This window comes from Paenibacillus montaniterrae (assembly GCF_018403185.1).
Lineage (GTDB): Bacteria > Bacillota > Bacilli > Paenibacillales > Paenibacillaceae > Pristimantibacillus > Pristimantibacillus montaniterrae.
Genome location: NZ_BOSE01000007.1, coordinates 115,344 through 173,014, shown reverse-complemented (window position 1 = coordinate 173,014; position 57,671 = coordinate 115,344). Strand labels below are relative to the sequence as shown.

Sequence of the window (57,671 nt, the reverse complement as noted above, 5' to 3'; positions counted from 1 at the left end):
ATGAAGGAAATGTGTACGATTTTCGCGTAGTCGTACAGCGTAGCCCGCGTGGAAATTTTGAGGTTACGGGAATTGCGGCACGCATTTCGCAAGACGGCAGAGTTGTCAGCAATGGCGGTGGAGGCGGCGCTGTGGGCGGGGTTAGTGATTTGCTTACTCCACATCAACGCAGAATTGCGATCCCCCGCATTACCAAGCTGAGCTTGGCTGTTATGCGCCAGGTTCGCAAGTATTGGCCGTCGCTTAATGAGATTGGCCTCGACATCGCATTGGATTATGATTTAAAGCCGTGGATTTTAGAATATAATACACGGCCAGATCACCGGATGTTCGTTCTATTAGACGAACGACAAATATTGGCGAGAATTGTGCATTACGGCGCAAGATATGGGCGGAGATATCGTCTTTCGCTGCATCGGCGTTAAAGCAAAGGGTCGTAGGGAAAGAGGGCAACCTCTCCTACGACCCTTTTTTAAGCTATTTAATCAAGTACAGCGGTAATATGAGCTTTCGTTACGGACCAATGTGAAGCACTCCAAACCTTCTGCTTGTTTTCCAGCAGCATAATTTGTGGAGACTCATGCTTGATCGCTGTATCTTCAGCAATTTGTAGTGAAATCGGACGAGATTCAATTACCTTAACAAGCAAATACTCTGCATCGCTGCGCGGCTTGTCGGACAAGTAATTGGTAAACTCCTGATAAGCATTGGCGCTTACCGGACAAGTTGTACTATGCTTGAACACAACAATTGGATGCTCCTTAGAGCGCTCAAAGGCCTGCTCCCATTGCTCTGCTGTAGTAATTTCTGTATAGTTCATCATAAACGCTCCTTTATAGTTGTAATGATTGGCTAGGGCGTGTCTGAAAACCCGCTCAGAGGCCCCTTTCACCGCCTTTTCGCCCCCTGCTTCGTTCCGTTTGCTTGACGTACGCCCGGTACGCCTTCACAAACGCGCCTTGCATGGAACAAAAATTCGGCAAAATTGGCTGTCCTCGGAGTTCTCAGACACGCCCTAGCATAATACTAAAAAAGTACTAACTTTATTATAGCGCTTTGTCGCTAAACATGCCATGCTGCAAAAATTTGACGATGAAAAAGTACTTGCAATGTCCATAAAAATGCGCTAGAATTCTGATATTGACCAAAATTAAAATTCGGTCACTTGGTCAGATTGGAGTTGGGAGGTGTTGGCATGAGCGTAGATCGTCGGGCACTCATCGTAGAAGCAGCAAACAAATCCTTTGCTTTGTTCGGCTACAAAGGAACGACGATGGATCAGGTAGCAAAAATAGCAAATGTAGGAAAAGGCACGATTTATACCTTTTTTACAAACAAGGAAGAGCTTTTTCAGGAAGTGCTCAATCAGCTGCTAAGCGAAATGAAATATGCGACGAATCAGGTGCTAAGCAAAAAGCTTGCTTTCTTTGATGCTTTATCTGAAGCGCTGAATATATTGCTTGAGTTCCGCAAGGAGCATGAGCTGGCCTTGAAGCTTACACAGGAAGTGCGGGAAATCGGCACGCCAATGGCAGTCGAGGCAACTCAGCAAATTGAAAGGCTCATTATTGAGCATATCGCGGGTAAAGTCGAGCAGGCTATTGAGCGCAAGGAAATCAAGCCGTGCGACCCAGAGCTCACTGCGTTTATCATTTTGCGTTTGTATATGGCGCTTGCGGTTGAGTGGAGTAAAAATCATCAAAGCTTGGACAAAAGCGAAGTTGCAAGGCAATTGCGTTTTTATTTAGAGAATGGCTTGGCACTCAAATAGAGCTGCCTTTCTTTTTGCTATAAAATGACCAAATGAGGAATTTAGTCAATTGGACAGGAGTGGGAATTATGTCAAGAAAAAATCAATTTGCTGCTGAATTTAGCAGTATTGTCCGCAATCCGAAAGTCATTATTCCAGTGATTGCGGTTATGCTCATACCATTGCTTTACTCTGCAATGTTTCTCGGAGCGTTCTGGGATCCTTATGCTAGATTGGAAAAGGTACCTGTTGCTGTCGTCAATGAGGATCAGGGGGCGCAGCTTGAAGGAGAGCAGGTGTCAATTGGAGCAGAATTTGTCGACAAGCTGAAGGAATCCGATGATTTCGCCTGGTCATTTGTGACCAAGGAAGAAGCGCTGGAAGGGCTTGAAGCCAATCGTTATTATATGATGCTGGAAATTCCGTCTCAGTTTTCTGAGCAGGCCGTGTCACTTGTAACGGATGCTCCCGAGCAGGCAGAGTTAATTTATACACCTAATGAATCCTTTAACTTTCTAGCCTCGCAAATTGGCAACACAGCGGTCAGTGAGCTTTCTGCCCGTTTGAATCAGCAAATTACAGAAACATATGTTACTTCGATTTACGACAAGCTAGGTGAAGCATTAGAGGGCCTTGAAGCTGCAAGCGATGGAGCAATGCAGCTTGCCAATGGCGCACAGGATGCAAGTAAAGGTGCCGAGGAGCTGGCTGCAGGTCAGCAAACATTGGGGGATGGCTTGCTGAAGGTGCAGACAGGTACAGAAAAGCTTAATACCGCAGGCAAGCAGCTTGCTAACGGTTTAACTGAATTAAACACCGGTGCTCAAACGCTGGCAAACGGCACAAGCCAATTGGATAAAGCGGGGCATAGCTTGCAGCAAGGTGCGCAGCAATTAAACAGCCAGTACCAATCCTTGCATCAAGGCTTGGTAAGCAGCAGCGAAGGAACTACCTCTTTGAAGCAGGGGGCTCTGCAGCTGCAGGCAGGATTATCCCAGCTTGCCTCCCAGCAGCAGGAGCTGGCAGCCACAGAATCGTTCAAGCAGCTGCAGGCTGCCAGCGATGCGCTTGTGCAAGGCTTGCTAGCCAAGGAAGAAGGTGAGGCTCAGCTAGTTGCGGGATCACAAGCCGTCGAGGCTGGCCTTGCACAGCTTGAGACAGGCTCAACTGAGCTAGTTGGCGCGCTAACCAGTGCAGACGGCGGAGCGAAGGAGCTAGCCGCAGGAGCTGCATCGGCAGCCGATGGTTCGAAGCAGCTAGCCGCAGGCATCAGTGAACTGAACAGCTCAACCGGACAGTTAATCGCCGGCAACAAGCAGCTTCAAGACGGCCAAGCTGAATTGATTGACGGCTTGGGCAAGCTGAAGGATGGAGCGAAAGAGCTGTCTGACAAGCTGGGCAATGCTAACGGCGAAGCGCTGAATTTAACACTAACTGAGCAAATGAAGCAGCAATTTGCCAAACCGGTTGCGGTAGAGAAAGAACCGTACAACGTAGTGCCGAATTACGGTACTGGCTTTGCTCCATACTTTATTTCGCTAGGACTTTATGTAGGCTGCATGCTGTTGACCATCGTTTACTCCATGCGCGAGCCGGCAATCAAGCCTGCCAGTGGAACTAGATGGTATCTCGGCAAAACGGCAACCGTGTTGCTAATCTCCGTTCTGCAGGCGCTAATACTAGGTGCAGCTATGCTAGTAATTTTAGATCTTGAAGTGATGCATATGGCAGCATTTTTCGGCTTCCTGATCATAACGAGCGTATCGTTTATGATGCTGATCCAGCTGCTCTGCGTGGCGCTCGACAATGTAGGGCGCTTCATCGCAATCGTATTGCTTATTTTGCAGCTTACAAGCTCAGCCGGCACATTCCCGCTTGAGCTCGTGCCAGGGTGGCTGCAAACCATTAACCCATTGCTGCCAATGACCTATTCAGTAAGCGGCTTGAAGCAAGCCATCTCCAGCAGCAGCATGAACCTTTATTGGGACAACGTATGGGTGCTGCTAGGCTTCGCAGTTGTATGCTCGGCATTAACCTTCCTGTACATGAACGGAAGCTACCGCCGCAAGCAGCAGCCTCAGCAAGCATCAAGCGAAGCAAAGCTGATTACGCAATAACAAGGAATAATGAAGTAAATGTATAAGCTCAAATGAAACCAAACAATGGAGCTCTAAGGTCGTTCACAAACACCTTAAGCTCCCTTGTTTTATTGGCATAAAAGACCAAACAGCATGTTGTAAAACGATTTTGAGCGATGCATGTCTATCTCTAATTCCTAATTTGACGACCAACGACAGATTCACTTAACACATCAACGAACACCCCAATAGGACCAACAAATTCATCCTTGCTCGTAAAAAACTGAACCTTATAAATACTTGCTTCAGAGGATAAACCATCTGCTTTAACATACCCAGGAACCTTGGAATTGGGAAGAAACATAACCGTTTCACCCTTCCACGGCAAAATCGACTTCCTTTCATCAGGAGAAAGACTTTCAAAGGCAACCCTTTTTGCAATTGCATATTCATTCAACCTACTCTCCCCAGCATCAGAGCAGCCAGCTAGCAGGACAGTCAGGAGAAAAACAGAGCAAAAAACAACATAAGACATTTTCACAACAAAAACCTCCCTCATTAGAAAATAACGAAAAAACAGTAAAAATGTTGCAAAAAGGGCGATGCCTTTCCTTGCTCCAGCTCCGTCCATGTCAGTCTATAACGACCCCATTCCGCAGGAATGTTCGAGTCAATAGGCTGATATGGGCGTAGCGCTGAATTGAATCGAAGCACATTTGCAATAATGATAAAGAAGAGGATTGTCGAATTTAAACACAATTTCCCGCTAATCATGTATAATCACCTTAATTGCATTGATAAAGGAGTAATGGGAATGGATCAAACGATTATCCGCTTTGAAGGGGTGTCCAAACGCTATAGTGATGCGGAGCCAGCGGTACTGAAAAATGTCAGCTTTGAAATAGAGCGCGGCAAGTTTTATACCCTGCTCGGTCCATCCGGCTGCGGCAAAACGACGATTTTGCGTCTCATTGCCGGATTTATCACACCTTCAGAGGGACAAATTTATTTTAATGGCAAGCTCATCAACAACACTCCTGCCAACGAAAGACAGGTCAACACTGTGTTTCAGGATTATGCGTTGTTCCCACATTTAAATGTGTTTGAGAATGTTGCGTTCGGCCTGCGCATCAAAAAGATGAAAGAAGCGACAGTGCGCGAGAAAGTGTCGGAAGCATTGAAATTTGTCAATCTGGGCGGCTACGAGAATCGCGAAATTAACGAGATGTCCGGTGGACAAAGGCAGCGGGTCGCAATAGCGCGTGCTATCGTCAACGAGCCCGAAATTTTGCTGCTGGATGAGCCGCTTTCTGCGCTTGATTTGAAGCTGCGTACAGAAATGCAGTACGAGCTGCGCGAGCTGCAGCGCCGACTTGGCATTACCTTTATATTTGTCACCCATGACCAAGAGGAAGCGCTGGCAATGTCTGACGAAATTTTTGTATTGAACGAAGGCGTTATCCAGCAATCGGGCACGCCAATCGACATATATGATGAACCTATTAATCGCTTCGTTGCTGATTTCATTGGGGAATCGAACATTATTAAAGGCAAAATGATTAAAGATTTTGAAGTGGAAATTTCCGGGCATGTCTTTGAATGCGTGGATAAAGGCTTGAACCCGAACGAAATTGTCGATATTGTCATTCGTCCAGAGGATATTGAAATGGTGAGCGCGGAGGCTGGCAGTTTGCAGGCTCGTGTCGATTCCCAGTTGTTCCGCGGCGTTCATTATGAAATTTGCTGCTATGACGACAATAATAACGAATGGCTTGTACATAGCACGCGCAGCGCTAAAGTTGGCGAACGGATCGGCTTAACCTTTGAGCCGGAAGCCATTCATGTTATGCGGCTGGGTGAGACTGAGGAAGAGTTCGACAAACGTTTGGAATCTTATGAAGAGGCTTCGACTGAAGGTTAGCGAGGCTGGAGCGGGGAGATGAAACATGGAAGCTAGAACGCGCACGATTTACTTAATCCCATATTTGGTTTGGATGGTGCTGTTTGTTGTCGCGCCAATCGTGCTTATCGTATACTATTCGTTTTTTAACGTAGAGGGACAATTTACATTTGCCAACTATGAGAAGTTTTTTACAGCTACATATATGAAAATGACGCTCAGTTCTTTTTGGTATGCGCTGCTCATTACGTTTTTCTCGCTGGCCGTTGCGTACCCAACCGCGTACCTGCTGACGAAAACGAAGCATAAAGCGCTGTGGCTGCTGCTTATCATTGTGCCAAGCTGGGTGAATTTGCTGTTAAAGGCATATGCATTTATCGGGATTTTTGGCACCTACGGCGTCGTAAACGCCTTGTTTGAAGCGATTGGCATCGGCAATCGGCAAATTTTATTTACGGATTTCAGCTTTGTTTTTGTATCGGTTTATATTTTTATTCCGTTTATGATTTTACCGATTTACAACGCGATAGAGAAGTTAAATCCGTCGCTCATTTACGCAGCAAGAGATTTGGGAGCATCATCATGGGTAACCTTCCGCAAGGTGATCTTTCCACTTACGCTGGACGGTGTAAAGGCTGGCTGCATCGCGGTCTTTATTCCATCGCTGTCGCTGTTTATGCTTACCCGACTAATCGCGGGCAATCGCGTAATTACGCTTGGAACAGCGATTGAGCAGCATTTTCTTGTAACTGAGGACTGGGGCATGGGTGCGACCATTGCTGTGTTCCTCATTATTATTATGGCTCTGGTCATGGTGCTGATGGGCTTAAGAAAGCGGGGGCTCGATCTTGTCAAACGGTAAATTCAAGCTCTCCAACCTGTATCTGATTTTCGTATTTATTGTACTGTACGCGCCAATTGTTTACTTGACGGTCTATTCCTTCAACAGCGGCGGAACGATGCAGGGCTTTGACGGTTTTACGCTTGAGCATTATGCAGAGGTGATGCAGGATACACGTTTGCTCATTATTGTGCTGAACACATTTATTATCGCGCTGCTGTCTGCGGCAATAGCTACAATTATTGGCGTGTTTGGCGCTATTTCGCTTCATTTCTTAAGAGTCAAGTCGAAGGCGACGCTGCTGACGCTTAACAATGTGCTGATCGTCAGCCCGGACGTTATTATTGGCGCGTCGTTCCTGATTTTGTTTACGATTATTGGCATACAGCTCGGCTTTACATCGGTGCTGCTGTCGCATATCGCGTTCAGCATTCCGATCGTAGTTGTTATGGTGCTGCCGAAGCTGCAGGAAATGAACATCAGCTTGTTCGATGCGGCGCGCGACCTTGGCGCAAGCTCCTGGCAGGTCATTTCCCGCGTTATTTTGCCATATATTAAGCCCGGCATTTATGCTGGATTTTTTATGGCGTTAACGTATTCACTGGACGATTTTGCGGTAACATTTTTCGTAACCGGCAATGGCTACTCGACATTAGCAGTAGAAATTTACTCTCGAGCACGCCAGGGCGTCTCGCTGTCAATCAATGCATTATCGACGCTGATCTTCCTGTTTACGATTGTACTCGTAATCGGCTACTACTATATTGAACGCCGCAACCAACGACCTGCAAATGGGGTGGTGAGCGAATGAAGCAGCTAATAAGAACCTTTTTACTTGTTTTTATCGCCAGCTTTGCTTTGATCTATCTTGTGAATACATTAAACAAAAGCGCAGGCTACGCAGGCGACAACACGCTTACGATTTATAACTGGGGCGATTATATCGATCCAGAGCTTATTACCCGTTTTGAAGAGGAGACGGGGATTAAGGTCATTTATCAAACCTTCGATTCCAATGAGGCAATGATGACCAAGATCAAGCAAGGCGGCACAACGTTTGATATTAGTGTTCCTTCTGAATATGCGATTGAAAAAATGAAGGAGGACAATTTGCTGCTGCCTATCGATCATAGCAAAATTCCAAATTTGCAATACATTGACGAGAGCTTTTTAGATCTTTCCTTCGATAAAGGAAATCAATACTCGATTCCGTATTTTTGGGGAACAGTCGGCATCGTATTTCATCCAGACCATGTTGGAGATCTAACGTTCAATAGCTGGAACGATCTTTGGGATGAGCAGCTGAAAAATAATATTTTGCTGCTTGACGGCGCTCGTGAAGTCATTGGCATGGGCTTAAACTCACTGGGCTACTCATTGAACGATACGAACGAGGAGCATTTGCAGCAGGCGGTTGACAAGCTGTCCACACTTACGCCAAATGTAAAAGCGATTGTTGGCGACGAGATCAAAATGCTGATGGCAGGCGAGGAAGCAGCAGCGGCTTTAGTATGGTCAGGCGACGCTGCTGAAATAATGTGGGAAAATGAAGCGCTTGACTATGTTGTGCCTGAAGAAGGCTCTAACCTGTGGTTCGACAATATGGTCATACCGGCGACTGCAAGGAACGTAGAAGGGGCGCATCAATTTATTAATTTTATGCTTGATCCGGAGATCGCGGCACAAAATACGGAATACGTAGGCTATTCAACGCCTAATGCAGCGGCTTTGGAGCTGCTGGATGAAGAAATTTCAGGAGACGAACGCTTCTACCCGGACGAGGAGCTTACCTCGCGCTTAGAGGTCTATGAGAACCTGGGACGCAGGATGTTGTCGCATTATAATGATTTGTTTCTAGAATTTAAAATGCACCGCAAGTAGAGGTAGTTTAAAAATTGGACTTTGATGACGATGTGATGCGTTGCAGCGTAGTCGGCGTCGAATCTTGAACGCTAGCGAAAACTGCGGTGCTCACGTAGCTTTGCCTACGCTGCGCTCCTCGTTTTCTACTAGCGTCCAAGCTTCTTGGTCCTGAAAGCCCAATTTTTAAACTTCTATTGGAAGTGGAAGTTCTAAAAGCTGGACTTTGATTTCGAAGTAACGCTTTGAGGTTAATTCGACGTCGTATATTGAGCGCTACCGAAAACTGCGGTGCTCACGTAGCTTTTTGCCGCGGCTAGCGCTCCTCGTTTTCTACTAGCGTCCAAGCTTCTTGGTTTTGCCCTTAAAAAAGCTCCAGCGGAGGAGCAAAGCATCCGGAAAACGAAGAGAGTCGCCTTTAACATCGTAATGCATCCCTTAAGAATTCAAATAAGAGAGCATTACGATTTAAAAAGCGACTGAAGGATGCATTGCTCCGCAGCGCTGAAAAAGGGCATTCAAAAAGCTCTGCTATGAAGAAGCTACAATTGCTTCGTAGCGTACTCAGCAGTAAAGAGGGCCCCAGCGGAGGAGCAAAGCATCCGGAAAACGAAGAGAGTCGCCTTTAACATCGTAATGCCACCTTAAAAATTCAAATAAGAGCATTACGATTTAAAAAGCGACTGAAGGATGCATTGCTCCGGAGCGCTGTAGAATAGTGCAAATTCAGTTTAAAACACTTGTCTGTGTAATGATGAAATTACGCGGATAAGTGTTTTTTATTACGGTTAAAATTTATTTTATGAGCTGTTTGCACTTTTTGCATACTGATATTTTAACTGTTATAAATGTGAACGAATTGTGAACTTTTTAATCTGAACATGAGATAAAACGATGCGATTTGTATGCGATAGAGGGATAGGTTTTGTCTGGATCAATATGTTTTTTGTGTAAACATCACATAATGAAGAAGGGAAATTAAAATAAACTGCCACGAAATTTGTGAAACTGCACAAAACAGATGAAGAATACGGAAATATAATCAATTATTTTCCTGTATGTAAAATAACCTATTCGCAAATATAATCATATCTAACTTAATAATGTTATATAAAATGACAATGTAAAATTCGAAAAAAAGTTTGCACTAAATGCACACAAAATTCTTCCCAAAATACAAAATTAGCAGTATGCTGTAAATAACGACACGATCAGGTGATCGAATTCTAAAGTGAAGGGCAGATTAAAAATGACGGTATCAGTTATTCAAGAAACTCTAAATCCTTATGAGATTGCACAACAACAGGTTGATGCAGCAGCAGCGCTATTAAACTTGCCAGAGCATATTACAAATGTGTTGAAGCGCCCAATGCGAGTGCTTACAGTCAACTTCCCGGTAAAAATGGATGACGGTTCTGTACGTGTGTTTGAAGGCTATCGTTCTCAGCACAACGATGCGATCGGTCCTACTAAAGGCGGAATTCGTTTCCATCCGGATGTAACTTTGGATGAAGTAAAAGCGTTGTCCATGTGGATGAGCTTTAAGTGCGGTGTAGTTGGTCTTCCTTATGGCGGTGGTAAAGGCGGAGTTATTTGTAACCCGCGTGAGCACAGCAAAGGCGAATTGGAAAGAATTAGCCGCGGCTTCATGGAAGCAATTGCTTCTTTCGTTGGTCCGCAAAAAGACATTCCTGCTCCAGACGTATACACTAACGCTCAAACAATGGGCTGGATGATGGATACGTACAGCAAGCTTGCTGGCGTAAACTCTCCAGGTGTAATTACTGGTAAACCGATTATTCTTGGCGGCTCTAAAGGTCGTAACGAAGCAACAGCTCAAGGCTGTGTATACACAATCCTTGCAGCGCTTGAGGATATGGGCAAAACTCCAGCTGAAGCTACTGTAGCGATTCAAGGCTTTGGTAACGCTGGACGCATTGCTGCTCGTTTGCTTGAAGAAGCTGGCTGCAAAGTTGTTGCAGTGTCTGACTCTAAAGGCGGCATTTATGATCCAAACGGATTAGATCTTGCGAAAGTTGGAGAGCTTAAAGACAATGCTTCCATTCTTGATTACGGCGAGCAATACCACATTAGCAACGAAAAATTGCTTGAGCTTGATGTAACAGTTCTTGTACCTGCAGCGCTTGAAAATGTGATCACTGCTGCAAACGCAAGTGCAATCAAAGCTGCAATCGTTGCTGAAGCAGCTAACGGCCCTACTACTCCTGAAGCTGATCGTGTACTAACGGAAAAAGGCATCGTAGTTATTCCTGACGTACTTGCTAACGCTGGTGGCGTTACTGTTTCTTACTTCGAATGGGTTCAAAATTTGATGAACTATTACTGGAGTGAGCAAGAAGTACTTGAAAAACTAGAAGTAAATATGATTAACTCATATAAGGCTGTCCGTGATCTTGCGAAAGAATACAATGTAAACCTTCGTAAGGCTGCGTACATGATTGCCATTAAACGCATCTCTGCTGCTATGGAAGCTAGAGGCTGGGTTTAAGATTTTAGAATACACAAGAGGAAAGGTGAGTTATCAGCATGACAAATCGGATTCGCGTTGGAATCGTAGGATACGGCAACTTAGGTCGTGGTGTTGAATTAGCCATCGCGCAAAATCCGGATATGCAGTTGGATGCAATTTTCACTCGCAGAGACCCTGCAACCATCTCTTCGAGCACAAAAGCATATTCGATTGAGGAAGCAGCAAATTTCGTAAATGATATTGATGTAATGATCTTGTGCGGTGGTTCTGCGACAGATTTGCCAGAGCAAGGCCCACAATTTGCAAAAATGTTTAACGTAGTCGACAGCTTTGATACGCATGCACGTATTCCTGAATATTTTGATGCAGTGAACGGTGCTGCAGTAGAAAGCGGCAAGCTGGCTGTCATTTCAACAGGCTGGGATCCAGGTTTGTTCTCGATGAACAGATTGTTGTTTGAATCGATTCTTCCTGAAGGCAATGGCTACACATTTTGGGGCAAAGGCGTAAGCCAAGGACACTCTGATGCGATTCGTCGCGTAGCGGGTGTTAAGCATGGCGTGCAGTATACAATTCCTGTAGAAACTGCTGTGCAAAAGGTTCGCAATGGCGAAAATCCAGAGTTTACGACTCGTGAAAAGCATTTGCGTGAATGCTATGTCGTAGCCGAGGAAGGCGCTGATCAAGCGAAAATTCGTGATGAAATCGTGTCGATGCCAAACTATTTTGCAGACTACGATACAGTTGTTCATTTCATCTCTGAAGAAGAGCTTAAGCAAAATCATTCCGCAATGCCACATGGTGGCCTTGTGCTTAGAAGCGGTAAAACAGGCACAGACTCTACGCAAATTATGGAGTTTGGCTTGAAGCTGGACAGCAACCCGGAGTTTACGTCCAGCGTTCTAGTTGCCTATGCGCGCGCTGCTTACAAGCTGTATAAGGAAGGTCAAGTAGGAGCGAAAACTGTTTTCGATATTCCGCTTGGATACCTGTCTCCTAAATCAGCTGCAGAATTACGCAAAGAATTGCTATAGGCAAAATCGTAATCGAAGCTACTCGAAAACGATCGGCAACCATTTAGTTTCTTCAAGCAGGTCATGATACGCAGGGTTATCATGACCATGCTTTTACAGTCGATTTGTGTTTTGTGTATAGAAATTTGCATTCCCAACGCAAAGATAACCTCCTTACCTAATCTAATATAGAAGTTAAACTACGAGGCGCCATATTCGCCGTCGACTAATCAGCGAAGCGACACAACGTCATCAAAGTTCTGCTTTTAGAACTTCCGCTTCAAATAAGTGTTCAAAAAGCAGGGCTTTCAGGACCAAGAAGATGGCGTGCTAGTAGAAAACGAGGAGCGCAGCGTAGGCAAAAGCTACGTGAGCACCGGAGTTTTCGCTAGCGCGCCATATTCGCCGTCGACTAACCAGCGAAGCATTGCATCGTCATCAAAGCCCTGCTTTTTGAACTTCCTCTCAAAGGTGATTAACTGTACAATAGTACTAAGAAACAAGAGAGGAAGAAAGTGCATGAATCGTAATGAATTAGCTGCAATGATAGACCACACTTTACTTAAGGCTGGGGCAACTGAGCAGGAAATCATTCAGCTTTGCGCTGAAGCGGCTCAGTACCAATTTGCAACAGTGTGCGTAAATCCTTGCTGGGTCAAGCTGGCTGCTGAACAGCTCAAGGATGCGGATCGGGTAGGCGTTACGACAGTCATTGGCTTTCCGTTAGGGGCTTCTTCCAGCGCGATAAAGGCGTTGGAGACGAAGCAAGCGATTCACGATGGAGCTACAGAGATCGACATGGTGCTCAATATCGGTTACTTAAAAAGTAGGTTTTTAAGTGCAGTCAAATCGGATATTGAAGCAGTCGTCGCTGCTGCTGCCAATCGAGCAATCGTTAAGGTCATACTGGAAACCTGCCTGCTGACTGACGAGGAGATTGTTGAAGCATGCAAGCTGGCTGTTGAAGCTGGCGCACATTATGTAAAAACATCTACTGGCTTTAGCAGTGGCGGAGCTACTGCCGAGCATATTCAATTAATGCGCCGTACGGTTGGTGAGCATATCGGCGTCAAAGCGTCCGGCGGAATTCGAGATTATGCAACTGCAATTGCTATGGTTGAAGCAGGCGCCAGCCGAATTGGAGCAAGCGCTGGCATAGCTATAGTAGACAAGGCAGAAGCAGCTGCAACAGATTATTAAAGCATGAACACTAGCAAATAAACAAACATCAAGATGCAGAACTGATTATTTGATCAGCTTTGCATCTTTTTTTATGAAGGAGGGATGAAGAATGGAAAGCTTTATATTTGTGGCGGTATATGGCATGCCGTTTGCAGCATTTATTTTTTTCATTAATATGATTCGGATTATAGACAAAATAAAACGAGGAGGAGACTATAAAGCGAATGAAATATGGGCAGGGCTGAGCTTTGCTTTAATCGTGTGGACGTTTGCGGTGAGCATTTTTCTAGCGAATGGAGGCTAGCCTTAGTTTGACAAAAACTTGCGCCGCATCACTATTTTTATTTCATTAAAAACACCCCTGAGCTGTCAAGCGATCGTTTCGATTGACATTTTCAGGGGTGTTTTGTGGAATACTAAAGGCATAGTAGCAACGCTTGTACCAAAATGAGCATGGCCTGCCTCTGTATACGTTCAAATGTTACTGCGCTGCGCCGTTAGTAGCAGCATCGTCGCCGGTAGCAGCATCATCACCAGTAGCAGCATCGTCGCCGGTAGCAGCATCGTCACCGGTAGCAGCATCGTCACCGGTAGCAGCATCGTCACCAGTGGCAGCATCGCCACCAGTTGCACCGTCTATAGGTGCTTCTTCCAGACCAGTGCCGCCTGTTGCTGGATCATTCGTTGCTGGAGTTTCCGCTTGAAGCTTGTTAGTAATTTTAGCTTTTGAACGAAGATCCTCTGTGTAAGTGCTGTTATCTGCATAAATTTTTTCATTAATTAGTTTAATTTTAATGGCATCCTTCACTGAGTCAAAATTAGCTTCAACTGCTTCTTTATAGTCGGTTTTTAGGATAAGGTGGTAGCCGAATTCACTTTCAACAATATCGCTAAGCTCGTTTACGTCCAGAGCAAATGCTGCTTTGGAGAATTCCTCAACCATATCAGCGTAGCTGAAGAAGCCTAGATCTCCACCGTTTGCAGCAGTAGCGTCTGTACCGTACTGAGCAGCTAGCTCAGCAAAATCTGCACCATTTTTAAGCTGTGCCAAAAGATCCTCTGCTAATTCTTTATCTGATACAAGAATATGGGAAGCGCGAACCTGCTCTTCAGAGCCACCTAAATTTGCTTTGTTTTCATCAAAATAGGTTTGAATTTCCTCATCTGTTACTTCCACAGTATCTTGCAGCAATAGTCGAATAAGTGTTGTAAGCTTCAGTTCTTTTTTCAAATCTTCCTCTGTCATGCCGTAGTAAGACAGGAAGCTTTGGAAGTTTTCTTCTGTTCCATAATCAATCTTCAATGCAGCGATTTCTGCAGAAATATCTGCATCTGTCATCGTAATGTTTTTAGCCTTTGCTTCTTGTCCAACAACTTCTTCTGTAATCATGCGGTCAAGAACATTTACAATACTGTCGCCATAATATTCTTGCAGTGTATTCAACAAATCATCTTTCGTAATATTTTTACTGTTTACTGTTGCAATCGTCTCAGACTTTCCTCCACCAATTGGGAAGATGATAACAAGCACAAGCGCGATTGCTAAAATAATGGAAGCGATCATCCAAAAAGGATTGCTTTTGGAAGGTTTGCTGCCTCCTGCCCCTTGATTGTAGTTACGTGGCGCATCGTTAACAACTGATGCGTTTTCCGCAACCTCGTTGTTTTTCGCAAACTCTTGAGATTGCGTTTCTTTATTGTCCATTCCTTTAGACTCCTCTCACAAAATAAAAGATATGCTAATACTATAACAAATTTTAGAATGAAATACATTAATCTAAGCTTAAAAATGTAATCGCTTATATTAATGTGCAGAAAACGGAAGAATGTTGTAGCTTTTCGAATTGGTGATATGGATCACAAATTAACAAAAAAAGTCAACATGGACAAGTAATAGTGTGATAAAATGATTGATGTAAATCACAGCTTTATATGTATGTAGTATGCTGATGTTCCCTCCTATGATTTGGCTCTGCTCCCAAAGAGCCCTAAACCTATGATTCTCCCAAAATTTAAACTCTTATTAAGTAAATCGTAAATTACAGTCTTTCAGATGGTAATGCAATTAGGTGCTAAAAAAAGTTTTTAGCACAGTAGTATTTAAATGAATAGAAAGAGGGAATGTAATTTGAAGCTAATGAAGCTGGCGCATCATAAAACAACGAAGGTCTTTTTGTTGTTTGTTCTTCTGTTTTCTTTAGTAACGGCGTATTCCAATCAAACTACGAAAGCAGCAGATATTACATACTATTTTGGCCAGGGCTTAGGGGCTGCGGATACGGCAGGAAGTGGCTATAAGCTGATGCATGGAAAATATGCAGTTCCAAATTTAATGGAATTATGGGATGAGAATATATATTATAATTCCTCGCTAACTACTGGTGTATTTGAATTAAAGGCACAGACGATTGGCTCGTTTACATTTAAGGATATTTACTTGAAAGATTCATTCGGTACTGCATCATTCCGTGGGGTTAAAATAGAGGTTTTTAATGCCTTCAGCAGTAAAATTTATGAAGGGGAGCGAAACTTTCCAGAAACTGTTGGTCAAACGGTACATGAAATCAGAAATTTATCGAGTTTATTTACCAGCTTTCCTACTGAGGGTATTCGATACGCCAATAAAGTTGTAATAACCTGGACGTTGAATAATAACAATTTAGTGTCTAATACCGATTTCGTCTCTTACACGGTAGCAGATGAATCAGCGACAGGTTTGCCGCCATTACCAAGCTATTCTTTTGATAAGTATACTTCATCGGCAGGTTATCAAGATGTTGTGATCGATTATAGTGGTCACGGCTTTGAAGTTGTGCAGTTAAGTAACGGAGGAGCAATTATTGATCCAAGCAATTATACTGCCGATCTTAATACGAGAACAATTACACTTAAGAAGGAGTACCTAAGCACATTAAATACAGGAGCACAGACGGTCACAATTGTATTTAAAGACACGGCTCTAGGTGCTGCAACAATAAATATTAGCAACAGTACTCCACTTTTGAGTAGCACGATTACGCCAACAAGCACTAGCTTTGATAAATACAACGCATCCAGTGGCTATGCAGACGTTGTAGTTGACATGGATTTGCAGGGCAATACATTTACTAGCATCGAGTCAAGTGGAACAGCTCTGCCAAGCAATGCTTATGAAGTAAATGGAGCGGGCGATGAACTGACGTTGAAGAAGGAGTATCTGTCTGCGTTAGCGGAAGGCTCGCATACATTCACCTTCAAGTTCAGCGCAGGCAATGATGCGACAATGACTGTAACAGTAAGTGACAGCACGCCAGCAAATAGTACGATCAGCCCAACAACAGTGAGCTTCGATAAATACGCAGCATCAAGCGGCTATACGGACGTTGTAGTTGACATGGATTTGCAGGGCAATACATTCACTAGCATCGAGTTAGACGGAACCGCTCTGCCAAGCAGCGCCTATGAAGTAAATGGAGCGGGCGATGAACTGACGTTGAAGAAGGAGTATCTGTCTACGTTAGCGGAAGGTGCGCATACATTCACGTTCAAGTTCAGCGCAGGTAATGATGCGACAATGAGCGTAACAGTGAGTGATAGCACGCCAGCGAACAGCACGATCACACCAACGACAGCAAGCTTCGACAAGTATAGTGCATCAAGCGGCTATGCAGATGTCCTGGTCAATATGGATTTGCAGGGCAATACTTTCATAGTTATAGAAACGGGTGGAACCGCTCTATCAAGCAGCGCCTATGAATTGAATGGATCAGGCGATGAGCTGACGTTGAAGAAGGAATATCTAGCAACATTAGCGGAGGGCCCGCATACGTTCACCTTCAAGTTCAGTGCAGGCAACGATGCAACGCTGAGCATAACAGTAAGCGACAGCACGCCAGCGAACAGTACGATCAGCCCGACAACAACGAGCTTTGACAAGTATAGTGCATCAAGCGGTTATGCGGACGTTGTAGTTAGTGTGGATCTGCAAGGTAATACTTTCACAGGTATAGAAACAGGTGGGACGGCTCTGCCAAGCAGTGCCTTTGAAATGAATGCAACAGGCGATGTGATTCTGCTGAAGAAGGAGTATTTAGCAACGTTAGCGGAAGGTCCGCATACTTTTACCTTCAAATTCAGTGCAGGCAACGATGCTATGCTGAGCGTAACAGTGAGTGACAGCACACCAGCGAATAGTACAATCAGCCCGACAACAGCCAACTTTGACAAGAACAGTGTATCTAGTGACTATACGGACATTGTAGTTAGTATGGATCTAAAAGGTAACTCCTTCGCAAGCATAGAAAGAAGCGGCTTTATGATGCTGCCTAGCTCTTACGAATTGAACAGTGCAGGGACTCAACTAACGTTGAAGAAGGAGTATCTTGAAAGCTTAAGCCCAGGAACTCACATATTTACGTTTAAGTTTAGTGCTGGCAATAACACGACGCTAAGCTTAACGATTAGCGATAGTACGATATTTAATAGCACGATCAGTCCAGTAACAGCAAGCTTTGACAAGTATAGTGCATCAAGTGGTTATGCGGATATAGTAATTAACATGGATTTGCAGGGCAATACGTTTTCTAGTATTGACAGAGAAGGATTTACACTATTGCCGGACTCGTATGAGCTTAATGGATCAGGTGATGAGCTGACGCTGAAAAAAGAGTATTTAGAGTATTTAAGCACTGGCTCGCATACGTTCACCTTCAAGTTCAGTGCAGGCAACGATGCTATGCTGACTGTAACAGTGAGCGACAGTACACCGGCGAACAGTACGATTAGTCCAACGACAGCTACTTTTGATAAATACAGTGGATCAAGTGACAATGCAGATATTGCAGTCAGTATGGATTTGTTAGGCAATACATTCGCTAGCATCGAAAGAAGTGGAACTGCTCTATCAAGCAACGCTTACGAAGTGAATGGACCCGGTAATGAGCTGACACTGAAAAAGGAGTATCTAGCAACGTTAGCGGAAGGCTCGCACACATTTACCTTTAAGTTCAGTGCAGGCAATGATGCGACACTGACCATAGCGGTAAGCGACAGTACACCAGCGAACAGCACGATTACGCCAACAACAGTGAGCTTTGACAAATATAGTGCATCAAGTGGCTATGCGGATATCGTAGTTAGTATGGATTTGCAGGGTAATACGTTTTCCAGTCTCGAGTTAGGCGGAACTGCTCTATCAAGCAACGCTTACGAAGTGAATGGATCCGGTAATGAGCTGACACTGAAAAAGGAGTATCTAGCAATGTTAGCGGAAGGCTCGCACACATTTACCTTTAAGTTCAGTGCAGGCAATGATGCAACGATGAGCGTAACGGTTAGCGACAGTACGCCAGCGAACAGTACGATTAGTCCAACGACAGCTGCTTTTGATAAATACAGTGGATCAAGTGACAATGCAGATATCGCGGTCAGTATGGATTTGCAAGGCAATACATTCGCTAGCATCGAAAGAAGCGGAATCGCTCTACCAAGCAGTGCTTACGAAGTGAACGGAACCGGCGATGAACTGAAACTGAAAAAGGAGTATCTAGCAACGTTAGCGGAAGGCTTGCACACATTCACCTTCAAGTTCAGCGCAGGCAATGATGTGATACTGAGTGTAACGGTGAGCGACAGCACCCCATCGAACAGTACGATAACGCCAACGACAGCTAGCTTTGATAAGTATGTTGCATCAAGTGACTATACAGACATCGCGGTCAGTATGGATTTGCAAGGCAATACATTTACTAGTATCGAAAGAAGCGGAATCGCTCTACCAAGCAGTGCTTACGAAGTGAACGGAACCGGCGATGAACTGAAACTGAAAAAGGAGTATCTAGCAACGTTAGCGGAAGGCTTGCACACATTCACCTTCAAGTTCAGCGCAGGCAATGATGCGACACTGAGTGTAACGGTGAGCGACAGCACCCCATCGAACAGTACGATAACGCCAACGACAGCTACGTTTGATAAGTACTCTGCATCAAGTGACTATGCAGACGTTGTAGTTGATATGGATTTGCAAGGCAATACATTCACTAGCATCTTAAGAAGCGGAACCGCTTTGCCAAGTAACGCTTACGAAGTGAACGGAACCGGCGATGAGCTGACGCTGAAAAAGGAGTATCTAGCAACGTTAGCGGAAGGCTCGCATACATTTACCTTCAAGTTCAGCGCAGGCAATGATGCGACACTGACCGTAACGGTAAGCGACAGCACGCCAGCGAACAGTACGATTAGTCCAACGACAGCGAGTTTTGACAAATACAGTGCATCAAGTGGTTATGCGGATATCGTAGTTAGTATGGATTTGCAAGGCAATACTTTCACAGGTATAGAAACGGGCGGAACGGCACTGCTAAGCAGCGCTTATGAAGTGAATGCAACTAGCGACGTGATGCTGCTAAAGAAGGAATATCTAGCAACGCTATCAGAAGGCTTGCACACATTCACCTTCAAGTTCAGCGCAGGCAATGATGCGACACTGAGTGTAACGGTGAGCGACAGCACACCAGCGAACAGTACGATCACGCCAACGACAGCGAGCTTTGATAAGTACGCTACATCGAGTGGCTACACTGATGTTGTAGTCAGTATGGATTTGCAAGGCAACACATTCACTAGCATCGAAAAAAGCGGAACCGCTTTGCCAAGTAACGCTTACGAAGTGAACGGAACCGGCGATGAACTGACACTGAAGAAGGAGTATCTAGCAACGTTAGCGGAGGGTTCACATACATTTACCTTTAAGTTCAGTGCAGGCAACGATGCGGCTCTTACAGTAACGGTAAGCGACAGTACACCAGCGAACAGTACAATCACGCCAACGACAGCGAGCTTTGATAAGTACGCTGCATCAAGTGAATATGCAGATATCGCGGTCAGTATGGATTTGCAAGGCAATACATTCACTAGCATGGAAAGAAGCGGAACTACTGTGCCAAGCAGTGCATATGAACTCAACGCAGCAGGTGATGAGCTGACGTTGAAGAAGGAGTATCTAGCGACCCTAGCTGAAGGTCCGCATACATTCACCTTCAAGTTTAACGCAGGAAATGATGCAGTGCTGACTGTAACAGTGAGCGACAGCACCCCATCGAACAGTACGATAACGCCAATGACAGCTACGTTTGATAAATACTCTGCATCAAGTGACTATGCAGACGTTGTAGTTGATATGGATTTGCAAGGCAACACATTCACTAGCATCGAAAAAAGCGGAACCGCTTTGCCAAGTAACGCTTACGAAGTGAACGGAACCGGCGATGAACTGACGCTGAAGAAGGAGTATCTAGCAACGTTAGCGGAGGGTTCACATACATTTACCTTTAAGTTCAGTGCAGGCAACGATGCGGCTCTTACAGTAACGGTAAGCGACAGTACACCAGCGAACAGTACAATCACACCAACGACAGCAAGCTTTGATAAGTACGCTACATCAAGTGGCTACACTGATGTTGTAGTCAGTATGGATTTGCAGGGCAATACATTCGCTAGCATCTTAAGAAGCGGAACTGCTTTGCCAAGTAACGCTTACGAAGTGAACGGAACCGGCGATGAGCTGACACTTAAGAAGGAGTTTTTGGCAACGTTAGCGGAGGGGACGCATACATTTACCTTCAAGTTCAGTGCAGGCAATGATGCGACATTGAGTGTAACGGTGAGCGACAGCACACCAACGAACAGTATAATCACGCCAACGACAGCAAGCTTTGATAAGTACGCTGCTTCAACAGACTATGCAGACGTCGCAGTCAGTATGGATTTGCAAGGCAATACATTCACTAGCATCTTAAGAAGCGGGACTGCTCTGCCAAGCAGCGCTTATGAATTGAATGGATCCGGTGATGAACTGACACTGAAGAAGGAGTATCTAGCGACCCTAGCTGAAGGTCCGCACACATTCACCTTCAAGTTTAACGCAGGCAATGATGCAACTCTAACAGTATCGATAAGCGACAGCACACCAGCGAACAGTACGATTAGTCCAACGACAGCGAGCTTTAATAAGTACGCTGCTTCAACTGACTATGCAGATATCGCGGTCAGTATGGATTTGCAAGGCAATACATTCACTAGCATTTTAAGAAACAGAACTACTGTGCCAAGCAGTGCATATGAACTCAACGCAGCAGGTGATGGGCTGACGCTGAAGAAGGAGTATCTAGCGACCCTGGCTGAAGGTCCGCATACGTTCATCTTCAAGTTCAGCGCAGGCAATGAGGCTACGCTGGCTATAACAGTAAGCGACAGTACGCCTGGTAATAGCACTGTAACGCCAACAGCAGCAAGCTTCGACAAGCACAGTGCATCAAACGGCTATACAGACATCACAGTAAGCATAAACCTGCAAGGTAATACTTTCACTAGTATCGAAAGAAGCGGAACTGCTCTGCCAAGCAGCGTCTACGTACTCAACACAACAGGCGATGAATTGACGCTGAAGAAGGAGTATCTGGCAACACTAGCGGAAGGCTCGCATACGTTCACCTTTACGTTCAGCGCAGGCAATGATGCGACGCTAACTGTAACGGTGAGCGATAGCAGAACAGTAACGCCAACGCCAACACCAGCTCCTACAAATGATTTGGATATCAGCATTGATGATAAGACGAATCGCAATTTATGGGATGCTTCTCTTAAAACGGAAAATGGCAAAACCGTAACCGAGATTACTTTGAATACTGATGGAGTAATGCAATATTTGGAAACAGCTGATCTGGACGCGATCTTAAAGGTCGCTGTAAATTATCCAGCGGATAAGGTGCTGCTTCAAATTAAAGGTCAATTGTTATCCAAGCTGATTGAAAAGCAAATCGCAATCGAGCTGCATACGTCCGAAGGAACATTGGTATGGTCTGCTGGTCAGTTCAATATGCAACGTATTTTAGGTCAGCTAGGCGCAGTAGCATTTGATGAGACGGTTCATGTATCCTTTGAGATTAATCAAAATCCAGCGCTGCCAACTGAATGGATAAACAGTATGCCCGCAACTGTCGGATCACCTTTAGAAATGATTGTGTCCTATACGAAGGGTGAAAGACATGTCTCGCATTTGCCTTATCAGCATTATGCAGAGCGAATGATCGAGCTTGACCCATCTATTGATCCAGGCTCCATCTCAACTGCCATCGTCATTCGTTCTGATGGAAGCTATACGCATGTTCCAACTAAGCTGATGCAAAAGAACGGCAAAAACTACGTTGAGATTCAAAGCTTGATTGATGGGGTATACGCGTTCGTTCAGAAGAAGGAGACTTCATTTGTTGATATTCAAGGTCACTGGGCATCCAGTGCCATCGAAGCTTTTGCCGATCGTCTAATTGTGCAAGGTCAGACCGCAATGCAGTTTGCACCTGATGTTGCTGTGACGAGAGCAGAGTTTACTGCGATATTGGCTAGAGCGTTAGGGCTGACTGGAACAAAGGAGCAAGCGACCTTTGTCGACATTGAAGATACTAGCTGGGCGTTATCACCAGTCCAGGCCGCCATGGAATATGGACTGATTAATGGCTACAGCAACGGCAGCTTCCGTCCGATGCAAACAATTACGCGCGAAGAAGCCATTGCTGTGATTACAAGAGCTATGGGGATTATGGAGCTGAATTACAGCGTGTCCAACGAGGAAGCAGAGCAGTGGCTGCAAAGCTATCAGGATCAGGAGCAATTATCTGTGTGGGCAAAGCAGGGGATGGCCACCGCGCTCAAATCAGGCATCATCCAAGGCAGAACCTCAACCATATTAGCGCCGAAGGCTGAGATCACGAGAGCAGAGATCGTCATTATGATTGAAAGACTGCTGAAGCAAAATGAGCTTATTCATTAATCGAATGTTGATATGAAAAAAACTGTATGAGCTGATAAAAAGGTCAGCTTATACAGTTTTTTTATAGTTTTATCGTTTACACTTACTATGAAAGTAACAGTTATTGAACGAGGTTTTAGAAATGTTACATCGGAATCATAATGTTGTATAATTGATAAGATAGTCTATTTACGGATAATGGTGGAGGTACACATTGGTTGCGTTAACTGGCAGTTATAATATATGGATTGTTGCATTATCTTTAATTATAGCATTTTTCACCTCTTATCAGGCGCTTGGTTTATCCAAAAAGGTAACCAGCATTCCTGGCAAAATAGCGTGGGGCTGGCTAATTATCGCAGGTGTTGTGATGGGGTGCGGCATATGGACGATGCATTTTGTAGGAATGGTAGCTTTTCATTTGCCGATACAGGTCGATTATCATATTGGGAAGTCTATCGTTTCGGTGTTTGCCAGCATAGGAGCCTCTTTAATTGCTTTCTATGTATCTAGTACAACAATATCTCAGCTGAAGCTGCTGCTCTCCAGCTTATTTATGGCATCAGGCATCGTAACGATGCATTACGTCGGAATGTCATCAATGAAAAATGACATCATGACGATCAGCTACGATCCAGTGCTTTGGGCTACCTCCGCATTAATTGCTTTCCTTGCTTCTTATGCTGCCTTGAACTTGTTTATTAAAATCAAATCCGCGGAAAGCGGGTTTGTTCTGCGCTCAGCAGCCGCTTTATTGATGGCTTTCGCAGTTACAGGCATGCATTATGTAGGGATGGAGGCCAGCTCATTTTGGTGCATAGATCCTGCATATATTAGCAATCAGAAGCTGATTTCAGCGCCAACGACGCTGCTCATTACGGTGCTGATTGCGATTGTGATCATTGTTCAGCTAACCTGGTTCGCACAGGTATGGGAGCAGATTATGTATAAAAAGATGGCCTATACCGATTCGCTGACGGGACTTAGCAATCGTCATGCGATGAATGAATTTTTCACCAACCCTACGTTATTTCAACGTAAATTCGCAACAATGTTTATCGACCTTGATCAGTTCAAATATATTAACGACACGCTTGGGCATGATGTAGGAGATTTATTGATTCAGCAAATGGGTGCGCGGCTTAGAAAGCATGCCAATGTGCCGCAGTATGTATTCCGCATCGGCGGAGATGAATTTATGATTGTCATGCCATTTGAGAATAAAGCGCAGGTATTGCAGGCAGTAGAGCATTTGCTGGAGGAAATAAGAAAGCCCTTCATGCTCGGCGACCACCAGCTTGAGGTAACGGGAAGTATTGGCGTCAGCTACTCGATCGAGCATGGCAATACGAAGGACGGCTTGCTGAAGGCCGCTGATACGGCGATGTATTATGCGAAAAATCTTGGAAAGAACCAGTATTGTGAATACAATGGCGACATGGAACGAAAAGTGATTCGCAAGATGGAGATAGAGAAGGGGCTGCGCGATGCATTAATTAAGGAGAAGCTGCAGGTCTATTATCAGCCGAAATGGGATATAAGCTCTAATCGGCCAATCGGCTTTGAGGCGTTGCTTCGCTATACGCATCCGACCCTAGGGAAAATCGCTCCCGATGAATTTATCCCGATTGCAGAAGAGACAGGATTGATTTTGCCCATGACAGAATGGGTGCTTCATCGAGCTTGTCATGACTGTTATGAGTGGAATTTGGAGTTTAAAGACAATTTGGTCGTTTCGGTTAATTTATCTAGTAAACTAATAGAGTCGAGCATGCTCTATAATATGACGCAAAGCGCTTTAGTAGAATCCGGTCTTGCTCCCAATCTGTTGGAGCTGGAAATTACGGAGCAAACGATGATTCACTGCGGCGCAAGCGTCGGAGAGCAGGTACAGCCATTGCAGCGGCTTGGCGTCAAGCTGTCGATGGATAATTTCGGCTCGGGCTATTCGTTTCTGGGCTCTCTTGAGCAGCTTCATTTTCAAACGATTAAAATTGATAAGGCTTATATTGAGCATTATGAGTTGCCAACCAAGCGTGCAATTGTAAATTCGATGATTGGCCTTGCGAATCAGCTGAACATACAGCTAGTAGCTGAAGGTGTGGAAACAGAGCCGCAGCTGAATTTTTTAAAGGATGCGGGATGCCATTTGATGCAAGGATACTATTTCAAAAAGCCAATGCCTGTCAATGAAGTTGGAAAGTGGCTAAAGCAGCTATAACAGCCAAGAGCGGATAATAGATAGAGAATCGATCGGGGGAACATCTATGCGTTCAAGAGGACTTGTGATGCTTCAATTGGGACTGGCGATGGTAACACCAATTCTTATCTATTTTTGGTTGAACCGGCTAGTATTTAACAATAGCGTAGTCTTGCATTCCTCAATCATTTATTTAATTGGCTTTGAAGCGCTGCTGGCTATCATTATTTTTCTTGTCATGGGCATAGTTGCACAGCAGCTTCGCAACATCAAAATACTGTTCGTTTCCTTGGCATATGCTTCGATTGGCGCTATGCTTTTGTGTCATGGATTTTCGCCGATGCTTGGAACAGGCGACAGCGCGCAGCACTTTATATTTGCCCAGCTGGCGCTGCTGCTTTCTTCGTTCTGGCTATGGCTAAGCTCATTGTCTGCCGATCATCGCCTTGTTCGTTGGCTGGGCAAGCATCGCAAAGCGTTAATGCCTGTTTGGTGTGTGCTGCTGGTATTGATTGGCCTGCTTATTTTGCTGGTGGCAGATGATTCCTTCAAGCAGTTTTTGTATAGTCGCAACGGCGCAAGGCTGACAACATTTTTTATTTTGCTTTTTAATACGTGGACGGTATACCGCCATCTCATTACATACATGGCTTCTCGTTTCTCGATTCAATTGGCCATCGTATATGGTACCGGCTGGATGAATACAGCTCAAGTGATTTTATTTACGCTTGCTCCTGAGGCTTTGAATTGGTGGATGTTCCATGGGCTTTTGTTTTTGGCGATGCTCGTTATGATGATCGTGCTTGTGCTGGAATATAGACATACTGAATCATTAACGGCTTCTGTCAAGCGACTGTATCGCGCCGACCCGGATCGCTGGATTCAAACCTATATGACGCCGAGCGTTAGCGAGCTAGTGAAGCAAACTGAAACGAAGGATGCCTATACCGCAGGGCATAATTATCGGGTAACGGTATATGCGCTTAAGCTGGGAGAAGAAATGGGCTTGTCCTCCACACAGCTTAAGTCAATTGCTTTAGGTGGACTGGTGCATGATGTGGGCAAGCTGTATATTCCAGATTATGTGCTGAACAAGCCGGACAAACTGACGCAGGACGAACGCAAATTAATCGAAAGGCATCCGGTGGACGGCTACAATTTGTGCAAGCAAGTCGGCTTTATGGTAGAGGAGCTGGCAATTATTCGCTCGCATCATGAAAAATGGGATGGAACCGGCTATCCTGACCGGCTTGAAGGCGAAGCGATTCCGCTGGTCGCACGGGTAACGGCGGTTGCCGATGTGTATGATGCGTTGACCTCCTCTCGCTCCTACCGCAAGGCGATGACGCATGAGAAGGCGATGAGTATTATAAAGGAAGAGAGCGGCAGCCATTTTGATCCGCGCTGTGTAGAGGCTTGGGTGAGAATTGTGGAGGAAGAGAAAGAATTTTTTGAGCAGATGCTTTCCAGCCACAAAAATATGAGAAGCATTATTAGCTAGGGCGTGTCTGAGAACTCCGAGGCCGCTGAGCGGTTTTCAGACTCGCCCTAATGATTTTGAGGAGGTCAACTCGATGAATAGGCTGTCTCTTCGCACAAAGGGCTTAATTATAATTATTTTGATTTCCTTCGTACCGCTAATGATTGTCGGTTTATATAATTACACCTCCATGAAAAAAGATATGGTTGAAACCGAAATCGATAAAATCAGGCTGAAACAGGAAAGCCGCTCCTTTGTACTGAGCTCCTGGCTGGATACGCGCAAAGCTGAGGTGTTGGTCATGAGCCGTACCAATGAGGTGCGCTCGGGCGATACGAGTGCAATGATGGAATATTTGGAGCAGGAGCAGCAGCTCAATTCCTTTCAATATGAGGAAATCGGCTTCATTAGCGAGGACGGGATAGCGACGAGTCTGCGGGGCAGCTCGTCACAGCAATTAAGCTGGAGGCTGCCGATTGCACGGTCGCTGCGCGGGGATACAGTGCTGACAGATCCGATCACTTTAAATGATTCTAACGAGCGCTTGGGCTACATTAGCGTTCCTGTCTATAGTATGGATGAATCCAATCAACTAATTGGAGCTTTATATGCCGCTTATGCCTTTCCTCCTGCAGCCTATGAGCAAATGCTGCAAATTGAGGGGGGCAATTTGTATTTGTACAACCATAGCGGCGAGCTGCTCTACGATCATTTGCAAACGGATTTTACAAACCAGCAGGATACGGTGCTGCGCACTCATCTCAAGCAGCTGGCAGCACTTGCCTTAACAGAATCTACAGGCTATAAGCAAATCGATGTTATGCTGCACAAATACATTCTGTTTTATCAGGCGATCGAAAACACCGACTGGGTCATTATGGAAGTAAAGGATTTAGGCGCACTGGAAAAGCTGGCAGCGCCTACATTATGGCGCATGCTGCTCGTAGTGTCCGCAGCAATTGTTGTGCTGGCGTTTGTTTTTTTTCTTTATTTTCAAACGATTATTTCCAGGCTTGAAGCAATTTTGCAGGTTACGAAGCAAGCTGCGGCGGGTCATTTTGACGGTGGACATTTAAATGCGTCGAACAAGGATGAAATAGGCGTTTTGGCTAATACGGTCAACGGTATGATGGGACGGCTGCAAATAATGTTCGATCGGCTTGACGCCGTTATTAATCAAAATAAAAGCCCTGTATTTGTTATGGACGAGCGTTATGTGATTACCTATATGAACCAGGCAGCTGAGCAAATGCTCGGCTATTCCTCTGATGAAATTATCGGCAAGGTTACACCGCTTATGTTTATGGATATCGATGAGGTTCGCGTGAAGGCAGAGCAGTTCTCAGCCGAGCTAGGGCGTGAAATTCAGCCTGGTGTAGAGTTGTTTTTAGAGCTGCGCAAGCAGTATAACAACTATGATTTTGAGCTTACAGTGATTAATCGTGAAGGCAAAAGAATCCCCGTCTACAATCGCTCAAGCAGCCTGCGTGATCGCAATGGGCGCATTTCCGGCATTATAGCGATCTTCAATGACATTACAGAGCAAAGAAGGCTGGAAAGCTCGAGAAATCATTTGCAAATGGTAGTAGAATCGGCCAAGGATTTAATTGCTTCGGTGGATAAGCAGGCAAATATCATTTATATGAATGCGGCTGGACGCAGCATACTAGGGCTTTCTGAAGATGAAGTAAAAGGGCTGTCGATTAGAAGCTTTTTGCCGGCTCATCTGTTCAGGCAGCTGCTTAGAGGCTCGCTCACAGCACGAAAGCAGGGGTTTTTCGAGTGTGAGGCGCAATTTCAAAATATTTCTGGCAAATTTATTAATGTGTCGATTATTATAGTTGCGTATAAGGATACCTTTACTGGCGAAACGCTCTATTCCTGCATATCGCGCGACATTACCGAACAGCTCGAGGTGCAGCGCAAGCTTGTTCGCGCAACAGAGGTGGCGGAGGAGGCCAATCAAGCGAAAAGCACCTTCCTTGCTTTAATGAGCCACGAAATCAGAACGCCATTGAATGGCATTATCGGCTTGTCGCAGCTTATGCAAAAAACGGAGCTCGATCAACTGCAGAAGGAATATGTGCAGCATATGAAGGATTCATCAAGCATGCTGCTGAGCATCGTTAATGACATTCTCGATTTCTCCAAGCTGGAAGCGAAAAAGATCGAGCCGGATTTAGTCGTGTTCCAGCTTCATACCGTTATTAACTACTTGGCTGATCAGCTAAGTGTATTTCTTGGCGGGAAGGAGCAATTCGAATTTAAAATCGAAATCGAGCCAGAGGTTCCGCACCATATGCTTGGAGATGCGCTGCGTCTGGAGCAGGTGCTGTCCAATCTTTGCGTTAATGCAATCAAATTTACCGAGCATGGGATTGTTGCGCTGCACATTGCCGTTGCCGCTGAACGCGAGGATGAGCTGGATATTCAATTTACGGTCAAGGATTCGGGGATCGGCATGTCGGAGGAGCAGCTCAAGCATTTGTTCAAGCCGTTCAGGCAAGCGGACTCCTCCACTACAAGAAAGTATGGCGGAACAGGTCTCGGACTCGTCATTTCGAAAAATTTGGTCGAACTGCTAGGCGGCAGGCTGGAGGTAAGCAGCAAGCTGCATATTGGAAGCACGTTCACTTTTACACTGCCGTTTAAAAAGGTCGGTTATCAGCTTCCGCCTGAGCCGCTCAAAACAAAGTATGAGCTGGAAAGCATCGTATGGATTGTTGAGGACCATGATGTCATGGCGAATTATTGGACCAAGCTGCTTGCTTCCTGCAACTACAACGCGGTTAGAAAGCGTTCCTGGAAAAAAGCCTATTTCCGTTTAATGCGCTTGGGTGAAGGGGCATATCCTTCCTTCATGATTATGGATATGGAAATGAACGATATGTACGGCATGGAGACATGGCTCGATTTCCAAAGGGCCGCAGCCAGCAGAGGCATTCCGATCATTGCCGTCACGACCGCATATGGACGCGAGGAGCTGCTTATTTTGGAGCCGGAGCAGCAGCCTGCTGCGATTTTGACCAAGCCGGTGACTCAGAAACGCTTTAAGGATGCGGTTGATCTTGTGCTGCATGCCAAGCAGAGAATTCCAGTCGCCAAGCAGCAACCCGATCCTGATAAGCCGCAGCAATCGGCAAGCGAAAACCAGATCGCTGTAGCTCACGAGCCGCAATATCATGTGCTGCTTGCCGAGGACAATAAAGTGAATCAATTGGTAGCGGCTGAAATGCTGAAGTTTTGCAACTGCAGAGTAACAATTGCGAGCCATGGTCTTGAGGCGGTTCAGCTTATTCAAAGCAATAGCTACGATCTTGTGCTTATGGATATTCACATGCCTGAAATGGATGGGGTAGAAGCAACGAAGGTGATCCGCGCACAGAAAAAACATTACGATCTTCCTATTGTGGCGGTAACTGCTAATGTATTACCATCAGATCATGAGTCATATTTGCTTCATGGAATGAACGCCGTCATTACGAAGCCGCTTTCCATTGATCAGCTGCAGCTGGTAATCGATCGGCATGTATCCAAAAATAAAAGTGAAAACCGAAAATCACTGTCAGATGCAAGACACGCTCGTGAGACGAATGTGGAGCTGCTGAAACAGCTGGAAGCACTCAGCTCGATCCAGGCTATGCAGGCCATTGAGCGAGTAAATGGGAAGGTAAACATTTACGTCCATATGCTGGAGCAATATTTGCATGATTATGCTTTATTCATTCCGCGCTTGAAGAAGCTTTACGAGGACAAGGATTATGCTGAAGTAACGAGAGCGCTGCACACGCTTAAAGGCGCATCCAGCTACCTGGGCGCTGAGGAAATTGTGGAATTAGCGATAGAGGGTGAGCGAATTGCTCGTGAGGAGCATGCCTGCAAGCTTTCAGCATTTATTGATCGCTTGGAGCAAAAATTAAATCTATTACTTTTTGAGATATCGAATATTATACTAAAAAATTAATGTTATACCAGAAAAACTAATAATTGACTAACAATTAACTAATAGTTTGCTAACAAAATATTGTGGTAATTGGAAGTATGTTGTATATTAATATTACACAAGTTAATAGATAATCACGTGAGAAGCGCAAATTGTGAACAAATCGTAAGGGTGACGTCGATGTATAAAGTGTTGGTTGTTGAAGATGACGTTATGATGAGCGATATGCTGTCTATGTATTTGTCAGAAGAAGGCTACGATGTGAAGCAAGCCTTTACTGGCAAGGAAGGCTTACAGCTTATTGATCAATTTATGCCTCATCTGCTGTTACTAGATCTCATGCTGCCAGATATGAATGGTATCACATTGTGCTACGAGGTGAGAGAGAAGTCTACGATACCTATTATGATTCTTTCTATGAAAAGCGAAGTTTCTGACAGAGTATCCGCATTAAAAGCAGGTGCAGATGATTATTTATGTAAACCTTTTAGTATGCATGAGCTGACGGCAAGAGTGGAGGCATTAATTCGACGCTCAATTCGAATGACATCTGAAATCAAAGAGACGCGTTTCTTGCAGCCTGAGGTAGATGAATCGATTCAGTTAGATTACGAACGCAGACAATTAATTGTTAGAGGACAAGCGGTAGAGACAACGTTTTCAGAGTACGAGATTATGAAATTGTTTTTAACCTCACCCAATAAGGTTTTTAGTAGAGATGAGTTGATTAGTGCAATAAGAGGCTTTGATTCTTTTGTGACAGATCGGGCAATTGACGTACATATTGTGAATCTTAGAAAAAAAATTGAACAAAATCCTAAAGAACCTAAACTGATTAAAACGGTATGGGGGTTTGGATATAAGTATTCTCCAAATCTATGATGCATTTAACTGTCCTTTTAATAAAAGGGCAGTTTTTTTTATTAGCCTATTAACATTTAATACCGAATCATGTCAAAATAGTAATATGTACAAGCATGATATGACAACTGGTGAGGTGTGCGAAGTGCTAATTATGACAATCGAATGGGAAGCAGGATTGAAGGCAGCCTTGGATCAGAAAAGGCTCCAATCTGCAATATGCGAGCAAATCACCCATGCACAATGGAGCTTTCGAAAGCAAATCACATCAATTGAAGAACGAAAGAACAAAATTGTAGTAACCTTTCAATTGATGAAGCAGGATGTAGAGCTTGTTGAGCAGGCTTTGCGCAAAGTGATCGGCAATAGCGTCATGATTGATGGTGAAAGCTGTCCAATTCGATTATATGTAGGCTCATACTTTAATGACCAAGCGGCATATGATGAGCTGGACATAGCAAAAAGCCTGTATGCGCTGCAAATCGCCAAGCGTAAAGGAGTAAAGCGGAACTACATGATACTATCCGAGCAGGTGGATCAATATCATAGGGAAATTTTATTGGAGGCAACATTATTTGATGGGCTTCAGTACAATCAGTTTCGTCTCGATTTTCAGCCTATTTATCGTTTGGATAACGGCGAGTTAGTTGGTTTTGAAGCATTGGTGCGTTGGCTGCATCCGCAATTCGGTTTAATCAGTCCACTGGAGTTTATTCCACTTGCCGAGCAAAGCGGCGTGATTGTGGAATTAGGTGAATGGATTATTGCCGAGGCTTGCCAACAGTTGAAGCGCATCCAGCACATATTAAGCGACTCGGAGCTTCATATTTCGATTAATGTATCGCCTGTTCAGCTAAAGCTGGGCAATATTGTTGATGTCGTTAGCAAGCAAGCTGCACACTATCAGATAGCAAGGAATCATATTCAATTTGAATTAACGGAAAGCACGATGGAGCTTGTTGATGAGCAAGTGATTGCAGAGGTACAGGCGTTGCAGCAAGCGGGCTTTCTTATAGCCATTGATGATTTTGGCACAGGATATGCTTGCCTGGAAAGCTTGAGCTCCATGCCTGTAAGCTGCGTAAAGCTCGATAAGCAGTTTATTCATAAAATGGAAAGCAGCAAAAGCTATTATACCGTTGTAAAGCACACGATTTCGATGCTCAAGGAGCTTGATGTAGAATTAATAGCCGAAGGGATTGAAACGTCGGAGCAGTATTCGTTGATTTCTCAGCTTGGCTGTAATTTTGCGCAAGGCTATTATATGAGCCGACCAATTCCAGTAGCACAGCTTGAAGAAATGAGGCTGGCAGAGCTTGCCGTGCACACACATTTATAAGTGGCTATAAACGAATAACCGCTAATGACCAGGGGGTATGAGTCATTAGCGGTTATTCGACGTTTAATGTACTTTTGCCTATTAAACTACGAAACTTCCAAATATAGCTTTGTGCCGTCATTGTACTGAAAAATGGCAACATCGCGTATAACTTCGACAGATCTGACAGTTTTCCATTTTTTACGGAAAGAGAAGTCATACTCCAACTCCTGAAGCTTATCACTTAGCTTGTCATAATTTTGAAGTTTATCTGAAGGGAAGTACACAGGAACAGAGCGATTTTTAAATTTGATGATTTTCATCATTGGTAGGTTCCTCCCAAATCTTTATGCTATAAGTATATACAGCAAGATTTAAAAGGACATGAATTATACGTTTAAAATTCATTTACTAAACTAATATTTTTCTAACAAATATATTAATTACTTGTTTTAAGTATCCTCTTTAGAAGGTATATTGGAGTAGTGCCAAAATGAGCAAGTGCAATGGATAGAAGCTTCGCCATAGCCAGCGAGGTACCTGCAAGCGATCCGCTTTTGCCAAATTGTTAGGCTGAAAGCTAATAAAATACGTTACAATCAAGCTGAAAAATTGAATGCCCCATACAAATAAAAAGAGAAGCTCAAGCAGGGCGTGGTAGATTAGCAGCTGCTCTTTTTTTACGTATCGAAAAATAAGCATTAGAGCAATGCCGTAAGCGCCATAGTCAAGCGAGAAAAATAAGGAAAGCACGAGGACGGCAGCGGCAATAGCAAGCTGCAGCGGCTTGTTATTTTTCGTCATATCCATCAGCTTTAATAGCAGAAGCCCAACAAACAGCGTTACAATGACGTTAAGCTGCGTCGTATCGAAGGCCCATTGGTAGACAGGCTGAGAAATAATCGCCAGCAGCCCAAGGCGAATAAGGTAGTTGCGATAATTGCGCGTGCGTTGATAGCCGATCACGATGAGGTAAGCATACAATGGAAATGCAATTCTTCCAATTATGCGAAGCCATATCTGATCAGGGAAAAAAACAACGCCGAGATGATCGATTAGCATCGTCAGCATAGCAATCCACTGCATCATACAACCTCCAGTCCATTTCATTCATATGAAGGTTAAAGCGCAAGCCAGAGAGCTTTAGTCTCCAAGGCTTGCGCTTTAACCTTAACCTACTATACGCTCGATCGCATCGAGGACATCGAGATAATACGAGCGATCTCTTGGCACGAATTGCTCAGCCTGGATCGTTTGAATGTGGGGTCTAAGCGCCCCATTGCCATCCAGCAGAAATCCGGAGGCTTCCAATTGCTCGACTTGATCTGTAAACAACGCTTTAAGCTCAAGCAGCGGAGCAGCATAGATGGCCATTACTTCCTCCTGCTGCAGGTGCCATTGCTGCATCGCAACAGGGTTAAGCAAGGCAAATACATGGCTTAGCTCGCGGTCCCAATAGGGCTTGCCGTTCACCTCACCACGCGCATCCTCCTTCACATCCATAATCGGCGTCAATTGTTCGAAGCTGGCTGTAATGCCGATCTCTTCTTCAATCTCTCTGATTGCATCCTGCAGCTGCTCGCCAGCGCTTAAATGGCCAGCTACTGTAATGTCATAGCAGAGCGGGTTCGTATCCTTGCCATGCTGGCGCCGCTGAAAAATAACATAGGGGACGCCGGAGCGCAGCTCGTACAGCCAACAATGAAAGGTGCGATGCCAATGCCCTAAGCGATGCGCTTCTTCGCGAGTAGCTTGTCCGAGAGGACGAAGCTCCTCATCATAAATGTCGAACCATTCGCTGCTGCTCATGAAAGCTTGCCTTCAGCCAGCTGAGATGTACAATGCTTGCAGCGAGTTGCCTTAACAGGAACCTGAGACAAGCAATAAGGGCATTCCTTTTCCGTAGGCTCTGGCGCTGCTTCCTCTACCTTTTCCTTTTCCGTCAATCGTCTCAAGTGATTAATGCCTTTCACCATGAAGAAGATACAAAGCGCAACGATTAGGAAGTCCAATACTGTATTGATGAATGAGCCGTAAAGAATTGCAGGCGCTTCAGCAAGCTTTTCCGGGGTCATCCCTTCTGTAGGGATGAGGGGGATTTTTAACTCTTTGAAATCAACCTCGCCAAGTAATGCCCCGATTGGCGGCATAATGATGTCGTTAACGAGAGAGGTGACAATTTTTCCAAATGCACCACCGATAATAACACCGACAGCCAAATCGATGACATTGCCCTTAACAGCAAATTCCTTGAACTCCTGTAAAATTTTCATATAATTTCCTCCAAACATGGCTAATTGCTTACAAGCAGTGTGCTGCTTCTATTTATCCAATCTAGCATCTATGGAGAAATATTTCAATTAGAGGTTGTTTAAAAATTGGGCTTTGATGACGATGCGGCTTCTCCGTAGCGTAGTCGGCGGCGAATATGTCACGCTACCGAAGGCTCCGGTGCTCACGTAGGTCCTATCTACGCTGCGCTCCTCGCCTTCTAGTATCGTGCCATCTTCTTGGACCTGAAAGCCCAATTTTTAAACTCTCATTGGAATGAGGTTGTTTAAAAATTGGACTTTGATGATAGTATTATTGTCCGCTGAAGCTTTTTGCCCATTCTTGTACTCTGCGGTTGCTTTCCTCTTGCGACAGGTCTTCGACTCTTGTCATAATGGACCATCTGATGCCAAATGGATCGAGGATGCTTCCATAGCGATCGCCTGAAACAAAATTAGCTATTGGTTCTCTTACTTTTGCGCCTTTTGCAACTGCGAGCTCAAAGGTTTGATCAACGCTTGGCACATAGATAGACAGGGAGTAGCAGGCGTTGTCTTCTGCAGGAGGCAAAACTAGTTTGTAGCTTGGATTAGCAGCGCCGAGCTGCAGTCGTCCATTGCCAAAATCGAGCTCGGCGTGAACGATAAGGCTCTGGCCCTGCTCGTCAGTAAATTCTGTTACATCGATTACTTCCGCACCGAATACCTCTTTGTAAAATTGAATCGCTTCTGCAGGCTGACTTACTACAATAAATGGGGTTAAAGTTGTAAAGCCGTTTGGTACCCCATTTTTTGTATATGTCCCATTAGCTCCTGTTGTTGGAATGTGCTCACTCATGCTATTTCCTCCTATTATTGAAATATGATTTAGCCCTAAGGACTGAGCTTATTATAGAACAGCTTCACTGACAGCTGCTGTCAGTGAAGTTGTCTAATTCTCATAATGTCGCTGTAAATTACTCGTAATTTCAACAAGCTTTTGCTTCAGGCTCTGAGGCTGAACTACTTTAATCGCTCGACCATATGATAATAAATAATAAGGAATATAAGTATGAATGGATTGCTCATCAAGCAAAAAGGTCGCATGGTTTGCTGTTCGCTCATGCAGAAAATGACCTAGATACCAATGTATGCACAAGTCATCTAAAGCCCCTTGTCTGCCTTCTATAATAACGGGCAGCATAGCTTGCTTGTCCTTGTCCGCAGTCTCGGACAGCAAGCGGCTTAAGAAAAATTCACGTGCGGAAAAATCGCGAGGACGCTTAAAGGATGTCTGTGTCGGAGTTATACTTACGATTCGTTCCAATCGAAAGCTGCGTATCTCTTCCCGCAGCTTGCAATAGCCAACCATATACCATTTATTATTCCAATAAATGATGCTGTAAGGATCAATTGTTCGTTTTTGAGCATGGTCTGTTTGCGGCTTCTGGTACTCAATTTCCACCGAGCGTTCATTCGCTACCGCCAGCTCAAGCTCAGCCAATCGTTTTTGTACATCAGGAGAAGTCGCGCGACTAATCACGTCCAGGCCTCCTGAATGATGATCGAGCAAATTGGCCTGTTCCGGATTGCTGTAAAGCGCGAGCTTGTCTATTGCCCGCTGCAGCGCGTCATTGAAAGGGTAGCCCGCTTCTTTGGCAAAGGTTGCTGCATGAACGAGCGCCTTTTGCTCCTCCAGATCAAAGGTGAGCGGCGCCTTGACAAAATTCCCTTGCAAGCTGTAGCCGCCATTATGCCCTGAGTCGGCAATAATCGGCACACCGCTAAGGCACAAAGAGTCGATATAGCGGTAAATGCTTCTAACATTCACCTCGAGCTTTTCAGCGAGCTGCTTTGCCGTTAATTTCTTGCCCGATGCTAGTAGCCATAGAATGGCCAGCATATGATCATTTTTAGACATGCCGCAACACCTTATCTACGATTTATTACTAATTCAATTACTTATTGTAGCGCTGCTCCAACTTTTTTCCGCCTAGCCACAATATGGCAATCCCTGCAACAGAAGCAACAATACGCCAAGGCTCTGAAAAGAGATTCGTAATATCGAAGCTGAGCAATGCGATAAACAGCACCATTACGGCTTTACCTAGCGCGACAGCTACCAGGAAGGAGCGGAAAGGCAGCTTGCTTAAAGCTGATACCAATGTAATTAGTACTGAAGGAGTAAAAGGGAAGCAGGATAATAGAAACAAAGGTGTAAAGCCTCTGCTCTCAATCCAGCCAAATATTTTTTCGACCGTAGCATAGCGCTTTTGCAGACGATCACGCAGCCTGTGTCCGTATTTTCTGCACAAGCCAAAGATTGCCGTTGCTCCTACCACAATTCCTATCCATGAAAATAAAATACCAAAGCCAAAGCCGTAAATGTTAACATTTGCTGCAATAATAACGATTAATGGCAAAAAGGGCAAAAACGCTTCGAGCAGCGGAACAAGGATACCCGGCAGCGGCCCCAGGCTGGATAAGTCTTTCAAAAACTGTTCGATTTGCTCTAATGACATGCAGTATTCTCTCCGTTCCTTATCTCTTTAAATTTATAATGCAGCGCTGCGGAGTAAAGCATCCTCAGCGCTCCGGAGTAAAGCACTCTCCAGTCGCTTTTTAAATCGTAATGCTCTTATTTGAAATTTAATGGTAGCATTACGATGTTAAAGGCAACCCACTTCGTTTTTCGGATGCTTTGCTCCTTCGCTGTAGCTTTTTTTGAGTGCAGGACCAAGAAGCTTGGACGCTAGTAGAAAACAAGGAGCGAAGCGTAGGCAAAAAGCTTTGTGAGCACCTCCAATGTTTCCACCGGAAACATACTTCGGAAGCATATGCCTTCGCTAGCGTTCAAGATTCGCCGTCGAATCCACTCCAACGAACTACCTCGTCATCAAAGTCGTGCTTTTAGAACTACCTCTTCCAATAGAAGTTTAAAAATTGGGCTTTCAGGACCAAGAAGATGAGACGATACTAGAATGCGAGGAGCGCAGCGTAGGCACTTACTACGTGAGCACCGGAGCCTTCGGTAGCGTGACATATTCGCCGTCGAATCCACTCCAATGCAATTACCTCGTCATCAAAGTCCAACTTTTTAAACCACCACTTCCAAATAGAAGTTTAAAAATTGGGCTTTCAGGACCAAGAAGATGGCACGATACTAGAAGGCGAGGAGCGCAGCGTAGGCAGAAGCTACGTGAGCACCGGAGCCTTCGGTAGCGTGACATATTCGCCGTCGAATCCACTCCAATGCAATTACCTCGTCATCAAAGTCCAACTTTTTAAACCACCTTCCAATAAGGTTCTAAAAGTTCGGCTTTCAGGACCAAGAAGATGAGACGATACTAGAAAACGAGGAGCGCAGCGTAGGCAAAAAGCTACGTGAGCACCGCAGTTTTCGGTAGCGTTTCATATTCGCCGTCGAATCCACTCCAATGCAATTACCTCGTCATCAAAGTCGTGCTTTTAGAACTACATCTCAGATGAGGATGTTGAATAGTACTGGATCTTTGTTTAACTCAACAACCGGATACCCTCTGCTGTTCATTCGCTCAATTAGCGCTGCATAATCCTCGCGGTATTTGAGCTCGATGCCGACGAGCGCCGGGCCGTTTTCTTTGTTTGATTTTTTTACATATTCGAAGCGGGTGATATCATCATTTGGCCCCAGCACCTGGACGAGAAATTCGCGCAATGCGCCAGCGCGCTGCGGGAAGCTGACCATAAAGTAATGCTTGTAGCCTTCATAGATTAAGGAACGTTCTTTAATTTCCTGCATCCGATCCACATCGTTGTTGCCGCCGCTTACGACGCAAACAACGGTTTTGCCTTGAATATGCTCGCGGTACTGCTCGAGCGCTGCAATCGGCAGCGCGCCAGCTGGCTCTGCGACAATAGCATTTTCATTGTAGAGATCAAGCATCGTGGTGCATACTTGTCCTTCGTTGACATGAATGACGTCGTCAAGCAGCTCCTTGCATATCGCAAAGGTTTGCTCACCTACTCGTTTTACAGCTGCACCGTCTACGAACTTATCAATTTGCGGCAAGGTTAGCACTTGATCATGATCCAGCGAGTAGCGCAGCGAGGCAGCGCCTTCGGGCTCCACGCCTATAACGGCGGTTTGAGGAGCGATGCTTTTCACATAGGAGCTAACACCGGCAGCGAGCCCGCCACCGCCTACAGTTACAAAAATATATTGCGGAGCCTGCTCAATATCGTTTAATATTTCTAAGCCAACTGTTCCGTTTCCAGCAATAATCATGCGGTCGTCAAAAGGATGAACAAACGTATAGCCGCTTGCTTCGCTTTCAGCAATCGCCTCATTATAAGCATCGTCAAAAGTATCGCCTTTTAGTATAATCTCGACGGAAGAGCCGCCAAAAAACTGCACCTGCTTCACCTTTTGATTAGGAGTCGTGCTAGGCATAAAAATTTTTCCCGGGATGCCGAGCGCCTGACAGGAATAGGCAACGCCCTGAGCGTGGTTTCCAGCGCTGGCGCATATAACGCCAGAAAGTGGACCGTTTTCCGACAGTGAACGTATCATATGATAAGCTCCACGAATTTTGAAGGAGCGAACGATTTGCAAGTCCTCGCGTTTAAGATAGACATTAGCGCCGTATCGTTCAGATAGGACGCGATTGTATTGCAAGGGAGTATGGGATATGACGTCTTTTAAATGCATATGAGCTTGTACGATTTCTTCAAGGCTTACCTTTACCTGGTCTTCTCCATTGTTCATAGACTGCATCTATCCTTTTCTTGTTTTAATATCTATCGCTACATATTAATAATAGTATATCATTGAAGAGATCACCAGTTTAGGAGAGATTTTATGAAAAAAAGATGGGTTTTGCTTCCGCTATCGTTCGTGCTCGTGCTTGCTCTGCTGATTGGTGGACTAATCATTTATATCGCACCGAGCAAGCAGTTGACGATGGATTATACGCCGATTAAGCTAGAGGACAAGCTGTTGGGGATGGTACGCAATTTAAGTACAGACCTCGTGCTGACTGAATCTGACATCAACGCGCTTTTGAAAGCAAATATGAACAGGCAGCCGCATAAGCAGCTGACGATTGAAGGAGCGCATTTTACACTGCAGGACAATATTTTATATGCTGATCTCAATGTGCTGCTCGCAGACCGCGTACCAGCCGAGCTGCATGCCAGCTATGTCGTAACCTGGCATGATCCCGAGCTCAAACTGCAGCCTGTCGGCTTAAAGGTAAAGGGCCTTACATTGCCTGTTTCATGGCTGAATGAAATTACATTTCCGATCTATGATGCAGATGAAACTTTAATCGTGATTGATCGTCTATATACACAAGGAAATGAATTGGTTATCAAGCTGAAGCTAAGCCTTTTTCGATAAATAAGTAAGAACAATGCCTGAGGAGAGAACATGTTGGAATCATCTTTATTGCTTACATTCAAGTCACCGCCGTTTCCTTATTTTATAGAATCAAACTCTCATACCTATAATATTGGCGAGGAGCATCCTAACCGCAACAATATTGGCCTTTTTGATATGATTTATGTGCGGGAGGGCTGTCTGTATCTTGCCGAGGGAGAGCATCGCTGGGAGCTGAATAAAGGCGAGGTGCTCATCCTTCGACCGGATGCCTGGCATTATTCCTACGCGCCCTGCAAGGCTCGTACAACCTTCGATTGGATTCATTTTCAAACTGCTGGTCCATGGGAGGAAATCGAAAGCTGTGACCAGGGAACGCTGCGCGGCGACTACTATACCTATGCGTTGCGCGTGCCGAAGCATCTTAAGCTGCAGGCGACCAAGGAGATGAAGCATATGCTTGAAGCGCTGCACGAGGCGGCTAGAAGCAGCTCGCATGGTGCGTTCTGGAATCGTCAGCAGCGGTTTCTCCATTTGCTGCAAATGCTCGATGAGGGCTGGAGAAGCGATACTGCGAAGGCTTCCGTTGTTGTTGCCGAGAAAGCAGCCGCATTTCTTAAGCGCAACTTTAGCCAGTCGATCAACAATCAAATGCTGAGCGAGGCGCTGGAGCTGCACATTAATTACATTACGCGCAGTATGAGTGAAGTATTTGACTGCACGCCGCAGCAATATTTGCTTTACTATCGCATTGATCAGGCGAAGCTGCTGCTCATAAAGACGGACTGGCCGATTTCGCAAATTGCGCTGGAAACAGGGTTTAAGCAGACCGCACACTTCTCGCGACTATTCGCCAATCAGGTTGGCCTGTCTCCTTTGCGCTATCGCAAAAAATTTACCCACTAGATGCATAATTTACCTCCGTGCTACAGAAACTGGAATGACTCAGTTGCTGAATAGTATAGGAGGTATTTTTATGATCGAACGGTTTTCGTTAAAGGCGGATGTATCCGATATTGTAGAGCAGTTCAAGGCTCGCAAGGTCATCCAGTCGACCAATCAGCGGTTTAATGTTGCGCCAACCTCGCATATTTCAATTGTGATGAATGATCGTCATCAGCAGCGGATTGTGCACGAAGCGAGATGGGGCATGTTTCCATTCTGGGCTAAAGATTCGATCAATACGACCAAGGCGGATATTCGACGCAAGCCATTTTTGCTGGAGCTGGCTCAACGCAACCGCTGCATCATTCCGTGCACAGGCTTCTATGGCGCAAAGCAAATCGGTCAGGAGCGAGATCCACGAGCGATGCACATCGTCATGACTGGCAAGCCACTGTTTGGCATCGCTGGCATCTTTGATCGCTTTCGCAATGCGCAAGGGAAGGAGTATCATGTTTTTACGATGCTAACCGAGGAAAATGTAGGACATATGTCAGATTGGCAGTCGACATTGCCAATTGTGCTGGATGAGGAAGGGATAGAAGCCTGGCTTAATCCGAAGGAGCGCAACTACGAATTTTTGCAAATGCATTTGCCAAGACTGGAAGGCTATCAGCTTCGCGCCTACCCTGTAACGAACGAGGTACATAATGATATGTACGACTCGCCAGAATGCATTCGTGAGCTGAAGATTGATTTTGCATAACGTAATAAAGCAGGTCAATAAACAACAGCTTGTCTGAACAATAAAAGTGATGGAACGATCACTTAAATGATTTAGGCAAGCTGTTTTTTGGCTTACTACAATGCTTGAATCAAGCCAGCAAACTACTTCTTACCGCCCTTGTTCGTTTTCTTAACAAAAAATATTAAATAAAGCAAAAAGACAGCAATTAACCCTCTTGATATGTGCAGAAACATAGGGCTTAACCTATAGCTTATAACATGAAAAATAACTAGCATAATCGCAACAGTAAAATTGAAAGCAACGCTGTTGATCTTCAAAATAATCCTCCCCTGTAAATCCATATAAAAGTTTTGGCTATGTTAAAATCCACCGTTACCCAGCTTCTTTAAATCTCACGTTAATCTATTTTCTAAACCAGGCAAGTGCAAGTTGCTCCATTTCCATCACAAACGGGGTTATTAATTTCATAGAAATGGATGTGGTGAGTTCTGTTCTCTCCACCTTTGCGGAATAATCTTCTTCCTGGGATGCCCCATTCTCCAGCAACATCATAAATATAGTTTTCAGAAAATGAGCTTCCTCATGAAAAAGCCTAACCCAATCCTCACTAAATTCACTTAACCTAACCTTCATAAAACCCTCCTCACCTCCAATCAAAGTCCTATTTTTAAACAACCACTTCCAATGAGAGTTTAAAAATAGGGCTTTCAGGACCAAGAAGATGGCACGATACTAGAAGGCGAGGAGCGCAGCGTAGATAAGACCTACGTGAGCACCGGAGCCTTCGGTAGCGTGACATATTCGCCGCCGAATCGGCTACAGAGAGTTACCTCGTCATCAAAGTCCTGTTATTAAACATCCACTTCAAATCGAAGTTTAAAAATAGGGCTTTCAGGACCAAGAAGCTTGGACGCTAGTAGAAAACGAGGAGCGCAGCGTAGATAGACCTACGTGAGCACCGCAGTTTTCGCTAGCGTTCAAGATTCGCCGTCGAATAAGCTACAGAGAAGCTGCCTCGTCATCAAAGTCCGATTTTTAAACAACCTCTATAAGGATTATAAACAAATACCTTCAATAATTCTTATAACAAACTGCGTTGACCCCTCGCAAGCAATATGGTAATTTTAATGATAGACTAAATCAGAGTAATATGATAGGAATTAATTCATAATGCATGCGGGGTGTATAGTTTGCAATTATTAGTAACGAATAGTCCGTTCTCGGAGGAGCAGCTGCAGCATTTAAATGCGCTACTGCCAACGTTGACAGAAGCACAAATTCATTGGTTGAGCGGATATTTAGCTTTTTACCGCAACGAGAATACGCAAGGGGCGACGCTGCAGGCTTTGCCTGTCGCTGAGCAAGCAATAGGAGCAAATTCTGGTATCGCTACAGTTTCTGGTATAGCAGCAGTTCCTAACGTAGCAGCAGTTCAAGTGCCGAAGGAAGCCACGATTTTGTTTGGCTCGCAAACAGGCAATGCACAGCGTCTGGCTGGTCGTTTGGCTGATCGATTGAAGGCGGATGGCTTTGATGTCACGCTGTCTGCAATGAACAAGTTCAAAACGAACGAGCTGAAAAAGGCTGTGCATCTTTTTGTGCTTGTCAGCACGCACGGTGAAGGAGATCCGCCTGATAATGCGATATCCTTCTATGAATTTTTACATGGCAAACGTGCACCTGAGCTGAAGCATTTGAAATATTCCGTATTGGCTCTCGGTGATACTTCTTATGAGTTTTTCTGCAAAACTGGTCAGGATTTTGACCAGCGCCTTGAAGAGCTTGGCGCAGAACGGCTCGTCGGGCGAGTCGATTGTGATGTGGATTATGAAGAAGCGGCGAGCGGCTGGATTCAAGCTGTTGCTGACAAGCTGAGCAGTGCAAGCGCAGCTGCAGCTCAACCGCTGCAAGCGGCAGCAGCGGCTGCCGCAGCGACTACTGAAGCGCCTTCAGCAGCAGTTGTTTATACACGCAATAAGCCTTTTCAGGCTGAAGTAATAGAAAGCATTAATCTGAATGGCAGAGGCTCCGATCGTGAGACACGCCATCTTGAGCTGTCGCTGGAAGGCTCAGGCATTGCTTATGAGCCGGGTGATGCGCTAGGCATTGTGCCGCATAACGATCCGCAGCTCGTTGCAGAGCTGATCGAGACGCTTGGCTGGAAGGCAAGCGAGCAGGTGACGACCAAGGAAGGCGATGTGCTGACGATTGAAGAAGCGCTGACGACGCAGTACGAGATTACGGTGCTTTCCAAAACGCTGCTGGAAAAGTTTGCGCCTTTCTCGAAAAATGAGCAGTTTAATCAGCTGCTGACTGATAGCGCCAAATTAAGAGAGTACGCTAAAGGGCGCGATTTGCTAGATTTGCTCAATGATTACGGTCCATTTACATGGCAGCCGAGTGATGTTGTAAATGTGCTGCGCAAAATTCCTGCCAGACTTTATTCGATTGCGAGCAGCATCAAGGCGCATCCGGATGAGGTGCATCTGACGATTCGCAAGGTGCAGTATGAGTCGCATGGACGCGAGCGCAACGGCGTTTGCTCTGTTTATGTATCCGAGCGCCTTGAGGTTGGCGATAAAGTATCTGTTTTTGTACAGTCCAATCCGAACTTCAAGCTGCCAGCAAGTGACGAAACGCCAATTATTATGGTTGGACCGGGCACCGGGGTTGCACCTTTCCGCGCCTTTATGGAGGAGCGCGAGGAAGCGGGAGCTAGCGGCAAGTCCTGGCTGTTCTTCGGAGATCGCCACTATGTGACGGACTTCCTGTACCAGACGGACTGGCAGCGCATGCTGAATGATGGCGTATTGACCAAGCTTGAGGTTGCGTTCTCGCGCGATACAGAGCAGAAGGTATACGTTCAGCATCGCTTGCTGGAGCATGCCGCTGAGCTTTACGCATGGCTGGAGGAAGGCGCGCACATCTATATTTGCGGCGATGAGAAGCATATGGCGCATGATGTGCACAAGGCATTGCTGCAAATTGTGAAGGAGCAGCGCAATGTAAGCGAGGAAGCAGCTGCGGCTTACTTGAATGAATTGCAGGACGCTGGCCGCTATCAGCGAGATGTTTATTAATCGTATGGCTGATGGTGCTGCTGCCAGTTCAGATAGAGGATTTACATTAGCATAGCAGGACAGGATCGACGGAGCTATGGGAGGGGTTTGGCGATGACAAGCAAAAAGAAGGTTGAGCCAATCGGCGGAAAACCGAGTGATGTTGAAGATTTGAAGGTAGCAAGTAATTATTTGCGCGGCTCGCTTGCCGAGCAATTGCATAACCGCGTTACGGGCGGGTTGTCTGAGCTGGACAATCGCCTGTTGAAATTCCACGGCAGCTATATGCAGGATGACCGCGATTTGCGCAAGGAGCGCGAGAAGCAAAAGCTGGAGCCTGCATTCCAGTTTATGCTGCGCGTCGTTACGCCTGGTGGTGTCGCTACGCCGGAGCAATGGCTTGTTATTGACGAGCTTGCGCAAAAATACGGCAACGGCACCATTCGGGTAACAACTCGCCAAGCGTTTCAATTGCACGGCGTGCTGAAATGGAATCTGAAGCAAACAATCAAAGGCATTAACGATACACTGCTGACAACGTTGGCAGCATGCGGCGACGTTAGCCGCAACGTGATGTGCAATCCTAATCCTTTGCAATCAAAGGTGCATGAGGAGGTATATCACTGGTCGAAGGAGCTGACCAAGCATTTGGCGCCGCGTACGCCGGCTTATCATGAGATTTGGCTGGATGGAGAGAAGCTGGAAAATCCGTATAAGCCATATAGCGAGCCGGCTGATCCGGTAGAGCCGATTTATGGGCATGTCTATTTGCCGCGTAAATTTAAAATCGGAATCGCGGTTCCGCCTTCTAATGATATTGATGTATACTCGCAGGATTTGGGCTTTATTGCCGTTGTCGAGAAGGATCAGCTTGTTGGCTTCAATGTGACAGTAGGCGGCGGCATGGGGATGACCCACGGCGACACGAATACGTATCCGCAGCTCGGCAAAGTGATCGGCTTTATTACGCCGGACAAAACGCTTGAGCTGGCTGAAAAGGTCGTTACGATTCAGCGTGATTACGGCAACCGTTCTGTCCGTAAAAACGCGCGCTTCAAATATACGATTGACCGTCATGGGCTCGATTGGTTTAAGGAAGAGCTGCAGGATCGTTTGGGCTGGGAGCTGGCGCCAGCGCGTGAATTTGCCTTTGAAAGCTCTGGCGACCGTTATGGCTGGGCGAAAAACTATGACGGCACATGGAACGTGACGCTGTTTGTGCGCAGCGGACGGATCGCTGACACTGAGCAAGAGCAGCTCATGACCGGCTTGCGTGAAATTGCCAAAGTGTTAAAGGGAGATTTCCGTTTAACGGCTAACCAAAATGTGATGATCGGCAATATCCCTGCCAAGCAAAAAGCAGCGATCAACAAGCTGCTGAAAAAGTATAACATTTCAATCGGAGAAGAGCTGTCAGGCTTGCGCCGCAATGCGCTGTCCTGTGTAGCGCTGCCGACCTGCGGTCTTGCAATGGCTGAGGCAGAGCGCTACTTGCCAACGCTGCTTGACAAGCTGGAGCCGATTTTGGAGAAATATGGTTTGCGCGACAGTGAAATCAACGTGCGCATGACGGGCTGCCCGAACGGCTGCGCACGTCCTGCATTAGGCGAAATTTCCTTTATCGGTAAATCGCCCGGCAAGTACAATATGTATTTGGGTGCGGGCTTTGCGGGTGAGCGTCTGAACAAAATGTATAAAGAAAACATTGGCGAAGAGGAAATTATTGCGACGCTGGAGCCGATCATTGAGCATTACGCGAAAGATCGCAAAAAAGGCGAGCATTTTGGAGACTTTGTTATCCGTGCCGGCTATATTAAAGCGACAACTGACGGCACTAACTTCCACAGCGCGTAGCTGCAAGCTCGGCATCTCGGCATAGTATAGAATTGTTCATAAAGTAACCATTTCATGCAGGCATGGACTCGATCAGGTATCGAGCCCATGCCTTTTTATTATGCCATTGGTTGGGCAGAGAGCTGCACGGTTTCCAGGCATGAGATGATCCTTCCAATAATGGTATATTTTTAGCTGGCAATGGGATACTACTTATACTTTAGCAGAAATGCATGTATATCCTTATACCAAATGAGGAAGTGGGATGCGCGTGTTTTATCGAAAAAGAGTCAAGCTCAAAAAGAATAATAGAGATCAGCACAATGATGCCCAGCATCTCAAGCCTTTATATTCTGATCTGGAGCAAAACCTGGAAATGCTGCATATGCTTTATGACGATTGCTCGGATGTTGTTTTTCGCTCATTTTTAATTGCTGGCAAGACTAAAGCGCAGCTCATTTACATAAAAGGTATGGCAAATATTGAAGAAATGGACAGCAATGTTTTAACTCCGCTTATGAATAATGCTGAATATAGCGCAATAAATGCTAAAAGCTTAATAGAGCAGAAGCTGTCTGTTGCTGAGGTAACGAAGCTTGAATCCTTTAATGCCTGCATCGAGCAGCTCTCGATTGGGAACCCGATTTTGCTGCTGGAAAATGAGCAACAAGGCTATGCGCTAGGACTAGCCAAATGGGAGAAGCGTTCGATTGAAGAGCCGACAGGTGAATTGGTGGTCAGAGGCCCGCGTGAAGGCTTTACCGAAACGGTAGAGGTCAACACCTCCTTGCTCAGAAGAAAGATTAGAAGTCCACAACTAAAAATGAAATCGTTGAAGCTGGGACGCTATACGCAAACGACGATCATTCTGGCTTACATTGAAGATTTGGCAAATGAAACGCTGCTTGAGGAAATGACTCAGCGTCTTAGCCGGATTGATATTGATGGCATATTGGAATCGGGCTATATTGAAGAACTGATTCAGGATCATTCCTACTCGCCTTTTCCGCAAGTGCTTATTACAGAACGGCCAGATACGGCTGTGTCCAGCTTGCTTGAAGGACGCGTCGTGCTCATTATAGACGGAACGCCGTTTGCGTTAATTGCTCCGACGACGTTTTTTGCCTTATTTCAATCCGCAGAGGATCACTACCATAATTTTATGATCTCTACGGCAACACGCTGGCTGCGCTACTTATTTTGCTTGATTTCGCTTTTGCTGCCGTCTTTATATGTTGCGATTATTACTTACCATCAAGAGATGGTGCCAACCACCCTGCTGCTGACGATGATAGATTCGCGCGAGGTCGTGCCGTTTCCAGCACTGATAGAAGCCTTGCTCATGGAGATTACATTTGAAGGCTTGCGGGAAGCGGGACTTAGACTTCCCAAACAAGTAGGTGCTGCCGTCAGTATTGTCGGAGCATTAGTTATTGGTCAAGCGGCTGTTGACGCAGGCCTCGTTTCAGATCATATGGTCATGGTCGTGGCGATTACTGGTATCGCATCGTTTACCGTTCCACGCTACAATCTTGCGATCCCGATCAGGATGCTGCGTTTTCCGATTATGCTGCTTGCCGGTACATTTGGACTTGTTGGCATCATGACAGGTCTATTGGCGATTATGACCCATTTGAGCACGCTGCGTTCCTTTGGCGTTCCTTACCTTACTCCAATAGCGCCGATGAAAGGAAAGGATATGAAGGATACGCTCATTCGTGCCCCGTTATGGAAATTAAATACGCGTCCCCATTTTACAGGCGACTATAATGAATATCGGCAAGCCGCGGATCAGAAGCCGGATTTCGATAAGGGAGGGGAGGAGTGAAGCTGAGGTGAGATCAATGATCGAAAAAGGAAAAATATCTGCCTTGCAGATGGGAATATTAATGTATCACGCTATTTTGGCCACAGGAATACTATTTATTCCAGCTTCAGTCTATGATGCTGCAAAGCAGGATATTTGGCTCTCTCCTATTTGGGCTTCACCTGTAGGATTTCTATGTATATTTATTGCGTACAAGCTTAACAAGCTATATCCCGAGGATACGATTATCCAATACAGCCAGCGTATTCTCGGCACCTTTTTAGGTAAGACGCTTGGCTTGATTTTGCTGTTAATGCTTGTTACTTCGCTTAGTGTAATGTTTTGGCAGTATGGAGAATTTGTCGTTAGTGAATTTCTGCCGCATACTCCGAAATTCGTAATCATCGGAATGATGATTCTGTTATGCGCCTCTGCTGTGCATGGAGGGCTTGAGGTCGTAGGAAGGCTTGCCGGGATGGTTTTCCCGATTTTTTTCTTGCTATTTCTCGTTATTATCGTTTTGCTGCTGCCGGATATCGAAATAAAACGAATGCTTCCTATTATGGAAAACGGGATGATGCCTTCACTAAAGGGCTCATTGGTGTTATATACGTGGTTTGCTCAATTCGGTATCGTCTATTTTTTTCTCCCGTTTTTAACAAACCGGGAAAAAGCGATGAAATTCGGCATGCTCTCGGTACTCGTCGTCATGCTGACGCTCGTATTGACCAATATTGTTGTCATCTGGATATTTGGAAATGTGACAGAGAACTTTAACGCGCCATTTATGAGCGCTTCCAGATATATTAGCATTGCCGAATTTTTGTCACATCTTGAATCACTCGTCATGGCGATCTGGATTGCCGGGACCTTTATTAAGCTTTGCGCCTTTTACTATACGGTTGTGCTGGGAACTGCCGAGTGGCTTAATCTTTCAGATTATCGTCCGCTCGTATTGCCGCTTGGCCTTGTAATCGGAGTATTTTCCTTGAAGGCATTCCTTAATTCCTCTGAGGCTGCCGAGCATTTTGAAATTGTCTCCAAAGGATTTATGGATACTTTAGTGTATGGACTTGCGATCCCGATGCTTCTCCTCTTGGCAGCGTATATCCGAAAACTGATCGTGAGGCATAAAGGAGAGAGCGAAAAGTGAAGCGGTCAATCGCTATTTGTTTCATTTGTATGGCTATTATGCTGCTGACGGGCTGCTGGGATCGCAGAGAGACGAATGATCTTGCCATCATAACCGGAGTGGCACTGGATAAAACGGAAGAAGGGCTAATCGAGCTTACAGTTGAAATCCACTCTCCTGGCGGCAGCGGCAATCGAAGTGAAATGGGAGGAGACAGTGGCGGAGGAAAAAACAAAACGATTCTGCAAACAGGAAAAGGAGTATCCTTGGCAGATGCGATGGAGGATCTTGATGAGAAGCTTTCACGGCAAATGCTGTGGAGTCATGCGGAGGCGATTGTGATCAGCAAGGCATTTGCCGAGACGGGCATTCGCGATGAATTGGACTTCTTCGTTCGACATCCTGAGCCGCGCTTGAGAAGCTACATATTTATTAGCGATGGGAAGGCGAAGGAGATTATTGCGTTGCGACCGTCTCTGGAAAGGAGCTCATCCGAGGTGCTTATTAAATTAGCTGAATCTGAAGTGCTAATGAAGGTGACACTATTCGATTTAATGGAAATGCTGAAGGGGGAATCAGGGACTTCGGTGCTGCCAATGGTTGCAAAATCTCCTCGAGAACAAGGCAAGGCCGTATTAGAAACGGTTTCCTACATTAATCGTTCCGCTGTGTTAAAACAAGGGAAAATGATTGGCTCTATTAATGATCAGCTAACTAGAGGCGTGCTTTGGTTTCGAAATGAGATTAAAGAGTCAATCGTCACGGTAAAGCCTGAGGAAGCAGACGGTTACATATCGATGGATATTCTCAAAGGCAGAACTGTGTTAATTCCGGAAATGGACGGTCATCGGCTTAAAATGACGGTTAAGATAGAAATGATAGATGATGTCATTCAAAACCAAACGGACTGGAACTTAAAGGAGCTGGAGAAGCTTCAGATGCTGGAAGCCGCTTTAGCACAAAAAATAGAACAGCGGCTGACAGATACTCTTGAAATCGTACAAAAAGAGCTGAAGGCAGATATTGTTGGCTTTGCCGATGAATTTCGGCGGAAGTATCCTGAAAAGTGGAAGAAGGAAAAGGCAGATTGGGAAGAAAGATTTGCAACGGTTGAGGTCACATTTGATATTGAAGCGGAGGTTTTGCGAACAGGTCGAGGCAGCGCTCCACAGTAAAGCTTCAAATTGATGCTTCATAAAGAGGTGAGGAACATGAAAGGGGTATACATAGGCAGTGTAACGGTAGTTGTCGTGCTGCTGTTCCTTTATCAATGGCCTAAAATGAAGTCGAATGACAGGAAAGAAAAAGCTGCCTTTGCAACCATCGCGATGATTGGTTGGGCGGCAGCTGTTGTCTATATTATATTTCCCGAGATGACTTCTCCTGCTAAAGTTTTAGATTTCATATTAGTGCAAGTAAGAAATTTTATATTTGGCCCGATATGAAGTGAATCAGTCAATGGCTGCTATTTTCGGTTCCTTTGGCAGCGTGATGAATACGAGGAAGCCAATAATAAAGAGCGGAATAATCGCTAATATCGAGAAGCGGGGATTGCCTGTCAAGGTCGTCGTTAGCGCCATGACGCCCGGTCCGATAATCGCTGCAAACTTGCCGAATATATTGTAAAAGCCGAAAAATTCATTCGAATTTTGCTTCGGAATAATTTTTGCAAAATACGAGCGGCTTAAAGCCTGAATCCCGCCTTGAGCCGATGCGATTAAAGCGCCCAAGAGGAAAATATGCCAAACCGTTGAGATAAAAAATCCGCCGATGCACGCCGCAATATAGGTGAAAATTGCAAAAATAATCATCCCTCTTGCAGAATATTTTTTGGCCAGATTGCCGTACAGGATCGCAAATGGAAACGCGATAATTTGGATAACGAGCAGGATGCCAAGCAAGGTAAAGGTATTGAGCGCTTCATTGCCCAAAACCGATGTGGCGTACGGCACGACCATTTTAATAATGGTGTCTACACCATCAATATAGAAAAAGTAGGCGATCAAAAATACGAAGACGGTTCTGTACTGTCTAATATTTCTAAAGGTTTCCGCCAATCTTTTGAAGCTGTTCAGGACCGGTTTCGGCTCAGGCTCAATAAAATGTCGCTGCTTCACATCTCTAAGCATCGGAAGCGTCAACAGCCCCCACCATACAGCGGTCACCATAAAGCCCGCCTGATATCCAATTGCTTGATCCATCCCTAGTGCATAAATGAGGGCGAGGCTGATACCGAATGGAATAACGCTTGAAATATACCCGTATGCATATCCTTTGGACGAAACCTTATCCATTCGTTCGTCGGAGGAAACATCAACCAGAAACGAATCATAGAATATGTTCGCTCCCGCAAAGCCGATGGAAGAAAGTACGTAGAAAACCGCCAGCAGCTGCCACATTCCACTTGAAGGGGAGACGAACGCCAGTGATGCGGTAAAGACTACTCCAATAATAAAGAAAAAGAGAAAAAACCGCTTTTTCCGATCCTTGTAATCGGCAATTGTTCCGAGTATAGGGCTCAGTATCGCCAGCAGCAGACTTGCGAGCGTATTGAAATAGCCTAAATCCATGCTGCTGTTCACATTGTCAAACATGCCGAATACAACAGGCAGCAATGCAGTGGATATTGCGATTGAGTAGGCTGAATTGCCGCAGTCATATAATATCCAGGATCGTTCCTCTTTCGTTAAAACCATTGAATTACCTCCATCTGATCGTTCTATACTACAGTCTTTCCAAACTATACTATTCGAACGAATCAGCCTTATTCCTGCCCGGCAACCGCATCTTAACCAAAACATTACAATTGATATGAGCGGGAAATGAGTGCATGGACATCTATAAAAAAGACTCCTTGCGATATTCGCAAAGAGTCTTTACATCTACAGCTTCCTATTGTGAGATTTGACGAATAGACCAAGTAATGCCATTGCCATCATTGGTAGCTCCAGTTCCAAAATCTACAGGAGTTGTTAGGCCGCCATCATTATAGTGCATTGTAATGGTCTCTCCACTAGTTAAAGCGAAGTCTCCTGTCATAACAATCGTTCCGTTGCCCAGTATAGTGCGAAGATCCACGCCTTGGGCGTTAGTATTAAAGATAGGGAACGTACCGGTTAGCAGCACTGTAGCTCCACTTTGGATTGTAAGCGTTGGATTGACGTTGGCGGCAATTCCAGTAGCTGCAGTTGGCAAAGAATAATTGACCGTGGCGCCTATTGCATAATGTGCTGTTGCCGGAACTGTATAAACACCGGTTGTGGGATCGAAGGAGCCTGTCGGAATATATGGAGCAGCATCGGTCCAGGCTGTAAGTGTACCGCCCGCTGTTGCGTTAGTCATCGATTTGAATGCCGAGAAGCCTTCAACGCTTATAGCGCCAGTAGCACCCGTTGGCCCAGTAGCGCCCGTTGGCCCAGTAGCACCCGTTGGCCCAGTAGCGCCAGCGCCTGTGGCGCCAGTAGCCCCTGTAGCACCAGTAGCCCCTGTAGCACCAGTCGGTCCCGTAGATCCAGCTCCTGCTCCCGCAGGTCCAGTCGGTCCAGTAGCCCCTGTAGCGCCAGTAGCCCCTGTAGCTCCAGTAGCACCAGTACCTGCAGGTCCGGTTGGACCAGTCGGTCCAGTATCGCCAGTTGCTCCTGTGCTTGGTCCAGTCGGTCCTGCAGGTCCCGTAGGTCCCGTAGGCCCAGTGTCACCAGTACCGCCAGACCCTGACCCTGCAGGTCCTGTTGGTCCTACTGCCCCAGTTGGTCCAGTCGGTCCAATGCTACCCGTAACTCCGCCAGGCAACTCGATGTCTACATTTACCGATCCTGGTGTAACGGTAATTTCCAGAGTGTTGGAAGTAAAGTTCAATGGCTCGTTTGCGCCTAAGGTTACAGCACTGCCAGTTGTACCGGCGACAGTGAAAATAGGAGTGCCTGTAACGATGGAATCGGCAGGTCCTGCAGGTCCCGCTGGCCCCGTTGGTCCAGTTGGTCCGGGAGCACCTGGAATTCCAGGTAAGCCTGGCAGCCCTGCAGCCCCGGTAGGTCCAGTTGGCCCTGTAGGCCCTGTAGCCCCGTGATGGATTGGACGGATGCCGCTAGTCGTAACCTCTTTCTCAGATGAAGAGGAAGGTCTTTCAAAATTCTCATTATTGGATTTTGTATCCAAATTCATACACCTCCTTAGAACTTTTATAGTATATGGAACAGGCTTCCGATGCGTATGTGCAGATACACAGTAATTTAGCCTTTATTAGCACATAACGTAAGCTGCAAGGAGAACTTCACGATAAGGAGAGATATGTGTGAGATTGATTCCATTTACATCAACGAAGTCTTCATCTGCATTTCCAAATCAGCTCTATGGTAACCGTAGAAAAGGAAAGCATCGTCTATCGTACTTGAGAATAAACGATACTTTCCAGGGACCTTCCCAATTCAGGAAATTTGTATAATACTGATATTGGATCGATCAGGCGTAAAAGCTAAAGTGGTGGCAGTTGTTTGAAACTGTAGCAAAACTCTGAGCTGTGTGTTTGCGGTGGTTGGCAGCAACCCTGAGGCTACTAGAGTAATTGAATTAGTAGTCGGAGCTCCAGTGACTCCAGCGCTGGAAAATTGATCGGTTATAGGCAAATTATTATTATTCAATGTTAATATTGTTTCAATATTTGTTACATCGGAGGAGCCGGGATTATAAGTCAGTCTAAGAACTAAAGAAATATAATAGAGACTGTTTGGAGCCAAATTGATTATATTCCCTCCGGAAAGATTAATACTGCCATTACTGTTGTTGAATCTTTCTGTAAGACTAATTGCTGTGAGGTTGGTAGGTACGGCTCCAGTTGGTACAAATTGTGCATTATTACTTATGATGGACGGTCCCGTAGCTCCCGTAGCGCCCGTGGCCCCCGTAGCGCCAGATCCCGCAGGTCCCGTCGGCCCTGTAGCACCCGTGGCCCCCGTAGCGCCCGAGCCCGCAGGTCCCGTCGGCCCCGTAGCACCCGTGGCCCCCGTAGCGCCCGAGCCCGCAGGTCCCGTCGGCCCCGTAGCACCCGTGGCCCCCGTAGCGCCCGAGCCCGCAGGTCCCGTCGGCCCCGTAGCGCCCGTGGCCCCCGTAGCGCCAGATCCCGCAGGTCCCGTCGGTCCCGTAGCACCCGTGGCCCCCGTAGCGCCCGAGCCCGCAGGTCCCGTCGGCCCCGTAGCGCCAGTAGCGCCCGAGCCCGCAGGTCCCGTCGGCCCCGTAGCGCCAGTAGCGCCAGTACCCGCAGGTCCAGTCGGTCCCGTGACGCCAGTAGCGCCCGCAGGTCCAGTCGGTCCAGATCCTGCTCCAGTAGGTCCTGGTGGTCCCGTCGGTCCAGTGTCACCAGTAGCGCCAGTACCCGCAGGTCCAGTCGGTCCCATGACGCCAGTAGGTCCTGGTGGTCCCGTCGGTCCAGTCGGCCCAGTATCCCCAGTACCGCCAGCTCCTGAACCTGCTGGTCCCGTCGGCCCGATTGCCCCTGTTGGCCCCGTCGGTCCAGTAGTGCCTGTAACTCCGCCAGGCAATTCAATGCCTACATTCACCGACCCTGGTGTAACTGTAATTTCGAGTGTGTTGGAAGTAAAATTCAATGGATCATTTGCCCCTAAGGTTACAGCGCTGCCTGTTGTACCGGCGACAGTGAAAATAGGAGTGCCGGTTACAATGGAATCAGCAGGCCCAGCAGGTCCCGCTGGCCCGGTCGGCCCCGTCGGTCCCGTTGGCCCCGTCGGTCCCGTTGGCCCCGTCGGTCCCGTTGGTCCAGTAGCCCCTGGAATTCCAGGTAAGCCTGGCTGCCCTGCAGCCCCTGTAGCCCCTGTAGCCCCTGTAGCCCCTGTAGCCCCTGTAGCCCCGGTCGGCCCCGTCGGTCCAGTTGCTCCATGATGGATCGGACGGATGCCGCTAGTCGTAACCTCTTTATCAGATTGAGAGGAAGGTTTATCACAATTTTCGTTATTAGATCTCAGATCCAAATTCATACACCTCCTTAGAACTTTTATAGTATATGGAACAGGCATCCGATACGTATGTGTAAATACACATTAAATTAGTGTTTATTAGCAATATGCAGATTGCTGGCCGGAGAGTGGATTAACTGGAGTATCCAAAAGATAGAGCTGCTCCGTAGATGAATGCGGGACAGCTCATATGAATAAGTGAATTGAGTATTACTAAGCGATGCTTACTCCGCCGCTTACATAACCTGAAATAGTATTTGTGAGTGTTGCGCCTGATGCTGTAGCAGTGAGCACAAAAAGAATTCTCGTGCCTGCAGTAACAGGTATGTTTAATCCTGATGCAAGACCTGAGCTTCCGGCTCCTTCTATGATGGTGCCGGTATAGGCAGGCGTAAGGTCAACCGTTGCATTTTCAATTGGAAAGAAGATATTGTCGGGAGATGGTCCGGGGGAACGAAATAACTGGGCATGGACTGTAACATTTGCGTCTAAGAAGGTTGGCGGAGTTACGATACTGAAAAAGGCTGCAATAGCTGTAATGATTCCGTCCCGTGGCATGGAGAAGGCCAAATTAATAGCTCCTTCACCAGTCAAATTAATCGTTGGACCCAAGTCTACTGTCAATGATAAGCTGTCCCCGTAGCCAATTAAGGCAGGCTTTCCTGCACCACCGGTGGGAGCCAGTGTAGAGACGGACACGGTTGCTCCTGATGCGAAAGGAATGATAGGAGCAGAGCCAGTCGGTCCAGTCGGTCCAGTCGGTCCAGTCGACCCTGTAGCCCCTGTAGGACCAGTATTGCCCGAAGCCCCTGTAGCGCCAGTACCTGCTGGTCCGGTTGGTCCAGTAGGGCCAGTATTACCAGAAGCCCCTGTAGCGCCAGTACCTGCGGGTCCGGTAGGTCCGGTGCCGCCGGTAGGTCCAGCAGGCCCAGTAGGTCCAGTATCGCCATCACCTGGCCCTGTAGGACCTGCAGGGCCGGTCGGACCAATATTACCTGCAGGTCCTGTAGCCCCTGTCGCTCCAGCGATACCTGCTATCCCCGTAGCGCCTGTCGAGCCTGTAGGCCCAGTTGGGCCGGTCGGGCCATGATGAAAATGACGGATTCCGCTAGTCGTTACCTCTTTATTTGAATGAAAAAAATCGTTATTGCCATTGGACATTTTATCCAAATGTAAACACCTCCCAACAACTTTTTTATTATATTGAATAGGCAAAAGATATGTGTATGTACAGAAGCTCAAGTAAATTTGCCGCTATAAAAAAGAAGGAGCTGTCCCGCAATAATACGGAACAGCTCAATTGTGAATAGCTGAGATTGGCTTGCTGTTAGACGATGCTAACGCCTGCGCTAGCATAGCCTGTAACAGTATTAACGAGAGTAGTGCCAGCCGCTGTTGCAGAAAACACCATAAGAAGTCTTGTGCCTGCAGCAACAGGTATGCTCAATCCTGTGGTAGTGCCTGAGGTTATGTCGCCTATATTTAGAGGACCAGTTAAAGCTGGTGCTAGTGTAACTATAGCTCCAGCGATTGGCGAGAAGGTATTGTCAGGAGTCGTAGATTCGTATAATTGGGCCGTAATTGTAATAGTTGTGCCAGGTATGGCTAGAGCTGCTGTGACACTGAAATAGGCTGCTATATCTGTAATTGTTCCAGCTCTTGGCACAGAGAAAGCTTCATTAAAAGGTGAAGATCCTGTTGGATCTGTCAAATCAATGGTTGCACCTAATACTGTTGGTAAAACTGCGCTGCTTCCAAAGCCTATAACAGCAGGAAGTCCAACTAACCCGCCAGCAATCGTAGTTATTGCAACAGGTAACCCTGACGCATAAGGAATGATTGCACTGCTGCCTGTAGCACCCGTCGGTCCTGTAGTACCCGTCGGTCCCGTTGGCCCCGTCGGTCCAGTAGCGCCAGTGGCCCCAGTAGCGCCAG

Annotated in this window: 42 protein-coding genes and 1 pseudogene (2 of these 43 cut by a window edge); 26 read left to right on the top strand and 17 right to left on the bottom strand. The window is 45.9% G+C overall.

Annotated features, from left to right (window positions below; genetic code table 11):
* A protein-coding gene (locus KJS52_RS17985) for a YheC/YheD family protein (protein ID WP_213517874.1) crosses the window boundary here: on the top strand, positions 1 to 425 show its 3' portion. Its footprint begins 361 nt before the window's first position; only the last 425 of its 786 coding nucleotides appear in the window; its start codon lies off the left edge, out of view; its stop codon occupies positions 423 to 425.
* 56 nt (positions 426 to 481) lie between these two features.
* On the opposite strand, the gene ytxJ is transcribed toward KJS52_RS17985, so the two are convergent.
* Entirely contained in the window at positions 482 to 823 is a 342-nt protein-coding gene (ytxJ, locus tag KJS52_RS17980; protein WP_213518280.1) for a bacillithiol system redox-active protein YtxJ, read from the bottom strand.
* 372 nt (positions 824 to 1,195) lie between these two features.
* Between ytxJ and KJS52_RS17975 the strand changes: the two genes are divergently transcribed.
* Together KJS52_RS17975 and KJS52_RS17970 are read left to right on the top strand one after the other, a co-directional pair.
* Positions 1,196 to 1,771, top strand: coding sequence for a TetR/AcrR family transcriptional regulator (locus KJS52_RS17975; RefSeq protein ID WP_213517868.1), 576 nt, complete (start codon positions 1,196 to 1,198; stop codon positions 1,769 to 1,771).
* Between the two features lie 68 nt (positions 1,772 to 1,839).
* A complete protein-coding gene (locus tag KJS52_RS17970; protein WP_213517866.1) occupies positions 1,840 to 3,867 on the top strand; it encodes a YhgE/Pip domain-containing protein in 2,028 nt (675 codons plus the stop codon).
* A gap of 151 nt (positions 3,868 to 4,018) precedes the next feature.
* Here the strand turns inward: KJS52_RS17970 and KJS52_RS17965 are convergent, their stop codons facing one another.
* The gene (locus tag KJS52_RS17965; protein ID WP_213517864.1) at positions 4,019 to 4,369 is read right to left on the bottom strand and encodes a hypothetical protein; all 351 of its coding nucleotides are present in this window, start codon (positions 4,367 to 4,369) and stop codon (positions 4,019 to 4,021) included.
* A gap of 273 nt (positions 4,370 to 4,642) precedes the next feature.
* Between KJS52_RS17965 and KJS52_RS17960 the strand changes: the two genes are divergently transcribed.
* The 8 genes from KJS52_RS17960 (at position 4,643) to KJS52_RS17925 (ending at position 13,419) form a co-directional block, all read left to right on the top strand.
* On the top strand, positions 4,643 to 5,749 hold the full coding sequence (locus KJS52_RS17960; protein ID WP_213517862.1) for an ABC transporter ATP-binding protein: 1,107 nt from the start codon (positions 4,643 to 4,645) through the stop codon (positions 5,747 to 5,749).
* A 25-nt stretch (positions 5,750 to 5,774) separates the two neighbouring features.
* Positions 5,775 to 6,590, top strand: a complete 816-nt coding sequence (locus tag KJS52_RS17955; RefSeq protein ID WP_213517861.1) for an ABC transporter permease — start codon at positions 5,775 to 5,777, stop codon at positions 6,588 to 6,590.
* A gap of 16 nt (positions 6,591 to 6,606) precedes the next feature.
* Positions 6,607 to 7,380 (top strand): ABC transporter permease, encoded by a 774-nt coding sequence (locus KJS52_RS17950; protein WP_246563742.1) that lies wholly within the window; start codon positions 6,607 to 6,609, stop codon positions 7,378 to 7,380.
* The gene (locus KJS52_RS17945; protein WP_213517859.1) at positions 7,377 to 8,450 is read left to right on the top strand and encodes an ABC transporter substrate-binding protein; all 1,074 of its coding nucleotides are present in this window, start codon (positions 7,377 to 7,379) and stop codon (positions 8,448 to 8,450) included. The genes KJS52_RS17950 and KJS52_RS17945 overlap by 4 nt, the downstream gene beginning before the upstream one ends.
* A 1,228-nt stretch (positions 8,451 to 9,678) precedes the next feature.
* Positions 9,679 to 10,938, top strand: a complete 1,260-nt coding sequence (locus KJS52_RS17940; protein WP_213517857.1) for a Glu/Leu/Phe/Val family dehydrogenase — start codon at positions 9,679 to 9,681, stop codon at positions 10,936 to 10,938.
* 38 nt (positions 10,939 to 10,976) lie between these two features.
* Complete coding sequence (locus KJS52_RS17935) at positions 10,977 to 11,954, top strand: diaminopimelate dehydrogenase (RefSeq protein ID WP_213517855.1); 978 nt, start codon at positions 10,977 to 10,979, stop codon at positions 11,952 to 11,954.
* 498 nt (positions 11,955 to 12,452) lie between these two features.
* The gene (gene deoC / locus KJS52_RS17930) at positions 12,453 to 13,133 is read left to right on the top strand and encodes a deoxyribose-phosphate aldolase (RefSeq protein ID WP_213517853.1); all 681 of its coding nucleotides are present in this window, start codon (positions 12,453 to 12,455) and stop codon (positions 13,131 to 13,133) included.
* 91 nt (positions 13,134 to 13,224) lie between these two features.
* Complete coding sequence (locus tag KJS52_RS17925; protein WP_213517851.1) at positions 13,225 to 13,419, top strand: hypothetical protein; 195 nt, start codon at positions 13,225 to 13,227, stop codon at positions 13,417 to 13,419.
* A gap of 177 nt (positions 13,420 to 13,596) precedes the next feature.
* On the opposite strand, the gene KJS52_RS17920 is transcribed toward KJS52_RS17925, so the two are convergent.
* The gene (locus tag KJS52_RS17920; RefSeq protein WP_213517849.1) at positions 13,597 to 14,820 is read right to left on the bottom strand and encodes a peptidylprolyl isomerase; all 1,224 of its coding nucleotides are present in this window, start codon (positions 14,818 to 14,820) and stop codon (positions 13,597 to 13,599) included.
* A 432-nt stretch (positions 14,821 to 15,252) separates the two neighbouring features.
* Here KJS52_RS17920 and KJS52_RS17915 point away from each other — a divergent pair, with 432 nt between their 5' ends.
* The 6 genes from KJS52_RS17915 to KJS52_RS17890 all read left to right on the top strand — a co-directional run bounded on the left by KJS52_RS17915 (position 15,253) and on the right by KJS52_RS17890 (position 32,722).
* On the top strand, positions 15,253 to 22,920 hold the full coding sequence (locus KJS52_RS17915) for a X2-like carbohydrate binding domain-containing protein (RefSeq protein WP_246563741.1): 7,668 nt from the start codon (positions 15,253 to 15,255) through the stop codon (positions 22,918 to 22,920).
* 193 nt (positions 22,921 to 23,113) lie between these two features.
* On the top strand, positions 23,114 to 25,120 hold the full coding sequence (locus KJS52_RS17910) for a putative bifunctional diguanylate cyclase/phosphodiesterase (protein WP_213517845.1): 2,007 nt from the start codon (positions 23,114 to 23,116) through the stop codon (positions 25,118 to 25,120).
* A 67-nt stretch (positions 25,121 to 25,187) separates the two neighbouring features.
* On the top strand, positions 25,188 to 26,600 hold the full coding sequence (locus KJS52_RS17905; RefSeq protein ID WP_213517843.1) for an HD-GYP domain-containing protein: 1,413 nt from the start codon (positions 25,188 to 25,190) through the stop codon (positions 26,598 to 26,600).
* A 73-nt stretch (positions 26,601 to 26,673) separates the two neighbouring features.
* Positions 26,674 to 30,543: a response regulator gene (locus KJS52_RS17900; RefSeq protein WP_213517841.1), complete on the top strand. Its 3,870-nt coding sequence runs from the start codon at positions 26,674 to 26,676 to the stop codon at positions 30,541 to 30,543.
* 159 nt (positions 30,544 to 30,702) lie between these two features.
* Positions 30,703 to 31,404, top strand: coding sequence for a response regulator transcription factor (locus KJS52_RS17895; protein WP_213517839.1), 702 nt, complete (start codon positions 30,703 to 30,705; stop codon positions 31,402 to 31,404).
* 85 nt (positions 31,405 to 31,489) lie between these two features.
* Positions 31,490 to 32,722: a putative bifunctional diguanylate cyclase/phosphodiesterase gene (locus tag KJS52_RS17890; RefSeq protein ID WP_213517837.1), complete on the top strand. Its 1,233-nt coding sequence runs from the start codon at positions 31,490 to 31,492 to the stop codon at positions 32,720 to 32,722.
* A gap of 86 nt (positions 32,723 to 32,808) precedes the next feature.
* Here KJS52_RS17890 and KJS52_RS17885 read toward each other — a convergent pair whose 3' ends face one another.
* The 8 genes from KJS52_RS17885 to ilvA all read right to left on the bottom strand — a co-directional run bounded on the left by KJS52_RS17885 (position 32,809) and on the right by ilvA (position 39,697).
* A complete protein-coding gene (locus KJS52_RS17885) occupies positions 32,809 to 33,027 on the bottom strand; it encodes a hypothetical protein (RefSeq protein WP_213517835.1) in 219 nt (72 codons plus the stop codon).
* 139 nt (positions 33,028 to 33,166) lie between these two features.
* Positions 33,167 to 33,787: a TraX family protein gene (locus KJS52_RS17880; RefSeq protein ID WP_213517834.1), complete on the bottom strand. Its 621-nt coding sequence runs from the start codon at positions 33,785 to 33,787 to the stop codon at positions 33,167 to 33,169.
* Between the two features lie 84 nt (positions 33,788 to 33,871).
* Positions 33,872 to 34,510 (bottom strand): NUDIX hydrolase, encoded by a 639-nt coding sequence (locus KJS52_RS17875; protein ID WP_213517832.1) that lies wholly within the window; start codon positions 34,508 to 34,510, stop codon positions 33,872 to 33,874.
* Positions 34,507 to 34,974: a large-conductance mechanosensitive channel protein MscL gene (gene mscL / locus KJS52_RS17870; protein ID WP_281425631.1), complete on the bottom strand. Its 468-nt coding sequence runs from the start codon at positions 34,972 to 34,974 to the stop codon at positions 34,507 to 34,509. Before mscL ends, KJS52_RS17875 begins: the two co-directional genes overlap by 4 nt.
* A gap of 310 nt (positions 34,975 to 35,284) precedes the next feature.
* Positions 35,285 to 35,809: a VOC family protein gene (locus KJS52_RS17865; RefSeq protein WP_213517830.1), complete on the bottom strand. Its 525-nt coding sequence runs from the start codon at positions 35,807 to 35,809 to the stop codon at positions 35,285 to 35,287.
* A 93-nt stretch (positions 35,810 to 35,902) separates the two neighbouring features.
* On the bottom strand, positions 35,903 to 36,871 hold the full coding sequence (locus KJS52_RS17860) for a helix-turn-helix transcriptional regulator (RefSeq protein ID WP_213517828.1): 969 nt from the start codon (positions 36,869 to 36,871) through the stop codon (positions 35,903 to 35,905).
* Positions 36,872 to 36,908: 37 nt separating this feature from the next.
* Positions 36,909 to 37,472 carry a TVP38/TMEM64 family protein gene (locus KJS52_RS17855; protein WP_213517826.1) on the bottom strand — a complete coding sequence of 188 codons (564 nt, stop codon included), beginning with the start codon at positions 37,470 to 37,472 and terminating at the stop codon, positions 36,909 to 36,911.
* Between the two features lie 959 nt (positions 37,473 to 38,431).
* Positions 38,432 to 39,697 (bottom strand): threonine ammonia-lyase IlvA, encoded by a 1,266-nt coding sequence (gene ilvA, locus KJS52_RS17850; protein ID WP_213517824.1) that lies wholly within the window; start codon positions 39,695 to 39,697, stop codon positions 38,432 to 38,434.
* Positions 39,698 to 39,790: 93 nt separating this feature from the next.
* On the opposite strand from ilvA, the gene KJS52_RS17845 reads away from it, so the two are divergent.
* The 3 genes from KJS52_RS17845 (at position 39,791) to KJS52_RS17835 (ending at position 41,957) form a co-directional block, all read left to right on the top strand.
* Complete coding sequence (locus tag KJS52_RS17845; RefSeq protein WP_213517822.1) at positions 39,791 to 40,330, top strand: hypothetical protein; 540 nt, start codon at positions 39,791 to 39,793, stop codon at positions 40,328 to 40,330.
* A 33-nt stretch (positions 40,331 to 40,363) separates the two neighbouring features.
* Positions 40,364 to 41,215, top strand: a complete 852-nt coding sequence (locus KJS52_RS17840; RefSeq protein WP_213517820.1) for a helix-turn-helix transcriptional regulator — start codon at positions 40,364 to 40,366, stop codon at positions 41,213 to 41,215.
* 70 nt (positions 41,216 to 41,285) lie between these two features.
* Complete coding sequence (locus KJS52_RS17835) at positions 41,286 to 41,957, top strand: SOS response-associated peptidase (RefSeq protein ID WP_213517818.1); 672 nt, start codon at positions 41,286 to 41,288, stop codon at positions 41,955 to 41,957.
* A gap of 433 nt (positions 41,958 to 42,390) precedes the next feature.
* Here the strand turns inward: KJS52_RS17835 and KJS52_RS17830 are convergent.
* Positions 42,391 to 42,572, bottom strand: a pseudogene (locus KJS52_RS17830) (GrpB family protein); the annotation flags it as partial.
* Between the two features lie 557 nt (positions 42,573 to 43,129).
* Here KJS52_RS17830 and KJS52_RS17825 point away from each other — a divergent pair.
* The 6 genes from KJS52_RS17825 (at position 43,130) to KJS52_RS17800 (ending at position 51,215) form a co-directional block, all read left to right on the top strand.
* Positions 43,130 to 45,019, top strand: coding sequence for an assimilatory sulfite reductase (NADPH) flavoprotein subunit (locus KJS52_RS17825; protein WP_213518274.1), 1,890 nt, complete (start codon positions 43,130 to 43,132; stop codon positions 45,017 to 45,019).
* Positions 45,020 to 45,112: 93 nt separating this feature from the next.
* On the top strand, positions 45,113 to 46,852 hold the full coding sequence (gene cysI, locus KJS52_RS17820) for an assimilatory sulfite reductase (NADPH) hemoprotein subunit (protein ID WP_213517816.1): 1,740 nt from the start codon (positions 45,113 to 45,115) through the stop codon (positions 46,850 to 46,852).
* 244 nt (positions 46,853 to 47,096) lie between these two features.
* The gene (locus tag KJS52_RS17815) at positions 47,097 to 48,659 is read left to right on the top strand and encodes a spore germination protein (protein ID WP_213517814.1); all 1,563 of its coding nucleotides are present in this window, start codon (positions 47,097 to 47,099) and stop codon (positions 48,657 to 48,659) included.
* A gap of 16 nt (positions 48,660 to 48,675) precedes the next feature.
* Positions 48,676 to 49,791 carry a GerAB/ArcD/ProY family transporter gene (locus KJS52_RS17810; RefSeq protein WP_213518272.1) on the top strand — a complete coding sequence of 372 codons (1,116 nt, stop codon included), beginning with the start codon at positions 48,676 to 48,678 and terminating at the stop codon, positions 49,789 to 49,791.
* Complete coding sequence (locus tag KJS52_RS17805) at positions 49,788 to 50,945, top strand: Ger(x)C family spore germination protein (RefSeq protein ID WP_281425630.1); 1,158 nt, start codon at positions 49,788 to 49,790, stop codon at positions 50,943 to 50,945. The genes KJS52_RS17810 and KJS52_RS17805 overlap by 4 nt, the downstream gene beginning before the upstream one ends.
* 36 nt (positions 50,946 to 50,981) lie before the next feature.
* Positions 50,982 to 51,215: a hypothetical protein gene (locus tag KJS52_RS17800; RefSeq protein WP_213517811.1), complete on the top strand. Its 234-nt coding sequence runs from the start codon at positions 50,982 to 50,984 to the stop codon at positions 51,213 to 51,215.
* A 6-nt stretch (positions 51,216 to 51,221) separates the two neighbouring features.
* Here the strand turns inward: KJS52_RS17800 and KJS52_RS17795 are convergent, their stop codons facing one another.
* The 5 genes from KJS52_RS17795 to KJS52_RS17775 form a co-directional block, all read right to left on the bottom strand.
* Entirely contained in the window at positions 51,222 to 52,466 is a 1,245-nt protein-coding gene (locus KJS52_RS17795; RefSeq protein ID WP_213517808.1) for an MFS transporter, read from the bottom strand.
* A 196-nt stretch (positions 52,467 to 52,662) separates the two neighbouring features.
* A complete protein-coding gene (locus KJS52_RS17790) occupies positions 52,663 to 53,925 on the bottom strand; it encodes a collagen-like triple helix repeat-containing protein (RefSeq protein ID WP_213517806.1) in 1,263 nt (420 codons plus the stop codon).
* A 269-nt stretch (positions 53,926 to 54,194) separates the two neighbouring features.
* Positions 54,195 to 55,751, bottom strand: coding sequence for a hypothetical protein (locus KJS52_RS27775; RefSeq protein WP_213517803.1), 1,557 nt, complete (start codon positions 55,749 to 55,751; stop codon positions 54,195 to 54,197).
* A 198-nt stretch (positions 55,752 to 55,949) separates the two neighbouring features.
* On the bottom strand, positions 55,950 to 56,897 hold the full coding sequence (locus KJS52_RS27770; RefSeq protein WP_281425647.1) for an exosporium glycoprotein BclB-related protein: 948 nt from the start codon (positions 56,895 to 56,897) through the stop codon (positions 55,950 to 55,952).
* 166 nt (positions 56,898 to 57,063) lie between these two features.
* Positions 57,064 to 57,671 carry the 3' portion of an exosporium glycoprotein BclB-related protein gene (locus tag KJS52_RS17775; RefSeq protein ID WP_306433587.1) on the bottom strand. It continues 400 nt past the right edge of the window, so only the last 608 of its 1,008 coding nucleotides appear in the window; its start codon lies beyond the right edge, outside the window; its stop codon occupies positions 57,064 to 57,066.

Excerpts from the sequence above, each read along its gene's own strand:
- KJS52_RS17890 (WP_213517837.1), top strand. The coding sequence starts at position 31,490 with ATGTACAAGCATGATATGACAACTGGTGAGGTGTGCGAAGTGCTAATT.
- KJS52_RS17960 (WP_213517862.1), top strand. The coding sequence starts at position 4,643 with ATGGATCAAACGATTATCCGCTTTGAAGGGGTGTCCAAACGCTATAGT.
- KJS52_RS17815 (WP_213517814.1), top strand. The coding sequence starts at position 47,097 with ATGCGCGTGTTTTATCGAAAAAGAGTCAAGCTCAAAAAGAATAATAGA.
- KJS52_RS17845 (WP_213517822.1), top strand. The coding sequence starts at position 39,791 with ATGAAAAAAAGATGGGTTTTGCTTCCGCTATCGTTCGTGCTCGTGCTT.
- KJS52_RS17795 (WP_213517808.1), bottom strand. The coding sequence starts at position 52,466 with ATGGTTTTAACGAAAGAGGAACGATCCTGGATATTATATGACTGCGGC.
- KJS52_RS17945 (WP_213517859.1), top strand. The coding sequence starts at position 7,377 with ATGAAGCAGCTAATAAGAACCTTTTTACTTGTTTTTATCGCCAGCTTT.
- deoC (WP_213517853.1), top strand. The coding sequence starts at position 12,453 with ATGAATCGTAATGAATTAGCTGCAATGATAGACCACACTTTACTTAAG.
- KJS52_RS17855 (WP_213517826.1), bottom strand. The coding sequence starts at position 37,472 with ATGTCATTAGAGCAAATCGAACAGTTTTTGAAAGACTTATCCAGCCTG.
- KJS52_RS17835 (WP_213517818.1), top strand. The coding sequence starts at position 41,286 with ATGATCGAACGGTTTTCGTTAAAGGCGGATGTATCCGATATTGTAGAG.
- KJS52_RS17905 (WP_213517843.1), top strand. The coding sequence starts at position 25,188 with ATGCTTCAATTGGGACTGGCGATGGTAACACCAATTCTTATCTATTTT.
- KJS52_RS17900 (WP_213517841.1), top strand. The coding sequence starts at position 26,674 with ATGAATAGGCTGTCTCTTCGCACAAAGGGCTTAATTATAATTATTTTG.
- KJS52_RS17875 (WP_213517832.1), bottom strand. The coding sequence starts at position 34,510 with ATGAGCAGCAGCGAATGGTTCGACATTTATGATGAGGAGCTTCGTCCT.
- cysI (WP_213517816.1), top strand. The coding sequence starts at position 45,113 with ATGACAAGCAAAAAGAAGGTTGAGCCAATCGGCGGAAAACCGAGTGAT.
- KJS52_RS17895 (WP_213517839.1), top strand. The coding sequence starts at position 30,703 with ATGTATAAAGTGTTGGTTGTTGAAGATGACGTTATGATGAGCGATATG.
- KJS52_RS17880 (WP_213517834.1), bottom strand. The coding sequence starts at position 33,787 with ATGCAGTGGATTGCTATGCTGACGATGCTAATCGATCATCTCGGCGTT.
- KJS52_RS17975 (WP_213517868.1), top strand. The coding sequence starts at position 1,196 with ATGAGCGTAGATCGTCGGGCACTCATCGTAGAAGCAGCAAACAAATCC.
- KJS52_RS17865 (WP_213517830.1), bottom strand. The coding sequence starts at position 35,809 with ATGAGTGAGCACATTCCAACAACAGGAGCTAATGGGACATATACAAAA.
- KJS52_RS17860 (WP_213517828.1), bottom strand. The coding sequence starts at position 36,871 with ATGTCTAAAAATGATCATATGCTGGCCATTCTATGGCTACTAGCATCG.
- KJS52_RS17800 (WP_213517811.1), top strand. The coding sequence starts at position 50,982 with ATGAAAGGGGTATACATAGGCAGTGTAACGGTAGTTGTCGTGCTGCTG.
- KJS52_RS17925 (WP_213517851.1), top strand. The coding sequence starts at position 13,225 with ATGGAAAGCTTTATATTTGTGGCGGTATATGGCATGCCGTTTGCAGCA.
- KJS52_RS17920 (WP_213517849.1), bottom strand. The coding sequence starts at position 14,820 with ATGGACAATAAAGAAACGCAATCTCAAGAGTTTGCGAAAAACAACGAG.
- KJS52_RS17915 (WP_246563741.1), top strand. The coding sequence starts at position 15,253 with ATGAAGCTGGCGCATCATAAAACAACGAAGGTCTTTTTGTTGTTTGTT.
- KJS52_RS17970 (WP_213517866.1), top strand. The coding sequence starts at position 1,840 with ATGTCAAGAAAAAATCAATTTGCTGCTGAATTTAGCAGTATTGTCCGC.
- ilvA (WP_213517824.1), bottom strand. The coding sequence starts at position 39,697 with ATGAACAATGGAGAAGACCAGGTAAAGGTAAGCCTTGAAGAAATCGTA.
- KJS52_RS17940 (WP_213517857.1), top strand. The coding sequence starts at position 9,679 with ATGACGGTATCAGTTATTCAAGAAACTCTAAATCCTTATGAGATTGCA.
- ytxJ (WP_213518280.1), bottom strand. The coding sequence starts at position 823 with ATGATGAACTATACAGAAATTACTACAGCAGAGCAATGGGAGCAGGCC.
- KJS52_RS17885 (WP_213517835.1), bottom strand. The coding sequence starts at position 33,027 with ATGATGAAAATCATCAAATTTAAAAATCGCTCTGTTCCTGTGTACTTC.
- KJS52_RS17955 (WP_213517861.1), top strand. The coding sequence starts at position 5,775 with ATGGAAGCTAGAACGCGCACGATTTACTTAATCCCATATTTGGTTTGG.
- KJS52_RS17810 (WP_213518272.1), top strand. The coding sequence starts at position 48,676 with ATGATCGAAAAAGGAAAAATATCTGCCTTGCAGATGGGAATATTAATG.
- KJS52_RS17935 (WP_213517855.1), top strand. The coding sequence starts at position 10,977 with ATGACAAATCGGATTCGCGTTGGAATCGTAGGATACGGCAACTTAGGT.
- KJS52_RS27770 (WP_281425647.1), bottom strand. The coding sequence starts at position 56,897 with ATGTCCAATGGCAATAACGATTTTTTTCATTCAAATAAAGAGGTAACG.
- mscL (WP_281425631.1), bottom strand. The coding sequence starts at position 34,974 with ATGAAAATTTTACAGGAGTTCAAGGAATTTGCTGTTAAGGGCAATGTC.